Annotated in this window: 50 protein-coding genes (1 of these 50 running past the window's edge); 35 read left to right on the top strand and 15 right to left on the bottom strand. The window is 73.2% G+C overall.

Going from position 1 to position 57671, the window contains the following annotated elements; genetic code table 11:
* Positions 1–826, top strand: the 3' portion of a protein-coding gene (locus tag ACWD4U_RS29155) for a DUF4192 domain-containing protein (protein WP_363460148.1). The gene continues 824 nt to the left of window position 1, outside the view; 826 of the gene's 1650 nt are visible here — the last part of the coding sequence; its start codon lies off the left edge, out of view; it ends in the stop codon at positions 824–826.
* 38 nt (positions 827–864) lie between these two features.
* Here the strand turns inward: ACWD4U_RS29155 and ACWD4U_RS29150 are convergent, their stop codons facing one another.
* Positions 865–2178 (bottom strand): alpha/beta fold hydrolase, encoded by a 1314-nt coding sequence (locus tag ACWD4U_RS29150; protein ID WP_363460146.1) that lies wholly within the window; start codon positions 2176–2178, stop codon positions 865–867.
* 1224 nt (positions 2179–3402) lie between these two features.
* Between ACWD4U_RS29150 and ACWD4U_RS29145 the strand changes: the two genes are divergently transcribed.
* The 7 genes from ACWD4U_RS29145 to ACWD4U_RS29115 all read left to right on the top strand — a co-directional run bounded on the left by ACWD4U_RS29145 (position 3403) and on the right by ACWD4U_RS29115 (position 13500).
* The gene (locus ACWD4U_RS29145) at positions 3403–5586 is read left to right on the top strand and encodes an amylo-alpha-1,6-glucosidase (protein ID WP_363460144.1); all 2184 of its coding nucleotides are present in this window, start codon (positions 3403–3405) and stop codon (positions 5584–5586) included.
* Positions 5587–5953: 367 nt separating this feature from the next.
* Positions 5954–6712, top strand: a complete 759-nt coding sequence (locus ACWD4U_RS29140; RefSeq protein ID WP_363460142.1) for an NUDIX hydrolase — start codon at positions 5954–5956, stop codon at positions 6710–6712.
* A gap of 269 nt (positions 6713–6981) precedes the next feature.
* The gene (locus tag ACWD4U_RS29135) at positions 6982–8427 is read left to right on the top strand and encodes an ABC transporter ATP-binding protein (RefSeq protein ID WP_363460140.1); all 1446 of its coding nucleotides are present in this window, start codon (positions 6982–6984) and stop codon (positions 8425–8427) included.
* On the top strand, positions 8424–9239 hold the full coding sequence (locus ACWD4U_RS29130; RefSeq protein WP_363460138.1) for a hypothetical protein: 816 nt from the start codon (positions 8424–8426) through the stop codon (positions 9237–9239). The genes ACWD4U_RS29135 and ACWD4U_RS29130 overlap by 4 nt, the downstream gene beginning before the upstream one ends.
* A gap of 323 nt (positions 9240–9562) precedes the next feature.
* Positions 9563–10489 carry a FadR/GntR family transcriptional regulator gene (locus ACWD4U_RS29125; protein ID WP_363460136.1) on the top strand — a complete coding sequence of 309 codons (927 nt, stop codon included), beginning with the start codon at positions 9563–9565 and terminating at the stop codon, positions 10487–10489.
* Between the two features lie 347 nt (positions 10490–10836).
* Positions 10837–12465 carry an RNA polymerase sigma factor gene (locus ACWD4U_RS29120; RefSeq protein WP_363460134.1) on the top strand — a complete coding sequence of 543 codons (1629 nt, stop codon included), beginning with the start codon at positions 10837–10839 and terminating at the stop codon, positions 12463–12465.
* A gap of 183 nt (positions 12466–12648) precedes the next feature.
* Positions 12649–13500, top strand: a complete 852-nt coding sequence (locus ACWD4U_RS29115; RefSeq protein WP_363460132.1) for a S1 family peptidase — start codon at positions 12649–12651, stop codon at positions 13498–13500.
* A gap of 89 nt (positions 13501–13589) precedes the next feature.
* Here ACWD4U_RS29115 and ACWD4U_RS29110 read toward each other — a convergent pair whose 3' ends face one another.
* Positions 13590–13820, bottom strand: a complete 231-nt coding sequence (locus tag ACWD4U_RS29110) for a DUF7455 domain-containing protein (RefSeq protein WP_363460131.1) — start codon at positions 13818–13820, stop codon at positions 13590–13592.
* Positions 13821–14281: 461 nt separating this feature from the next.
* Between ACWD4U_RS29110 and ACWD4U_RS29105 the strand changes: the two genes are divergently transcribed.
* The 6 genes from ACWD4U_RS29105 to ACWD4U_RS29080 all read left to right on the top strand — a co-directional run bounded on the left by ACWD4U_RS29105 (position 14282) and on the right by ACWD4U_RS29080 (position 21084).
* The gene (locus tag ACWD4U_RS29105; protein ID WP_449787346.1) at positions 14282–16402 is read left to right on the top strand and encodes a DNA gyrase/topoisomerase IV subunit B; all 2121 of its coding nucleotides are present in this window, start codon (positions 14282–14284) and stop codon (positions 16400–16402) included.
* A 139-nt stretch (positions 16403–16541) separates the two neighbouring features.
* Positions 16542–17021 (top strand): DUF1453 domain-containing protein, encoded by a 480-nt coding sequence (locus ACWD4U_RS29100; RefSeq protein ID WP_363460127.1) that lies wholly within the window; start codon positions 16542–16544, stop codon positions 17019–17021.
* A gap of 76 nt (positions 17022–17097) precedes the next feature.
* Positions 17098–18258, top strand: coding sequence for a sensor histidine kinase (locus tag ACWD4U_RS29095; RefSeq protein ID WP_363460125.1), 1161 nt, complete (start codon positions 17098–17100; stop codon positions 18256–18258).
* The gene (locus ACWD4U_RS29090) at positions 18255–18953 is read left to right on the top strand and encodes a response regulator transcription factor (protein WP_363460123.1); all 699 of its coding nucleotides are present in this window, start codon (positions 18255–18257) and stop codon (positions 18951–18953) included. Before ACWD4U_RS29095 ends, ACWD4U_RS29090 begins: the two co-directional genes overlap by 4 nt.
* Positions 18954–19120: 167 nt before the next feature.
* Positions 19121–19483 carry a DUF485 domain-containing protein gene (locus ACWD4U_RS29085; protein WP_363460121.1) on the top strand — a complete coding sequence of 121 codons (363 nt, stop codon included), beginning with the start codon at positions 19121–19123 and terminating at the stop codon, positions 19481–19483.
* Positions 19480–21084, top strand: a complete 1605-nt coding sequence (locus ACWD4U_RS29080) for a solute symporter family protein (RefSeq protein WP_363460119.1) — start codon at positions 19480–19482, stop codon at positions 21082–21084. Before ACWD4U_RS29085 ends, ACWD4U_RS29080 begins: the two co-directional genes overlap by 4 nt.
* Positions 21085–21139: 55 nt before the next feature.
* Here the strand turns inward: ACWD4U_RS29080 and ACWD4U_RS29075 are convergent, their stop codons facing one another.
* The 3 genes from ACWD4U_RS29075 to ACWD4U_RS29065 form a co-directional block, all read right to left on the bottom strand.
* Positions 21140–22183 carry an ABC transporter substrate-binding protein gene (locus ACWD4U_RS29075; protein WP_363460117.1) on the bottom strand — a complete coding sequence of 348 codons (1044 nt, stop codon included), beginning with the start codon at positions 22181–22183 and terminating at the stop codon, positions 21140–21142.
* A gap of 69 nt (positions 22184–22252) precedes the next feature.
* Positions 22253–23119 carry an ABC transporter permease gene (locus ACWD4U_RS29070; RefSeq protein ID WP_363460115.1) on the bottom strand — a complete coding sequence of 289 codons (867 nt, stop codon included), beginning with the start codon at positions 23117–23119 and terminating at the stop codon, positions 22253–22255.
* A gap of 38 nt (positions 23120–23157) precedes the next feature.
* Entirely contained in the window at positions 23158–23994 is an 837-nt protein-coding gene (locus tag ACWD4U_RS29065; protein ID WP_363460113.1) for an ABC transporter ATP-binding protein, read from the bottom strand.
* A gap of 250 nt (positions 23995–24244) precedes the next feature.
* Between ACWD4U_RS29065 and ACWD4U_RS29060 the strand changes: the two genes are divergently transcribed.
* Positions 24245–25891, top strand: a complete 1647-nt coding sequence (locus tag ACWD4U_RS29060; protein ID WP_363460111.1) for a sensor histidine kinase — start codon at positions 24245–24247, stop codon at positions 25889–25891.
* Positions 25888–26580, top strand: a complete 693-nt coding sequence (locus tag ACWD4U_RS29055; RefSeq protein ID WP_363460109.1) for a response regulator — start codon at positions 25888–25890, stop codon at positions 26578–26580. The genes ACWD4U_RS29060 and ACWD4U_RS29055 overlap by 4 nt, the downstream gene beginning before the upstream one ends.
* 15 nt (positions 26581–26595) lie before the next feature.
* On the opposite strand, the gene ACWD4U_RS29050 is transcribed toward ACWD4U_RS29055, so the two are convergent.
* Both ACWD4U_RS29050 and ACWD4U_RS29045 read right to left on the bottom strand, forming a co-directional pair.
* Positions 26596–27498 (bottom strand): sucrase ferredoxin, encoded by a 903-nt coding sequence (locus tag ACWD4U_RS29050; RefSeq protein WP_363460107.1) that lies wholly within the window; start codon positions 27496–27498, stop codon positions 26596–26598.
* A gap of 65 nt (positions 27499–27563) precedes the next feature.
* A complete protein-coding gene (locus tag ACWD4U_RS29045; protein WP_363460105.1) occupies positions 27564–28163 on the bottom strand; it encodes a TetR/AcrR family transcriptional regulator in 600 nt (199 codons plus the stop codon).
* 90 nt (positions 28164–28253) lie between these two features.
* Between ACWD4U_RS29045 and ACWD4U_RS29040 the strand changes: the two genes are divergently transcribed.
* On the top strand, positions 28254–29069 hold the full coding sequence (locus ACWD4U_RS29040; RefSeq protein WP_363460104.1) for an MBL fold metallo-hydrolase: 816 nt from the start codon (positions 28254–28256) through the stop codon (positions 29067–29069).
* 105 nt (positions 29070–29174) lie between these two features.
* Here ACWD4U_RS29040 and ACWD4U_RS29035 read toward each other — a convergent pair whose 3' ends face one another.
* Positions 29175–31622 carry a DNA gyrase/topoisomerase IV subunit A gene (locus ACWD4U_RS29035; RefSeq protein WP_363460102.1) on the bottom strand — a complete coding sequence of 816 codons (2448 nt, stop codon included), beginning with the start codon at positions 31620–31622 and terminating at the stop codon, positions 29175–29177.
* 224 nt (positions 31623–31846) lie between these two features.
* Between ACWD4U_RS29035 and ACWD4U_RS29030 the strand changes: the two genes are divergently transcribed.
* The 3 genes from ACWD4U_RS29030 (at position 31847) to ACWD4U_RS29020 (ending at position 36090) form a co-directional block, all read left to right on the top strand.
* Entirely contained in the window at positions 31847–33178 is a 1332-nt protein-coding gene (locus ACWD4U_RS29030; protein WP_363460100.1) for a M16 family metallopeptidase, read from the top strand.
* Between the two features lie 14 nt (positions 33179–33192).
* Positions 33193–34560 carry a M16 family metallopeptidase gene (locus tag ACWD4U_RS29025; RefSeq protein ID WP_363460158.1) on the top strand — a complete coding sequence of 456 codons (1368 nt, stop codon included), beginning with the start codon at positions 33193–33195 and terminating at the stop codon, positions 34558–34560.
* Between the two features lie 336 nt (positions 34561–34896).
* Positions 34897–36090 carry an RtcB family protein gene (locus ACWD4U_RS29020; protein ID WP_449787345.1) on the top strand — a complete coding sequence of 398 codons (1194 nt, stop codon included), beginning with the start codon at positions 34897–34899 and terminating at the stop codon, positions 36088–36090.
* A gap of 67 nt (positions 36091–36157) precedes the next feature.
* Here the strand turns inward: ACWD4U_RS29020 and ACWD4U_RS29015 are convergent, their stop codons facing one another.
* The 3 genes from ACWD4U_RS29015 to ACWD4U_RS29005 form a co-directional block, all read right to left on the bottom strand.
* Positions 36158–36481 (bottom strand): branched-chain amino acid transporter permease, encoded by a 324-nt coding sequence (locus tag ACWD4U_RS29015; protein WP_363462306.1) that lies wholly within the window; start codon positions 36479–36481, stop codon positions 36158–36160.
* On the bottom strand, positions 36474–37130 hold the full coding sequence (locus ACWD4U_RS29010; RefSeq protein ID WP_449787344.1) for an AzlC family ABC transporter permease: 657 nt from the start codon (positions 37128–37130) through the stop codon (positions 36474–36476). The genes ACWD4U_RS29015 and ACWD4U_RS29010 overlap by 8 nt, the downstream gene beginning before the upstream one ends.
* 188 nt (positions 37131–37318) lie before the next feature.
* A complete protein-coding gene (locus ACWD4U_RS29005) occupies positions 37319–37597 on the bottom strand; it encodes an HPr family phosphocarrier protein (protein WP_363461699.1) in 279 nt (92 codons plus the stop codon).
* 154 nt (positions 37598–37751) lie between these two features.
* Between ACWD4U_RS29005 and ACWD4U_RS29000 the strand changes: the two genes are divergently transcribed.
* From ACWD4U_RS29000 to ACWD4U_RS28980, 5 genes are all read left to right on the top strand, one after another.
* Positions 37752–40523 (top strand): bifunctional acetate--CoA ligase family protein/GNAT family N-acetyltransferase, encoded by a 2772-nt coding sequence (locus ACWD4U_RS29000; RefSeq protein ID WP_363461701.1) that lies wholly within the window; start codon positions 37752–37754, stop codon positions 40521–40523.
* Between the two features lie 116 nt (positions 40524–40639).
* Positions 40640–41224: a DUF5998 family protein gene (locus ACWD4U_RS28995; protein WP_363461703.1), complete on the top strand. Its 585-nt coding sequence runs from the start codon at positions 40640–40642 to the stop codon at positions 41222–41224.
* An 8-nt stretch (positions 41225–41232) separates the two neighbouring features.
* Entirely contained in the window at positions 41233–42393 is a 1161-nt protein-coding gene (locus tag ACWD4U_RS28990; RefSeq protein ID WP_363461705.1) for an alkaline phosphatase family protein, read from the top strand.
* A 44-nt stretch (positions 42394–42437) separates the two neighbouring features.
* Positions 42438–43088 carry a thymidine kinase gene (locus ACWD4U_RS28985; RefSeq protein WP_363461707.1) on the top strand — a complete coding sequence of 217 codons (651 nt, stop codon included), beginning with the start codon at positions 42438–42440 and terminating at the stop codon, positions 43086–43088.
* Between the two features lie 80 nt (positions 43089–43168).
* Positions 43169–43999: a sulfurtransferase gene (locus ACWD4U_RS28980; RefSeq protein WP_363461709.1), complete on the top strand. Its 831-nt coding sequence runs from the start codon at positions 43169–43171 to the stop codon at positions 43997–43999.
* Between the two features lie 208 nt (positions 44000–44207).
* Here the strand turns inward: ACWD4U_RS28980 and sepH are convergent, their stop codons facing one another.
* Positions 44208–45305 (bottom strand): septation protein SepH, encoded by a 1098-nt coding sequence (gene sepH, locus ACWD4U_RS28975; RefSeq protein ID WP_363461711.1) that lies wholly within the window; start codon positions 45303–45305, stop codon positions 44208–44210.
* A 527-nt stretch (positions 45306–45832) separates the two neighbouring features.
* Between sepH and ACWD4U_RS28970 the strand changes: the two genes are divergently transcribed.
* Positions 45833–46519, top strand: coding sequence for a hypothetical protein (locus tag ACWD4U_RS28970; RefSeq protein WP_363461713.1), 687 nt, complete (start codon positions 45833–45835; stop codon positions 46517–46519).
* A 32-nt stretch (positions 46520–46551) separates the two neighbouring features.
* Here ACWD4U_RS28970 and ACWD4U_RS28965 read toward each other — a convergent pair whose 3' ends face one another.
* The gene (locus ACWD4U_RS28965; protein ID WP_363461715.1) at positions 46552–47808 is read right to left on the bottom strand and encodes an MFS transporter; all 1257 of its coding nucleotides are present in this window, start codon (positions 47806–47808) and stop codon (positions 46552–46554) included.
* 205 nt (positions 47809–48013) lie between these two features.
* Here ACWD4U_RS28965 and ACWD4U_RS28960 point away from each other — a divergent pair, with 205 nt between their 5' ends.
* Positions 48014–49153, top strand: a complete 1140-nt coding sequence (locus tag ACWD4U_RS28960) for a ferrochelatase (protein WP_363461717.1) — start codon at positions 48014–48016, stop codon at positions 49151–49153.
* A 17-nt stretch (positions 49154–49170) separates the two neighbouring features.
* Entirely contained in the window at positions 49171–49971 is an 801-nt protein-coding gene (locus ACWD4U_RS28955; protein ID WP_363461719.1) for an inositol monophosphatase family protein, read from the top strand.
* A gap of 100 nt (positions 49972–50071) precedes the next feature.
* On the opposite strand, the gene ACWD4U_RS28950 is transcribed toward ACWD4U_RS28955, so the two are convergent.
* Positions 50072–50257 carry a hypothetical protein gene (locus ACWD4U_RS28950; RefSeq protein ID WP_363461721.1) on the bottom strand — a complete coding sequence of 62 codons (186 nt, stop codon included), beginning with the start codon at positions 50255–50257 and terminating at the stop codon, positions 50072–50074.
* Positions 50258–50703: 446 nt separating this feature from the next.
* Here ACWD4U_RS28950 and ACWD4U_RS28945 point away from each other — a divergent pair, with 446 nt between their 5' ends.
* The 4 genes from ACWD4U_RS28945 to ACWD4U_RS28930 all read left to right on the top strand — a co-directional run bounded on the left by ACWD4U_RS28945 (position 50704) and on the right by ACWD4U_RS28930 (position 54716).
* On the top strand, positions 50704–51357 hold the full coding sequence (locus ACWD4U_RS28945) for a response regulator transcription factor (RefSeq protein ID WP_363461723.1): 654 nt from the start codon (positions 50704–50706) through the stop codon (positions 51355–51357).
* Between the two features lie 41 nt (positions 51358–51398).
* Positions 51399–52712 carry a sensor histidine kinase gene (locus tag ACWD4U_RS28940; protein WP_363461725.1) on the top strand — a complete coding sequence of 438 codons (1314 nt, stop codon included), beginning with the start codon at positions 51399–51401 and terminating at the stop codon, positions 52710–52712.
* Positions 52713–52914: 202 nt separating this feature from the next.
* Positions 52915–53889: an acyl-ACP desaturase gene (locus tag ACWD4U_RS28935; RefSeq protein WP_363461727.1), complete on the top strand. Its 975-nt coding sequence runs from the start codon at positions 52915–52917 to the stop codon at positions 53887–53889.
* 527 nt (positions 53890–54416) lie between these two features.
* Positions 54417–54716, top strand: a complete 300-nt coding sequence (locus ACWD4U_RS28930) for a DUF4193 domain-containing protein (RefSeq protein WP_014138508.1) — start codon at positions 54417–54419, stop codon at positions 54714–54716.
* A 260-nt stretch (positions 54717–54976) separates the two neighbouring features.
* On the opposite strand, the gene ACWD4U_RS28925 is transcribed toward ACWD4U_RS28930, so the two are convergent.
* Positions 54977–55426: a DUF3093 domain-containing protein gene (locus tag ACWD4U_RS28925; protein WP_449787343.1), complete on the bottom strand. Its 450-nt coding sequence runs from the start codon at positions 55424–55426 to the stop codon at positions 54977–54979.
* A 106-nt stretch (positions 55427–55532) separates the two neighbouring features.
* Between ACWD4U_RS28925 and ACWD4U_RS28920 the strand changes: the two genes are divergently transcribed.
* The 3 genes from ACWD4U_RS28920 to ACWD4U_RS28910 all read left to right on the top strand — a co-directional run bounded on the left by ACWD4U_RS28920 (position 55533) and on the right by ACWD4U_RS28910 (position 57530).
* Entirely contained in the window at positions 55533–56120 is a 588-nt protein-coding gene (locus ACWD4U_RS28920) for a PaaI family thioesterase (protein ID WP_363461731.1), read from the top strand.
* Positions 56117–56584 (top strand): dUTP diphosphatase, encoded by a 468-nt coding sequence (gene dut / locus ACWD4U_RS28915; protein ID WP_363461733.1) that lies wholly within the window; start codon positions 56117–56119, stop codon positions 56582–56584. The genes ACWD4U_RS28920 and dut overlap by 4 nt, the downstream gene beginning before the upstream one ends.
* 154 nt (positions 56585–56738) lie before the next feature.
* The gene (locus ACWD4U_RS28910) at positions 56739–57530 is read left to right on the top strand and encodes a DUF3710 domain-containing protein (RefSeq protein ID WP_363461735.1); all 792 of its coding nucleotides are present in this window, start codon (positions 56739–56741) and stop codon (positions 57528–57530) included.
* Positions 57531–57671 lie beyond the last annotated feature (141 nt).

The following is a 57671-nucleotide window of genomic DNA, read 5'->3' as shown; positions in this document are numbered from 1 at the left end:
CGCCGCCGAGTACGCCGAACCCAACGAACTCGCCGTCGCCCAGCGGCTGTGGCGGTTCCTCATCCAGCGCTGCGTCGACCCCTTCGAGCACCTGGCCGCCCCGCCGATGACCCTGCTGGCCTGGACGTCCTGGCTGGCCGGAGACCTCGCCACCGCGCGGGTCGTGCTCGCCCGCGCCCTGGAACTGGAACCGGACTACACCCTGGCCCAACTCCTCTACGAATCCCTGAACTCCGGCCTCGCCCCGGAGGCCCTGCACCGCATCGTCCGCCGCGAACGAGCCGCCCGCCTGCGCCACCTGCCCGTCCCCCACCACCCGCCGGGCACGGACGGCGAGACCGGACCCGCGACTCCGGATGGCGACGACGCACTGGACCGATCCGACCGGCCTGACCGACCGGACCGGCCTGACCGACCGGACCGATCCGACCGGCCTGACCGGCCTGACCGGCCTGCGGTACCGACCGACCCGGCTGGACCCGCGGTGGCTGCACCTGCCGTGCCCCATACGTCCGCCGCTGCCGTGCCCGACGTGCCAGAGCCTGCGGGTCCCGACGCACCCGAACCCGCTGTGCCTGACGCACCCGAACCCGCTGTGCCTGACACGCCCGCACCGGCTGTGCCTGACACGCCCGCACCGGCTGCGCCCGAAACGCCCGCACCTGCCGTACCCGATCCGTCGGATCCGGCGAGGCCGTGCCCGCCGGGAGGCGTCGCGGCTCGTTCACCCGTGCGCAGGCTGCGCCCGCGCACGCACCTGGTCGAGCAGGCCAGGCACCGCAGCCCCCGCGCGGGGGCCAACCGACACCACCGCAACGGAGGTTGACTGTGCGTAGCCTCGACACCCGGCCGTGCGGGGAGCGGCTAGACCTCGCCGCGCGCCATCCGGATCAGCCGGTCGAGCACCTGGCCGTTGCTCACCCGGACCCCGTCGTGCTCCCACTCGTTGGTGACCCACGTCCGCACCCGGGCCACCGCGTCCGCGGTCTCCAACGAGTGCGCCGTGTCCACGTACATGTCGTCGTGGTACACCGCCGCGTACACGGGCACCCGGTTCGCCGCAAGGCGCTCCAGGTCGTACAGGTCGGGCCAGTCGGTGCGCTCGGCGAGCAGCTGCGCGGTCTCGCGCAGCGGGCGCAGCGCCGGGTCGCTCTCGAACATCCAGGGGTAGATCATCTCGCCGGTGAAAAGCACCGGGCGGTCCGCGGTGAGCGCCGCCTCGGCGTCGAACTCCGGGAACTCCTTGCGCACCCGCTCCGCCGACCAGTCGGTGGCACCGGCGTCCACCGAGCGCTGACCGTAGATCGACTCGTGCAGCACGGCGTAGAGCGGGCCCTGCGCGAAGGAGAGCTGCGCCTGCGCGCCGGCCAGGAAGGTGTCCGAGAGCTCGGGGCCGTCCGGGCCATCCACCCACGCCTCCTCCAGCAGGTAGTGCAGCGCGTAGGAGCCGCTGCCGCTGCCCAGCATCAGGCCGAGCGCCTGGAAGGCGCGGACGGTCAGCGTCCCGCCGTCCGGCAGCGTCGCGGGCCGTTCGGCGAGGTGCGCGGCGATTCGCCGTACCGTCGCCACGTCCTCGGGGAAGCGGGCGTAGTGCCCGGCGTTCTTGCGGGCGACCCGCGGGTAGGCGGCGCGGTAGACCTCGTCCGCCGAGCGGCGCAGCCCGGCCAGGCCACCGGTGACGAACGCCTCTCGCAGTCCCTCCGGGGCCAGCGAGAGGTAGGTCAGGGTGCAGAAGCCGCCGAAGCTCTGACCGAGCAGGCTCCAGGTGCCCTCGGCACCGAGCAGCTGACGGCGGATCAGCTCGGCGTCCCGGACGATCGAGTCGGCCCGGAAGTGCGCCAGGTACGCGGCCTGCTGCCGGGCGTCGCCGCGGCGGGCCAGGGTCTGCCGGGTGGCCGGGGTGGAGCGGCCGGTGCCGCGCTGGTCCAGCAGCAGCACCCGGTAGTCGTCGAGCGCCCGGGTCAGCCAACCATCGCGTCCCAGCGGCCGGTTGGCCTTGCCGCCCGGGCCGCCCTGCAGGTAGACCAGCCACGGCAGCTCGTCGTGCTCGCGACCGGCGGCCACCACCTCGCGGGCGTAGACCTTGATGTGCTCGCCGTCCGGCGCGCCGTGATCCAGCGGGACCCGGAACTGGTGGTCGGTGGTGACGATTCCGGGCAGGCGGTTGCGGGTGGACATGCAACTCCTTGGTGCGAGCTGGTCACAGGTGGGACGCGACACCGACCGCCGGGGTCACCGGTGCGGTCGTCGCCGTCCCCGCACCGTATCCTGACGGCGGACAGGAGCCGCCGGGGGGCGTCCGCCACGTGTGGAGTACCCCGATCGGCACCACGACACAGCGGGCACCGCGAGTGTCGGCCGCAGACCGCCGATCGACCGTCGGCGCGCGGCCGCATCCGACCGGAGGCCCGCCGGACAGGCGTGACCTGGGGCAGGTGTGGTGCGTTCAACCTGCGGAGCGCCGCTACCTGTACCGACACCGCCGGGCTGAACACGGCCCGGCCGACCGTGTCGGGAACCGGCCACGCGTCGTTCGACCCGGCGCGGCCGGACCTCGGGCGGCACTGGCGTCCAGGCCGGGACACCACCCCGGTCCGGGCGGAACACCGGCGGTCCGGGCCCATCCGCGTCGGAGCCGCGTGTCCTGGCGGCAGAGCAGCACTGACCGCTATCGAGCACGCTCACGGTCGGCCGAGCCCCCAGTCGCCGGCCGACCGAGGGGAGGAGAGCCCGGTGACCGACCCAAGGCCACCCCACGCAGCGTCCCATCCGCTGCCGCCCACCAACTCGCCCGCCGGCGACGCCGACGCGTTCACCGGCGCGCAGGCCTCCGCTGTGCCGCCCCGCCCTGCCACGCCTCCGAACCCGTACTCGGCCGCCCCACCCGGCGCACCGTCAGAACCCGCTCCCACCTACCGGACGCCGGGCACCGCCCCCACGGTTCCCCCCACCCCCGGCCACGGAGGCGCGCCCTACGGCACCCCCGGCACCCCGCCCTACGGCACGCCGACCGGTGGACCCCACGGCCCTGGCGGCTCTGGTGGCCCTGGCGGACCGTCACCGTACGGCACCCCGCCGTACGGCACGCCCTCCGGCGGTCCGGGCTACCCGCCGGGCGCCACCCCGCCGTACGGGACACCCGGCAGTGGCGCGGCGTACCCGCCCGGTGCTCCCACCGGCACCACGCCGCCGTACGGCACCACCGTGCCGCCCGGGGCCACCCGCCCCGGACCCGGAGCCGCGCGCGGCGGCCCGGGCGCGCCCCGCCCCGACCACGCGTCAGCTCCGTTTGGCGGCGCAGGCGTTGGTCCGGCCGGAGGCGCCTCGCTCGGTGCCGGCCCGGCCCGACCGGCGGCGCAGCCGACGCCGCCCCGTCCGCAGCCCTCCGCCGCGCACGACGTGATGTGCGTGAACGCGCCGGGCATGGCGGTCTCCGGTCCGGACGGTCAGCTGCGCGGGCAGGGGCTGCACGGCTTCTTCCGGCACGGCGTGCGCACCGTGGCCCGGATGGAGCTGAGACTGGGCGGTATGGAGCCACTGTCGCTGCAGGGCACCCTGACCTCTGCGGCCGCCGCCCGCTTCGTCGGCGCGGTGCGGGTGCCCGGCGACCTCGACCCCGATCCGGCGCTGACCGTGGAACGGCTCCGGCACGCCGACGGCGCGGAGACGGTGACGGTCCGCAACACCGGCGCCCGCCCGGCCCGGCTGCCGCTGGAGATCGCGGTCGGCACCGACCTCGGCCTGCTCACCGACATCGCGGCGGGCCGCCGCTCCGCCGACCTGCCGGGTCAGGTGCAGTCGGCCGGACTCCGTTGGGCCGGCCACGGCCGGGCGGCCAGCGTGAGCGCCCGCCCCTCGCCGCACGCGGTGCTTGCCGGAGCCGGTGTGCTCCGCTGGGACCTGGAGATCCAGCCGGGCGCCCGCTGGTCCGTAGAGCTGCGTGCCGAACTGGAGACCCCGCCCTCGACCGGCCGCCCGCCGACGGGGCGGGGCCCGGGCGTTCCGCTGCCCTGGTCCGAGCCCGAGGTCCGCGCCGACGACCGCCGCGCCGCGCGGCTGGTCAACCGTGCGCTGGACTCGCTCGGCGGCCTGCTGCTCGCCGACGCCGACCGGCCCACCGACCTCTACACCGCCTCGGGCGCGCCCTGGCGGTTCGGTCTCACCGCCGCCGACGCACTCTGGGCAGCCCGGATGGCCCTGCCGCTGGGCACCCGCCTCGCCGCCGGCACCCTCCGCGCGGCGGCCCGCCGCCAACACCTCGCCCCCGCCCCCTCCACCCGTCCGGCGGTCTCCCGCCCGACGCCGCCCGTCGGCGAGGTGCCGCCGCTCTCCGGCGACGGGGCCGGTCCCTCAGCGCCTCAACCGGGCGATCCGGCCAACGGGGTGTCAGTTCCGGCTGCCGCGAACCCGAACGGCGACGGTCCCGCCGCCACGCCGGCTTCGGTACCGGCTCCCGCACCCGCCGCCGCGCCGAGCGGTCAGACGATGGACGGGGTGATCCCCGGACCGCTGCGGCATGGCGGTCCGGAGCTCCCGGCGACCTGCACCGCCACCGAGGCGACCTTGCTGTTCGTCACCGTGCTGGCCGAGGCGTGGCGTTGGGGCCTGCCGCGTGCCGAGGTGGCCGAGCTGCTGCCCGCCGCTGAGCGCGCGCTCGGCGCGCTGAAGGCCGGCGTGGTGGAGGGACCGGACGGACCGGTGGGCTTCGTCACCGACTTCGGTCGCCCCGCCGAGGAACGGGCCGGGCGTCCGGGCGTGGCCAGGTGCGAGGTACAGGCCCAGGCGCACCGCGCGGCACTGCAGGGTGCGGACCTGCTCGAGGCGTTCGACCGGCCCGGTGCGGCGGAGTGGCGCAGCTGGGCGGCGGACCTCCGGGACCGGTTCCGCGAGGAGTTCTGGATCGACGACCTGTCCGGTGGCCGCCCGGCCGCGGCCCTGCTGGCGCAGGACCGGCCGGTGCCGGCGCTCGCCTCCACCCTGGTGCACCTCTTCGACGTCGGCCTGGCCGCCGAGGGCAAGATGCACGAGGGCCTGCTCGACCGCGAACAGGCCCGGCTGCTCGCCCAGCGCCTGGTCACCCCGGAGCTCGACTGCGGCTGGGGCCTGCGCACGCTCAGCGCCAAGTCGCCGCGGTTCAACCCGCTCGGGCATCGCAGCGGTTCGGTGCGGGTGCAGGAGACGGCCCTCGCGGTGAGCGGCCTGGTCGACGCCGGTTTCGAGCGCGAGGCCGAGATACTGCTGGAGGGCCTCCTGGAGGCGTCCGCGCACTTCGACGGCCGCCTGCCCGAGATGTACGCCGGCGAGCAGAAGGTCGCCGACTGCCCGCCGGTGCCCCACCCGGCCGCGTGCCGCCCGGCCGCGGTCTCCGCAGCCGCCGCGGTGCACCTGGTCCTCTCGCTGGCAGGCGTCCGGCCTGACGTCCCGTCAGGTCGGGTGGTGACCCGCCCGGCGAGCACCGCCCCACTCGGCGAACTCCAACTCACCGGCCTCCGAGTCGCAGGCGAACCCTTCTCGGTCCGGGTCAGCCGGATCGGCGTCGCGGTCGTGGAGGAGGCGGCACCGGCACTGCAACTCGCCGCACGCTAGCCGCCCGGGCCGGGCGCCGCGCCACCCTGCGGCCCGACCACCCGCCACCCTCCGGCCGTCGCCGCCCCACGCCAGGGTCCGACTGCGCGGCGGCCCACACCCGTCCCAGTGTCCGCCGACCCCAGCCATCCGTCCGTTCCGGCATCCGCCCGTTCCAGTGTCCGCCCGCCCCGGGGCCCGCCGACCCCCGTGTCCGTCCGCCGCCCCTCGCGTCCGCGCGTCGCCGCGCGCCTGCCCCTCGCGCCCGCCCCCTCTCGCCCCCTCTCGCTCCCTCGCGCCCCGCATCCCGCGTGCGGGAATCGCGTCCGGTGGGCCCGCAAGGCCGTGGTCTGTGATTATCGTCAGAGAGACGACTAAGATCAGCGCCATGTCGCGTTATGACCCGTCAGCCTTCCCCCCGTTCGCAGTCACGGTTGACCTGGTCGTGCTGACGGTGCGCGAGCACGCGCTGTGCGCGTTGCTGGTGAAGCGCGGCGAGGCCCCGTTCAAGGGGTACTGGGCGTTGCCGGGCGGGTTCGTGCGCCCGGACGAGGGCCTGGCGGAGGCGGCGTCCCGTGAGCTGGCGGAGGAGACCGGGCTGCGCGCGCAGTCGGCTCCCGGCCAGCCGGTGGCCGGCCAGACCCCGGCGGGTGCGCACCTGGAACAGCTGGCCACGTACGGCCACCCCCAGCGTGATCCCCGGATGCGCGTGGTGAGCGTGGCCTACCTGGTGCTCGCCCCCGACCTGCCGACCCCGCGTGCGGGCGGCGACGCCAGCAGTGCCCGCTGGGCCCCGGTGGGCGAACTGCTCAACCAGGCCCCGGTCGACGGCATGCCGCTCGCGTTCGACCACGGCCAGATCCTGGCGGAGGGCGTGGAACGCGCCAGGTCGAAGATCGAGTACTCCTCGCTGGCGACCGCCTTCTGCCCGCCCGAGTTCACCGTCGGCGAGCTGCGCCGGGTGTACGAGGCGGTCTGGGGCGTGGTGCTGGACCCCCGCAACTTCCACCGCAAGGTCACCGGTACCCCCGGCTTCCTCCTCCCCTCCGGCGGCACCACCACCCGCCAGGGCGGCCGCCCGGCCCAGCTCTTCACGGCCGGCGGCGCGACAGTCCTCAACCCCCCGATGCTCCGCCCGGAGGCCTGACCGGCACCTCGACCGGAGGCCTGACCGAAGGCCTGGGGCCCCGGGGCTGCGCCACCGCCCCCGACTGCGCTGCGGCGGACGGCTGGTGACGGTCCGTGAGATTCGCGCCAGGGACCCGGTGGTGGTGTCCCCTGTTCGGGTGAGGTCGGCGCTAACACCGCCCACGACCCATCCGGAATGCCCGGTTTCGTCGGCTCCGCACCCTACTGTGCTGGCTCAGGAACGGCGGACATCCTCCGGTCTGCGAGCGGTCGAGGGAGCGGGCGACGATGATCCAGATCACCGGACTGACCAAGGTCTACCGACGGGCGCGCCCTCCTGCGGTACTCGACCTGACGTTCGACGCTCGGCCGGGCATGGTCACGGCGTTGCTCGGCGACGAGGGCGCGGGCAAGAGCACCGCGCTGAGGCTGATGGTGGAACTGGAGCGCGGTCACGGGATCACGCTGTTCGACGGCCGCACCTACCGGCGGATCCGTCGGCCGGAGCGGGAGGTCGGACTGCTGCTGCCGTCGGGGCGTCCGGAGGCCGGGCACCCGGGGCTGCGCGCCCGTGCGCACCTGCGGATGCTGGCCGGTACCGCCGGAGTCCCGGCGAAGCGGGCTGACGAACTGCTGGAGCAGACCCGGCTGGCGGCAGTCGCCGACCACCGGATCGGCACCTTCTCACCGGGCATGCACCGCCGCCTGGCACTGGCCGCCGCCCTGCTCGGCACGCCTTCCGCGCTACTGCTGGACGCCCCGACCGAGGGCCTGTCACCACGGAACGAGGAGTGGTTCCACGCCTTCCTGCGGTCCTTCGCGGTGGCCGGCGGCACCGTCCTGCTGACCACCCGGTTCCCGCAGGAGGCCGCCACGCTCGCCGACCGGGTGGTCACCCTCGATCAGGGCCGGTTGGCGGCGGACCAGCCCGTGGTGGAGTTCCGCCGCACGCGGTTGCACCCCGAAGTCGCGGTCCGCGGCCCGCAGATGTCCCGGCTCGCGGACCTGCTGACCGGCCAGGGCGCCCAGGTCAGGCGGGACGGCGGCGCAGGTCTCGCGGTCAGCGGCATCGGCCGGACCGAGATCGGCGAACTCGCCTACCGCAACGGCATCCTGCTGCACGAACTGGCCGACAAGGTGGTGGAGCGCCCGGTCTCCTACCCGGCCACGCTCCCCGCCGGCTCCGGCCGCTCCGGCCAGGTGCGGATCCGTACGACCCGTCAGGAGCCGGACGACGCCGCCCGATCAACGGCCCCGGACCTGCGCCCGGTCACCGCCCAGCCCCGCCCCGCCGGCGTCGCCCGCCCGACCACCCCCGACCCCGACCACTACGGCGAGCCCGACCGCAACGACCGTAGCCACAACGACGAGCACCGGCCGAAGACGTCCGAGCCGCCCCACCGCCCGCTCGATCACCGTGGCCTGCAGGCCGGCCGCTGGGCCGCCGCCGCGCTGGCCCCAACCGCCACCGCCCCAACTGCCAACGCCCCGGCCGTCCCCACACCCGCGCCCGCCGCGCCCACCGCGCTCGACGCCGAGCACCTCGCCACCACCCCCACCGACGCCGAACTGCTGGCGGCAACGCCGGGCGTACCCGCCCCGCAGGCGTCGGTGCCGCAGCCCGCGAATGTCCCCGCGCCCCCGGCGCCTGCCGCCGCCGAACGCGGGGCGGGCGACCACGGTGCCTCCCGGCTGCGCGCCCTCGGTGCCGGCCACCCGAACGAGAGCGAGTGAAGACCGTGCGCGTGATGGCGTGTGAGGTGCGGCGGCTGCGCGGAGTGCGCTCGACCTGGGTGCTGCTCGTCGCGGCGCTGCTGGTGGACGCGGCGGTGGCGGCCGTGCTGGCCCGGCAGGCACCGGCAGAGGAATTGACGATCAGTCAGGCTCTGCGCAGCGTGGCGGCGGTGGTGCCGGTACTGCCGCTGCCGGTCGCGGCGCTCGCCTCGGCCGCCCTCGGCGCGCTCTGCTACGGCCATGAGCTGCGCTGGCCGGGCCTGGCCGCCTCGCGGGTGACGTTCGGTCGGCGGTTGCGCGCGCTCGCGGCGAAGGCGGCGGTGGTGGGCGTGATGTCCGCTTTGCTTGCGGTGGTCACGCTGGTGGTGGACGCGCTGGTGGTGCGGCTCGCGCTGCCCGCGGGGGTGTCGGCGGCCCCGTTGCTCGACCCGGCGGGGCTGTCCGCGGCGCTGGAGCGCGGTGGGATCGGCCGTCCGCTGCTGGGGTTCCTGGGGCTGGTGGTGGTGAGCGGTTGGGTCGGCCTGCTGGCGACCTCACTGGTCCGCAGCGCGACGGCGGGCTTCCTGCTGACCTGCGCGCTGCCCGCCGCCCTGGAGCCCACCGCCGGGCTGGTGCTGCACCGGGCGGGACGCGACTGGCCGCTCTGGGGCCGTGAGTTGATGCCCTTTCAGTACGGTCTGAACTGGGTCCGCGGCACCGCGGGCCGGGCGGCCGCCGCGCTGGACGGGGTGGTGATCGCCGCGGTGCTCGTCCCGGCCGTGCTGCTGGTGCTGGCCGCCGTCCTCGCCCAACTCCGCCGCCGCTCACTCTGACCCAACTCCGCCGCCGCTCACTCTGACCCCGGTCCCCCCGAGAGCCCCACCCCGGCCGTCCCGCCGCTCGCTCCCTCCTCAGCCGCTCCACCGCCCGCTCCCTGCCTCGGCAAAGCCCCTGGCACACCGGCGACCTCACCCCGGTCAAAGTCCCCTGGTGACGATGTGACAGTTGTGACCAATGAGCTGGATGAGACGGATGGGGCGGAAAAACCGGTAGCGATGAGCGGTGATGAGCAGAGGGCTGCGTCCGCTGTGACCGTTATGCGCATTTCTGGCTGATAAGAAGTCAATTATCCAGACACGGCCGATCACCCTTTCGTGTGCTTTTCAGGAGAATCCTCAAGGCGGCTCCGCCGATCGCCGACAAAGGAGGCGTGAGTACCCTTGCGCACCCCACCGTGACCGCCGCTCGCCAGGCCGAGTCGATCTCCGCCTCCGAGCTGGACCGTTTCCCGTACGCCGATCGCCCGGCACCGCCGGCCCCCCGCTGGGAGGGGGCGGAGAGCGAGCTCTCCCGGGTCGGTCGGAAGACCACCAGCAGCCGCGGCCGCGGCCTGCACGGCCAGCTGGTTCAGCAGCTCGGCCAGATGATCGTCTCCGGTGACCTGGGCGCCGACCGCCCGCTGGTGCCGGAGGAGATCGGCCAGCGCTTCGAGGTCTCCCGCACCGTGGTGCGCGAGTCGCTGCGGGTGCTGGAGGCGAAGGGCCTGGTCTCGGCCCGGCCGAACGTCGGCACCCGGGTCCGCCCGGTGAGCGACTGGAACCTGCTGGACCCCGACATCATCGAGTGGCGCGCCTTCGGCCCGCAGCGCGACGAGCAGCGCCGTGAACTCTTCGAACTGCGCTGGGCGATCGAGCCGCTGGCCGCCCGGCTGGCCGCGGGCCACGGCCGGGAGGACGTCCAGCACCGCCTGGTCGAGCTGACCGAGATCATGGGCCACGCGGGCAGCCAGGGTGACCTGGTCAGCTACGCGCGGGCGGACGCCGAGCTGCACGGCCTCGTGCTGCAGATGGCCGGGAACCGGATGCTGGAGCACCTGTCGGGGATCGTCACCGGCGCGCTGCAGGTCTCCGGCGGCTCCGGCGCCACCTGCGAGCGCCCGTCGGAGTCGGCGGTCAGCCTGCACGCCCGGCTGGTGGACGCCCTCGGCACCGGGGACGGCACCGCCGCCGAGGCGGCGGTCCGCGCGCTGCTCACCGTCCACCCGGACATCGAGCACGCGGTCCCGGCCCCCCGCGAGCACTGACCCGCCCGCGCCCCGCACGAACGCCGGTCCGATGGATATGGCCCTTCAGCTGCCGTCACCCGCAGCCGGGGGGCCATCGGCGCACCGACACCGGGAGGGGATAGGCCGCTCGGGGCAGCTGCCCCGGCCTCTCCGGGCGGTGTGACGGGCGCCACGACGGGCATGCGTAACACTTGAGGGGCGGCAGCGATGTGTACGGAGCGGAAGCAGCTCCGGAATACCACCACATGCCACAATGCTGTGTTGGTCTGCGGCGCTGCTGCCGTCCTGCAGACCCAGTCCCCGTCCATTCACCCGGTTCCTCGGGTGGTCGGGTCCGGGTTCGTGTCCACTCATCGTCCGAGAGGTTGTTCGTGTCGGCCAGCACATCCCGTTCGCTTCCCCCCGAGATTGCCGAGTCCGCGGCACTGCTGGCGCTCATCGAGCGGGGCAAGGCCCAGGGGCAGATCGCCGGTGACGACGTGCGCCACGCGTTCGAGGCGGACCAGATCCCGGTCACCAAGTGGAAGAACGTCATGCGCAGCCTCAACCAGGTGCTGATTGAGGAGGGGGTGGAGCTGATGGTCAGCGCGGCCGAACCGGCCGGCGCCAAGCGCAAGAGCGTCGCGGCCAAGAGCACCACCAAGCGCACCGCGACCAAGGCGGTCACCACGCGTACGCCGGTCGCCCAGACCAAGCCCCCGGTGCGGATCGCCCCCGCGGCGACCCCGGCCCCGGTGGTCGCGGCCGCGGTGACCACCGCCGAGGTGACGGTCGTGGAGACCATCGAGATCACCGAGGCGAAGGCGGCGGTCGCCAAGAAGGCCGCCCCCGCCAAGAAGGCGGTGGCCAAGAAGGCCGCCGCTCCCGCCAAGAAGGCCGTCGCCGCGAAGAAGACCGCCGCGACCGCCGCCAAGCCGGGCGGCAAGGCCGGCGAGGAGGAGGTCTCCGAGGAGGAGCTCCTCGAGGACGTGGCGCTCCCCGGTGACGTCAAGGAGGGCGAGCCCGAGGAGGACTCGGACCAGGGCTTCGTGCTCTCCGACGACGACGAGGACGACGCCCCGGCTCAGCAGGTCGCGGTCGCCGGCGCCACCGCCGACCCGGTCAAGGACTACCTGAAGCAGATCGGCAAGGTCCCGCTGCTCAACGCCGAGCAGGAGGTCGAGCTCGCGAAGCGGATCGAGGCCGGCCTGTTCGCCGAGGACAAGCTGAGCCAGGCCGACAAGCTCGCCCCCAAGCTCAAGCGCGAGCTGGAGATCATCGCCGAGGACGGCCGCCGCGCCAAGAACCACCTGCTGGAGGCCAACCTCCGCCTGGTGGTCTCGCTGGCCAAGCGCTACACCGGCCGCGGCATGCTCTTCCTGGACCTGATCCAGGAGGGCAACCTGGGTCTGATCCGTGCGGTCGAGAAGTTCGACTACACCAAGGGCTACAAGTTCTCGACCTACGCGACCTGGTGGATCCGGCAGGCGATCACCCGCGCCATGGCCGACCAGGCCCGCACCATCCGCATCCCGGTGCACATGGTCGAGGTCATCAACAAGCTCGCACGCGTGCAGCGCCAGATGCTCCAGGACCTGGGCCGCGAGCCCACCCCGGAGGAGCTGGCCAAGGAACTCGACATGACCCCCGAGAAGGTCATCGAGGTCCAGAAGTACGGCCGCGAGCCGATCTCGCTGCACACCCCGCTCGGCGAGGACGGCGACAGCGAGTTCGGTGACCTGATCGAGGACTCCGAGGCGGTCGTCCCGGCCGACGCGGTCTCCTTCACGCTGCTCCAGGAGCAGCTGCACTCGGTGCTGGACACCCTCTCCGAGCGCGAGGCCGGCGTGGTCTCGATGCGCTTCGGCCTGACGGACGGTCAGCCGAAGACCCTGGACGAGATCGGCAAGGTCTACGGCGTGACGCGTGAGCGCATCCGCCAGATCGAGTCCAAGACCATGTCGAAGCTGCGCCACCCGTCGCGGTCCCAGGTGCTGCGCGACTACCTGGACTGACCTCTCGTCACCCGGACGGGCCCCTTCGCCGACGGCGGAGGGGCCCGTTCGCGTGTGCGGGAGTCGCTCGTTGGGGTGGCGGGGTGCCGGAGATCAGGCACGCGGGGTGAGCGGCTGACTACGCTGGGCCGGTTGTCGCACCGCCGGCACACCTGACCAGCACGTCGAACCCCTGGAGATCCGGTGCCCATCCTGGACACGTTCGCGCCCCGGCTGCGCCGCCGCGCGGTCGCGCTCGTCGCCCTGGCCGCCCTGCCGTGCCCGCTGCTCGCCCTGGGCGCCGCGGCGCCGGCCGCCGCGCAGCGCCGGATCGTCGGCGGTTCAAACGCGAGCACCGGTGATCACCCGTGGATGGTGGCGCTCTCCAGCCGGCAGCAGTTCGGCTCGGCGCGGTCCGGGCAGTTCTGCGGCGGGGCGCTGGTCACCCCGACCAAGGTGGTCACCGCGGCGCACTGCTTCTACGACGAGTCGACGGCCCGCCCCACCGAGCGTCCCGGGCTGCGGGCGATCGTCGGGCGGGACGACCTGCGCGGCACCGCGGGCCGGGAGGTCGTGGTGCGCGGGGTGTGGATCGACCCGGGGTACAGCTTCACCGCCAACACCCGGGACGTGGCGGTGCTCACCTTGGCCGAGCCGTTGGACGGGCGGCCGACGCTGGAGCTGGTCGGCCCGGGGGAGAGCGAGCCGTACGCGGCGGGCACCCCGGCGACGGTGTTCGGCTGGGGCGACACCCGGGGCAACGGCAGTTACGCGAACAGCCTGCGCCAGGTGACGGTGCCGATCATCGCGGACGGCGCGTGCGGGCACGCGTACCCGGGCGGTTCGGACAGCGCCTACGACGCGCGGACCATGGTCTGCGCGGGCGAGGAACAGGGCGGCCGGGACGCGTGCCAGGGCGACAGCGGCGGTCCGCTGGTGGTGGCCGGCCGGTTGGCCGGGCTGGTGTCGTGGGGTGCGGGCTGCGCGGAGGCCGGCCATCCCGGGGTGTACACCCGGATCTCCGCGGTGGCGGAGGCGGTGCACTCGGTGTTGTGAGCCCGCGGTGAGAAATGCCACGGCCGGGCGACCCGCCCCGAGGGGAGGGTCGCCCGGCCGTCAGGCAGCTCGGCGGACGAGCGGGTTGGTCAGCGCTCGCCGTCCTCGGCGACGGCCGACGTACCGGAGAGGCGGTTGCTCTCGTCGTGTATCTCCACGGCGATCTTCTTGAGCTCGGGCTCGAACTTGCGCCCGTGGTGGGCGCAGAAGAGCAGTTCTCCGCCGCTGGAAAGGACGACGCGCAGGTAGGCCTGGGCGCCGCAACGGTCGCAGCGGTCAGCCGCGGTCAGCGGGCTCGCAGGGGTCAGAACAGTAGTCACGTCGCCTCTTCTCTAGCTCGACGAGCTGTGTACCAGGATCAACATCCAACCAGGTCGAATTCGTTCCCGCTCGTGGCTTTTCTCTTTGAGGATTCTTCTGTGTGTGTTGATGAGGACGTGCCCCGGGCAACGGTGGTTCATGCGTACCGATTCCCATGAGCCGTCCCTCACCTCGAACGCCCGATCGGGCCGGGGTGCGAGGTCCGCGTAGCATAATCCTCCGCTGGGTTGGAGCATAAGCCCCGTCCCGAACCCCGTTTGCCCGCATCACAGCAGCTCCGCCGCCCTGCCCGGCGGCCGCGATCCGCCAGGACCCGTGGTGTCGGCAGGAGATGGCAGGCTGTGGCTCGCGTCCGCGGCGCCGGTCGTGTTCGCGCAGCGCGTACAAAGCGCGCGGACCTCGGCAGCCTCGGTCTCAGTTGCTGAGAGCATGCGGGGGTGTCCGTCAACGTCATGGAGGAGTGCAGAGCGTGAGTGGAGAAAAGACCGTGCCGTCCTCTCTGGTGACCGGCGAGGGCGGTTCCGACTACACCGCGCGGCATCTGCTCGTCCTGGAGGGGCTGGAGGCGGTCCGGAAGCGCCCGGGCATGTACATCGGTTCGACGGACAGTCGCGGCCTGATGCACTGCCTCTGGGAGATCATCGACAACGCGGTGGACGAGGCGCTCGGCGGGCACTGCGACCGGATCGAGGTGCAGCTGTACCCGGACGGTTCGGTGGAGGTCCGGGACAACGGGCGCGGCATCCCGGTGGACGTGGAGCCGAAGACCGGGCTGTCCGGCGTCGAGGTGGTGATGACCAAGCTGCACGCGGGCGGCAAGTTCGGCGGCGGCTCGTACGCGGCCTCCGGCGGTCTGCACGGCGTCGGCGCCTCGGTGGTGAACGCGCTGTCCGCGCGGCTGGACGTCGAGGTGGACCGCGGCGGGACCACGCACGCGATCAGCTTCCGGCGCGGTACCCCCGGCATCTTCACCGAACTCAGCCCGGACGCGCCGTTCGAGGCCGGCAGCGGGCTGACCAAGAAGGGCAAGGCCGCGCGCGGGAAGACCGGCACCCGGATCCGGTACTGGGCGGACCGGCAGATCTTCCTGAAGGACGCCCGGCTCTCGCTGGAGTCGCTGCACAGCCGGGCCCGGCAGACCGCCTTCCTGGTGCCCGGCCTGACCATCGTGGTCCGTGACGAGCGCCTCACCGAGAGTGAGCAGGTCCAGGAGGACACCTTCCGCTTCGACGGCGGCATCAGCGAGTTCTGCGAGTTCCTCGCCCCGGACAAGCCGGTCTGCGACGTGCTGCGGCTGCGCGGCGAGGGCACCTTCAAGGAGACCGTGCCGGTGCTCGACGAGCTCGGGCACATGACCCCCACCGAGGTCACCCGCGAACTCGGGGTGGACATCGCGATGCGCTGGGGCGCCGGTTACGACACCACGCTGCGCTCCTTCGTCAACATCATCGCCACGCCCAAGGGCGGCACCCACGTCACCGGTTTCGAGCGGCAGCTCGCCAAGACCGTCAACGAGACGCTGCGGTCGGCCAAGCTGCTGCGGGTCGCCGAGGACGACGTCACCAAGGACGACGCGCTGGAGGGCCTGACCGCGGTGGTCACCGTCCGGCTCGCCGAGCCGCAGTTCGAGGGGCAGACCAAGGAGGTGCTCGGCACCTCGGCCGCCAACCGGATCGTCGCGGCCGTGCTGGCGCGGGAGTTGAAGAACTTCCTGACCTCCGCCAAGAAGGACGAGAAGCTGCAGGCCCGCGCGGTGCTGGAGAAGGTGGTCGCGGCCGCCCGGACCCGGGTCGCCGCCCGGCAGCACAAGGAGGCGCAGCGCCGGAAGACCGCGCTGGAGACCAGTTCGCTGCCGGCCAAGCTGGCCGACTGCCGCAGCGACGACGTCGACCGCAGCGAACTCTTCATCGTCGAGGGCGACTCGGCGCTCGGCACCGCCAAGCTGGCCCGCAACTCCGAGTTCCAGGCGCTGCTGCCGATCCGCGGCAAGATCCTGAACGTGCAGAAGGCCTCGGTGAGCGACATGCTCAAGAACGCCGAGTGCGCGTCGATCATCCAGGTGATAGGAGCGGGCTCCGGCCGGACCTTCGACATCGACCAGGCGCGCTACGGCAAGGTCATCTTCATGGCCGACGCCGACGTCGACGGCTCGCACATCCGGACCCTGCTGCTGACGCTGTTCCACCGCTACATGCGGCCGATGGTCGAGCAGGGCCGGGTGTTCGCCGCGGTGCCGCCGCTGCACCGGATCGAGCTGACCAACCCCAAGCGCGGGCAGGAGAAGTACCACTACACCTACTCGGACTCCGAACTGCGGCGCACGCTGCTGGAGTTCCAGGGCAAGGGGCTGCGCTGGAAGGACCCGATCCAGCGCTACAAGGGCCTCGGTGAGATGGACGCCGACCAGCTGGCGGAGACCACCATGGACCCGCGGTTCCGGATCCTGCGCCGGATCAACCTGGGCGACCTGGAGTCCGCGGAGAAGACCTTCGACCTGCTGATGGGCAACGACGTGGCACCGCGCCGGGAGTTCATCGTCGACTCGGCGGCCACCCTGGACCGGTCCCGGATCGACGCCTGACGAAGGCCGCACGACGAAGGGCTCTCCACCCACGGGTGGAGAGCCCTTCGTCGTGCGGATCAACCCTCGCTCCGAGGATCGGGAGGCGTGCGCTCCGTAGTTTTGGAGGCGTCGAGGAAACCCCGTCCTGGAGGCTCAGATGACCGCCCTGTCCAACGTGCTGATCGCCGTCGCCGTGATCGTCCTGGTGGTGGGCCGGCAGCTGCGGGCCCGCCGGCTGGACACCGAGCGCCGGTTCTGGCTGCTGCCGCTGATCCTGGCCGCCGTCGCGCTGCGCGACCCGGTGCTGATCGACCCCGACCACCGCACCGCCGCTGCCCTGATCGTGGGCGGCTCGCTGGCGACCACCCTGGCGATGGGCTGCGCCTGGGGCTGGACCATGCGGATCTGGCGCGACCGGGACGGTGCGCTGTGGACGCAGGGCAGCACTGCCACGGTGTTCGCCTGGGTGGGTGCGATCGTGATCCGGATCGGCTGGTACGGCCTGGGCACCGCGCTCCACGTCCACCAGTCCACCAGCGTGCTGATGCTCTCGCTGGCCGGGCTGCTGCTGGTCCGGTCCGTGGTGGTGTCCTGGCGCGCCGGGCGGCTGGACGGCAAGCACACGCTGGCCGCCTGACGGAGCGTCGGATCCACCGCGCCGCCGGTCCCGTCACGGGGCCGGCGGCGACCGCAGTTGAGAGAGGATCAGCCGAGTGAGCAGCTTGGAGCGTTGGACCCGATGGCCCGCGGCGGACGTCCCGATCCGGGAGCGGTTCTCCCGGGCCCGGATGCTGCTGGCGGTCGGCGGGCGGACCGCGGCGCTGGTCGCGGTGGTCCTCGGGACCTTCTCCGAGCACCGGTTCACCGGCTGGCGGGTGCTGCCGCCGCTCGGCTGGATCCTCGCCGCGGTCGGGCTGGCCGTCGGCTGGCACCTGGCCTGCCGCCACCGCCGGCTGTGGACGGTGCTCGGCTGCTCGGCCGGGCTGCTGGTGGTCGCCGGGCTGGCCTCCGAGGGCGGGGCGCACACCCTGGCCGGGATCATCTGGTGCGGCCTGGCGGTGCTGGCGGTGATCCGGCTGCCGCTGGCCGCCGGGCTGGCCGTCGCCGGCGGGGCGCTGGCCTGTTACGGCCTCGGTTCGGGCGACTCGATGCTGGTGGTGCTGGCGGTGGCCGGCGGGCTCGGGCTGCTCGGCTACCTGCTGCGGCTGGACGGCCAGGCCCGCTCGGTGCAGCGCGCGCTGCTGGCGCAGGAGCGGGCCGCGCAGGCCGCGCAGGCGGAGTCCGCGGCGCTGGCCGAACGGGCCCGGATCGCCCGGGAGATCCACGACGTGCTGGCGCACAGCCTCTCCGCGCAGCTGGTGCACCTGGAGGCGGCCCGGCTGATGCTGGACGCCGGCGCGGACCGGGCGGAGGTCCGCGAACGGGTGGTGGCGGCGCGGCGGATGGCGCAGGACGGGCTGGCCGAGACCCGGCAGGCGCTGTCCGCGCTGCGCGGCGAACTCGCCCCGGTGGCCGAGTTCGTGGCCCAGCTGGCCGCGGAGTCGGGTGCCGAGCTGGCCGTCCTCGGGGTGCCCCGGCCGCTGCCGGCCGAGGCCGGGCTGGCGGTGCGGCGCACCGCGCAGGAGGCGCTGACCAACGTCCGCAAGCACGCCCCCGGCGGCCGGGTCGCGCTCCGACTCGCCTACCGGGAAGGCGCGGTGGAGCTGGAGGTGCGCAACTCCGGTGCCCCGCGCGGCGGGGATCCCGCGCTCGCGGACAGCGGCAGCGGGTACGGTCTGCTCGGGATGCGCGAACGCGCGGAACTGCTCGGCGGCGAACTGCTGGCGGGCCCCGAGGAGGGAGGGTGGCGCGTGCTGCTGCGGGTGCCGGCATGACGGCGGATCGGATCCGGGTGGTGGTCGCCGACGACCAGACCGTGGTGCGGGAGGGCATCGTGATGCTGCTCGGCCTGCTGCCGGGGATCGAGGTGGTCGGCTCGGCCGCGGACGGCGAGGAGGCGGTCGCGCTGGTCGCCGAACGGGCCCCGGACGTGGTGCTGATGGACCTGCGGATGCCGCGCTGCGACGGGGTGGAGGCGACCCGCCGGATCCGCGCGGAGCACCCCGGCACCGAGGTGGTGGTGCTCACCACCTACGCCGACGACGACTCGCTGTTCTCCGCGCTGCAGGCCGGGGCGCGGGGATTCCTCACCAAGGACGCCGGCGCGGACGAGATCGCCCGCGCGGTGGCGGACGTCCGCTCCGGTGCGGCCGGGCTGTCCCCGCAGGTCCAACGGCGGCTGCTGGAACGGCTTTCGGGCTCCCCGGCCGCCGCGGCCGCGTCCGGCGAGGCGGCGCCGCCGAAGCCGGTCGGACGTCCGGCGCTGCCGGACGGTCTGACCCAGCGGGAGGCGGAGGTACTGGCGTTGATCGCGGCCGGGCTGTCCAACGCGGAGATCGCCGAACGGCTCTTCGTCAGTCCCGCGACGGTGAAAACGCACATCAACAACCTGTTCGCCAAAACCGCGGTGCGTGATCGCGCGCAGGCCGTGGCCTACGCGTTCCGGCACGGGATTTCCGACGGTTCGTGAATTGACGGATCCATAGCTGGTTCGAGTGAACGTATGTGTGTGGATTTCGTGGTGCGGTTTGTGACGCTCCATCATGGTTCGGTCGGAGTGACCGAAATGATGGAGTCTGGTCAGTGGCACAGCAGGAGAGATTCGACTGGTGGGCCGTTGCGGCCACCCGACCGCGGGTGGCCGCTCAACGCCGCACCGCGGAGCCGGCGGTGCCGGTGGAGCGGCCCGGGCGCGAGGTGTACCGGAGCGTCCAGCGCAGTGACGCGTTCCAGGACATCCGGCAGGGCTACCGCTCGTTCGTGTTCCCGGCCAGCGCCGGGTTCCTGAGCTGGTACCTGCTGTTCGTGGTGGCCCAGGCGTTCGCGCCGGAGCTGATGCGCCGACAGGTCGCCGGACCGATGAACGTGGCCTGGCTGCTGGGTCTGGGGCAGTTCGTCTCCACGTTCCTGCTCACCTGGCTCTACGCCCGCAACGCCCGGACGAAGCGCGACCGGGCCGCGCTGGAACTGCGCTGGGACACCCAGGACCAGCTGCGGTGAACGCGCACCCTCACCACGGCCTCGCGGTGGCGCTCTTCGCCGTCGTCGTGGCGGTCACCCTGACCATCACGATCTGGGTCGGCCGCCGCGGCCACGCCGCCGAGGACTTCTACGCCGGCGGCCGCGACTTCTCGCCGCTGCAGAACGGATTCGCCCTCTCCGGCGACTACCTGTCGGCCGCGTCCTTCCTCGGCGTCACCGGACTGATCGCGCTGTACGGCTACGACGGCGTGCTCTACAGCATCGGCTTCCTGGTCGCCTGGCTGGTGGTGCTGATGCTGGTCTCCGAACTGGTCCGCAACGCCGGCCGGTACACCCTGGCGGACGTGCTGGCGCTGCGGATGCGGCAGCGCCCGGTGCGCGCGGCGGTGGGACTGGCGTCCATGGTGGTCACGCTGATGTACCTGATCGCGCAGATGGTCGGCGCGGGCAGTCTGGTCGCCCTGCTGCTGGGCACCGACAGCGGGGCCGCCAAGGGCTGGACCATCGTCGCGGTCGGCGGCCTGATGATCGTCTACGTGACGGTCGGCGGGATGCGCGCCACCACCTGGATCCAGATCGTCAAGGCCTTCCTGCTGGTGGCGGGTTCGGTGCTGCTGACGGTGCTGGTGCTGGCCCGCTTCCACGGCGACGTGGGCGCGCTGATGAACGCCGCCGCGCAGCACAGCGGGGTCGGCCGGAAGTACCTGGAGCCCGGTCTGAAGTACGGGGCGAGCACCACCAGCCGGCTGGACTTCGTCAGCCTGGGCCTGGCGCTGGTGCTGGGCACCGCGGGCCTGCCGCACATCCTCAGCCGGTTCTACACGGTGCCCACCGCGCGGGCCGCCCGGCGCTCCACGATGTGGGCGATCGGCCTGATCGGCTGCTTCTACCTGATGGCGATCGTGCTGGGCCTGGGGGCCGGCGCGCTGGTCGGCGCGAAGGCGGTCAAGGCGGCCAACCCGGCCGGCAACACGGCGGTTCCGCTGCTCGCGCTGGACCTCGGCGGCGGTGCGGACTCGACCGCGGGCGTGCTGCTCTTCGCGGTGATCTCGGCGATCGCCTTCGCCACCATCCTCGCCGTGGTGGCCGGGCTGACGCTGGCCTCCTCGGCCGCCTTCGCCCACGACCTGTACGCGCGGGCCTGGCGCAAGCCCTCCGAGCGGCAGGTCTCCGAGCGCGAGGAGGTGATCGCGGCCCGGGTCTCCGCGGTGGTGATCGGCGCGCTCGCGGTGGTGCTCAGCCTGTTCGCGCAGAAGCTGAACGTGGCCTTCCTGGTCGGCCTGGCCTTCGCGGTGGCCGCCTCGGCCAACCTGCCGACCCTGCTGTACAGCCTGTTCTGGCGCCGTTTCACCACCCGCGGCGCGGTCTGGGCGGTCTACGGCGGGCTGGTCCCGGCGGTGGTGCTGGTGCTGTTCTCGCCGGTGGTCTCCGGTGGCCGGAACGCGGTCTTCCCCGGCCTGGACTTCCACTGGTTCCCGCTGGAGAACCCCGGCCTGGTCTCCATCCCTCTGGGCTTCCTGGCCGGCTGGCTGGGCACCGTCCTGGACCGGGAGGACGCGGACGAGGACGGCTACGCGGAGCTGGAGGTCCGCTCGCTGACCGGCGCGGGCGCGGCCTGACGGCGCGTCGGGAACAGGCCGGAGCCCCGCACCTGGCGTGCGGGGCTCCGGTGCGTCACTTCGCCTTCTGGACGTACTCGTTGGTGAAGGTCCTGCTGACGTCCACGGTGTGGCCCTTGACCGTCGGGTCGAAGGCGGACAGCACACCGAGCACCGTCTGCGGGCCGTCGGCGGGCATCAGGCCGTCCGGCGAGTAGATGCCCTTCTCGTTCTCCAGGGCCTTGGTGTACACGTCCTTGCCGACCGCGGAGTAGTAGTCGGCGGGCATCTTGTCGGTGATCTCCGCCGCGCTGTGCGTGTTGATCCACTTCAGCGTCTGGACGAAGGCGTTGACCAGCTTCTGCACCACCTCGGGGTTCTTCTTCACGTAGTCGGCGGTGAGGTAGATGCAGGACGCCGGGTAGGTGCCGCCGAGCGCGGCCTTGGCGCCCTCGACGGTGCGCATGTCGATCAGCGGCTGGGCCAGGCCCTTCTGCTGCAGCATCGAGATGGTCGGCTCGGTGGTCATGCCGGCGTCGATCTGCTTGTTCTGCATGGCCGCGACGAAGGTCGAGCCCGCGCCGACGGCGACCGAGGTGGTCTCGCCCGGCTTCAGTCCGTTCTTCTCCGCCAGGTACTGGGTGAGGAAGTTGGTGGAGGAGCCCAGGCCGGTGACGCCGAGCTTGCGGCCCTTGAAGTCGGCGGGCGACTTGACGCTGTCCGCGAGGTCGGTGCGGAGCATCTCCACCTCGCCCGGCGCCTGCAGCAGCTGCACGACCGAGACGGTCTCCTTGCCCTTGGACTGCAGGTCGATGTTGTGGTCGTAGAAGCCGCCGACCGCGTCCACCTGCCCGGCCAGCATGGCGTCCTCCGCGCCGACGCCGGCGGGCTCGTTGGACAGTTCCACGTTGAGGCCCTGGGCCTTGAAGTAGCCGAGCTGCTCGGTCAGCTTGATCGGGAGGTAGATCTGCTTGTCCAGGCCGCCGACCATGATCTTCACGGTGGCCTCGCCCGCCGCGTTGGTGGCGGCCTTCTTCGCGCCGCCACCGCCGCAGGCGGTGAGCGAGAACGACAGGACGGCGCAGGCGGAGACGGCGAGGACGGTTCTGCCCAGCTTCATTGCTGGCTCCTTCGGGTGGGGGTGGGGGAGTCCTACGGGGGTGGTGCGGGGTGGGGGAATGACGGGGGGTCAGAGTGCGGAGTCGGCGGAGAGCTGGGTGGGGCGCCAGCGCAGCACCCGCTTCTCGAACCGGGTCACCAGGAATTCGGCGAGCAGCGCCAGCACGGCGATCACCAGCGTTCCGGCGTACACGCCGTCGGCGTTGAAGTTGCCCTGGGCGGTGGCGATCAGCTGGCCCAGGCCCGCCTGGGCGCCGAGCATCTCGCCGACGATCGCGCCGATCAGTGCGAAGCCGAACGCGGCGTGCAGCGAGGCGATGATCCAGGTCATCGCGGAGGGCAGCACCACCTGGCGGGTCACCTGCCACTGCGAGGCGCCCAGGATCCGGGCGTTGGCGATCAGGTTGCGGTCCACCTCGCGGGTGCCCTGGAAGGCGTTGAAGAAGACCGAGAAGAAGACCAGCACCACGGCCAGCGCGACCTTGCCGCTCGGGCCGAGGCCGAACCAGATGATGAACATCGAGCCGAGCACGATCCGCGGGATCGAGTTGGCGGCCTTGATGAACGGCGCCGCCACCTCCGCCAGCAGGTGCACCCGGCCGAGCGCCACGCCGCAGACCACGCCCGCGGCGGTGCCGATCAGGAAGCCGAGCACGGTCTCCTGCATGGTCACGCCGATGTTCGACCAGATCGAGCCGAGCGCGGTGCCCTCGGTGAACCAGGTGTGCAGCTGCTCCCACACCCCGGACGGCGAACCGTAGGTGAAGGTGTCCAGCCAGCCCTGGTCCGCGCCGAGCTGCCAGCCGCCCAGCACCACCGCCACCAGGGCGACCTGGGCGAGCAGCACGAGCAGCCGGCGGCGGCGCAGCCGCGTCCTGGCCGAACGCAGCAGTTCGGACTCGGAGACCGACGGGGTGTCGGCGGTGGCGGTGGTCATGGTCTCGCTCCTGAGGGGGGCCGGGTGCAGGGCGGTCATCACGCGGCTCCGATCGCTTCGGTGCCGGTGGTGCGGGCGTACGCGAGCTGCACCTCGTCGCGCAGGCTGGCCCAGATCTGCTCGTACAGCTCGATGAAGCGCGGGTGGAAGCGGATCTCCTGGACCTTGCGGGGGCGGGGCAGGTCGATGGTGAAGACGTCCTTGACGGTGGCCGGGCCGACCGTGAGCACCACGACCTTGTCGGCCAGCGCGATGGCCTCCTCCAGGTCGTGGGTGACGAAGACCACCGCGGGGCGGGTGAGTTCCCACAGCGCCAGCAGCTCGTCCTGGACGATCTTGCGGGTCTCCACGTCCAGCGCCGAGAACGGCTCGTCCATCAGCAGGATCTCGGGCTCGTTGATCAGCGTCTGGGCCAGCGCCACCCGCTTGCGCATGCCACCGGAGAGCTGGTGCGGCAGGCGGTCCTCGAAGCCGGACAGGCCGACCCGGCGCAGCCAGTCGCGGGCCTTGGCCAGCGCCTCCTGCTTGGGCACGCCGCGGAACAGCGGCCCGGCGGCCACGTTGTCCAGGACCGGCTTCCACGGGAACACCGCGTCGGCCTGGAACATGAAGCCCACCCGCGGGTCGATGCCGTCCACCGGCGCGCCGTGGATCAGGGTCTGCCCCTCGCTGGCCGGCTCCAGCCCGGACACCAGCGACAGGGTGGTCGACTTGCCGCAGCCGGTCGGCCCGACCACCGCGCAGAACTCGCCCGGGGCGACCGTCAGGTCGAGGCCCCGCATCGCGGTGTACACCCCGCCGGACGGGGTGCGGAACCGCTTGGTCGCCGCCCGCAGCTCGATCGCGGGCACCGCACCTCGGTCTGTCTCGTTCACTGTCTGCACCACCTTGTGCTCCGGTCCTGCGCCCGGTCCGAGGAGAGGGGACCGGGCGGTGAGCAGAAGGTAGGGCGGCGCCTGCAACGGGCGGCAGTCTTGCGGTCATTGCGGAGGTTCATCGCGTTGCGGCGGGTTCTGCTCGTTCTGCGCACCGCCCCGGGACTGGGAAAACCGCCCGCGACCAGGCACACTCACCTGGCAGCAGACACGCGCGAAGGGGGGCGCACGCCGTACGGAGGTGGGCCCGATGGCTCGACGCACCGGCCAGGGCCGGAAACTCTGGACCCGCATCCTGGCCGGGCAGCTCGCCATCCTGGCCGTCACCAGCGGGGTCGGCTTCGTGCTGCTCGGCTACGCGCAGCGCGCCCAGCTCGACCGCGAGTACCAGCAGCGCGCCCTCGCGATCGCCCGCACCACCGCCGCCGACCCGCAGATCCGCACCGCGATGGAGTACGGCGTCGGTGACGACCTGATCCAGTCGGTGGCGGGCCGGATCGAACGGGAGACCGAGGCCAGCTACGTGGTGGTGATCGGCCTGGACCGGGTCCGGCACTCGCACCCGATGCCCGACCTGGTCGGCCGTCAGGTCGACGAGCCGCTGACCGTGCTGGACGGCGGCTACAGCACCGGCATCGACAACGGCGCGACCGGCCGCTCCGCCAACGCCAAGGCCCCGCTGCGCGGCCCCAGTGGGACCATCGTCGGCGAGGTCTCGGTCGGCATCGCGGAGAAGGACGTCCTCGGCCGGCTGCGCCGCGAACTCGCCACCATCGCGGTGTACGCCGCGCTCGCGCTCGCCGTCGGCGCCGGCGCCTCGTACCTGCTGGCCCGCCGCCTCAAGCGCACCACCTTCGGCCTGGAGCCCGCCGAGATCGCCGGCCTGCTGCAGGACCGCGAGGCGATGCTGCACGGCATCAAGGAGGGCGTCCTGGCCTTCGACCCGCAGGGCCGGGTCACCGTGGTCAACGACGAGGCCCGCCGGCTGCTCGGACTCGGCACCGCCCTCGGCTCCCCGCTCGACGAGCTGCTGCCCGACGGGCGGCTGCGCCGCGCGCTGGACGGCACCCTCGCCGGGGTCGACCTCACCGTCCTCACCGACAGCCACTGCCTGGCCGTCAACCGGATGCCCGTGGTGCTCCAGGGCCGCGCGCTCGGGGCCGTGGTCACCGTCCGGGACCGCACCGAACTGGTCGGCCTGCTCCGCGAGTTGGACTCCGTCCGGGGGCTGACCGACGCGCTCCGGGCGCAGCAGCACGAGTTCGCCAACCGGCTGCACACGCTGGCCGGACTGCTCGAACTCGGCGATCACCGGGCCGCGCTGGAGTACGCCGTGGAACTCGGGCAGGCCGCCGCCGCGCAGGCCGAGGCGGTCCGGGAGCGGATCGGCAACCCGCTGATGGCCGGGCTGGTGGTGGCGAAGTCCGCGGTCGCCGCCGAGCGCGGCGTGCGGCTGGAGCTGACCGAGGACTCCCGGCTCGGCGAGCAGCCCGGCCACCTGCGGCGGCTGCTCACCATCGCCGGGAACCTGCTGGACAACGCCGTCGAAGCGGCCGGCGGCGGCGGCAGCGTGCGACTCACCCTGGTGGAGGGCGAGCAGGAGGTCCTGCTGCGGGTCGCGGACTCGGGCCCCGGCGTCCCGGCCGGCTCCGCCGAGGCGATCTTCGAGGACGGCTGGTCGACCAGCCCCGACCGGGGCACCGCCCGGCGCGGTCTCGGTCTGGCCCTGGTGCACCGGTTGGTCCAGCGGCACGGCGGCACCATCACGGTCAGCGAGGGCCCCGGCGCGGTCTTCACCGTCCGGCTGCCGCTGCCCGACGAGGACCCGGCGCCGCTCGGCGCCGTCTTCACCGTCGCCCCGGCCCTGGACGAACGCGAGTGGGAGGTGGCGCGGTGATCCGGACCCTGGTGGTGGACGACGACTTCCGGGTGAGCGCGATCCACGCCGCGTACGTCGGCCGGGTCGAGGGCTTCGAGACGGTCGGCCAGGCCGGCTCGGTGGCGGCCGCGGCCGAGGCGGTCCGCGAGCTGCGCCCCGACCTGCTGCTGCTGGACGTCTACCTGCCCGACGGCAGCGGCCTGGACCTGCTGCGCCTGCTGGTCGCCGAGCAGCCGCGGGACGCCGCGCGACCGGACGCGCTGATGATCACCGCGGCCAACGACGTCGCCTCGGTCCGGGCGGCGATGCAACTCGGCGCCACCGGCTACCTGGTGAAGCCGTTCGGGTTCGCCGCGCTGGCGGACCGGCTCGGGGCCTACCGCGAACTGCGCGACCGGGTGGCCGCGTTGGACCCCGCCGCGGAGGCCGGCCAGGCGGAGGTCGACGCCCTGTTCAGCGCGGCCCGGCCCAGCGCCGTCCCGGCCCTCCCGGCGAAGGGCCACTCCGCGCCGACGCTCTCCCTGGTGCTCGCCGCCATGCGCGGCGCCCGCGCCGACCTGTCGGCCGCCCAGGTCGCCGAGCAGACCGGCGTCTCCCGGGCCACCGCCCAGCGCTACCTCTCCTACCTGGTCCGCGAGGGCCTGGCCCGCCTGGAGCTGCGCTACGGCACGACGGGAAGGCCGGAGCACCGGTACCGGGCGAGCTGACGCCGGGAAGCGCGCTCAGCGCACCTGACGCAGGCTCAGGACGTCCATGCGGGACGGGGTGCCCGGGGACTTGCCGCAGCTCTCCGGGCGGGGCGGCCGGCTCGCGGATTCGCCGACCGTGGCGTTCCAGCTGCGGCCGTCGGTGTGGTGGACCTCCACGGACCACCCGTCGCCGGTCGCCTGCTGGCGCAGCGTCAGGGCGTCGACCGCCGTCTCGCCGGTCAGTTCGCGCACCGCGTGCTCCGCGGCCTGCGCGGGGCGGGGCCAGTAGGAGCGGCCGCGCGCGTGCTCCAGGGCGGTGTGCCCGGCGGCGGTGGCGGCGAGCACCTCCTTGGCGGACTCCGGGGTCAGCCGGCCGTAGGCGTACCCGTACGGGAGGACCAGCATGGTGGGGGAGAAGCGGTGGCCGCCGAGGTGGGTGACCTCCCAGACCTCGCTGTGCGCGGCGGCGGCGAGGTCGGCGGCGAGCGGCCGGCCGAGCAGGGCGCAGCAGCGGTCGCGGCGACCGTTGGTGCACACCAGGGCGATCGGGCCGCCGACGTGGTCCGTGCCGAAGCCGCCGTGCTCGCCCGCGCCGAGGGCGGCGAAGTCCAGGTCGAGCAGTGGGTCGGGCGCGTCGAGCCGGGTGCGGCGCACCCAGGAGCGGCCGGGTGCGGTGTGGGCGATCAGCACTTCGTGGCCGGCGGCGGTGTCGGTGTCCGCGTGGCGGCCGGGGCGGCGGATCAGTGCGATCCGCACGCCGCTGCCCTCGGCGGCCCGGTCGAGGGCGGCGCCCAGCTCGGGGTCGAGGTGACTGCCGGTCAGGGCCTGCGCGCCCCAGGGGCCGGGCTGTTCGAGCAGCAGCCAGGTGGTGGCGGTCGCGGCGGTGGCGCTCAGCGGCTCGGTCAGCTCGGCCGACAGCGCGGTACAGGTGCTCACCCGCCCACCCTATGTCCCGGCGGGCCGGCGGCCCTCCCGGCCGGATGCCGGACGCCCGCCGGCCGTCAGTCGTGGCCGAGCAGGCGGCGGACGGCGCGGGTCGCCCGGGCGGTGGCCTGCGGGTCGTGCCAGAGCTGGAGGCCCTGGTCGGCGGCGAGGGCGGCGCCGCGCAGTTCGAAGACCAGCTGGGGCAGGTCGCTGTCGGCGGGCAACTCGCCTGCGGCGAGGGCGGCTTCGAGCTCGCCGAGGACGAAGCCGTCCCAGCGGGCGAACGCCTCGCGGACCCGGTCGCGGACGGCGCCCGGTCGGCCGTCGAACTCGGCGGCCACCGCGGCGAGGAAGCAGCCGCCGTGCCCGTCGGCGGCCATCCAGTCGAACCACGCCCGGTGGGCCCGGACGAGCCGGCCGACTCCGGGGCGGGCACCGGCCAGCGGGGCCAGCACCTCCCTCCGGAACCGGTCGACCGCTTCGTCCAGCACGGCCAGGTGGAGCTCCTCCTTGCTGCCGAACGGGCCCACCACGCCCGCCTTGCTCATGCCGAGGTCCTCGGCGAGCACCCCGATCGTGACGCCCTCCAGCCCGGTGGCCAGGGCCAGGGCGAGGGTGCGGTCGACGATCCGGGCGCGGGTGGCGGCGGCTTCGGCGGCGGACTTGCGCGGGCTCATGGACCGAGCATAACCTGACGACCGTTCGCTAATAACGATCGGTCGTTCGCTATTCCTGGCGGGCGGCCGGCCACGTCCGAAGGAGGACGGATGCGGATCCACCACCTCAACTGCGGTTCGCTGCGCACCATCGAGCACCGGGGCGAGCAGCGCCCCGCGGTCTGCCACTGCCTGCTGCTGGAGACCGACCGGGACGGCCTGGTGCTGGTCGACACCGGACTCGGCACCGCCGACGTCGCCACGCCCGACCGCACCCTCGGCCCCGAGTTCCAGGGCCGCGCCCAGCCCGTCCTCGACCTCGCCGAGACCGCGTTGCACCAGGTCAGGGCCGCCGGCCACGACCCGCGCGACGTCCGGCACATCCTGCTCACCCACCTCGACCTCGACCACGCGGGCGGCCTGCCGGACTTCCCGGACGCCAAGGTCCACGTCCTGGAGGCCGAGCAGCGCGCCGCGCTCGGCGCCCTCGGGTCGCACCCCGAGGAGCGGATCCGCTACCGGCCCGCGCACTGGGCGCACCGCCCCGACTGGGCGGTCCACCGGGTGGCCGAGGGCGAGCCCTGGTTCGGCTTCGACGCGGTGCGCCCGCTGCCCGGCCTCGCGGCGGAGCTGGCCCTGGTCCCGCTCGGCGGGCACAGCGCCGGGCACGCCGCCGTCGCGGTCCGGGACGGCGCGCGCTGGCTGCTGCACTGCGGCGACGCCTACTACTTCCACCGCGAGATCGACCCGGACCACCCGCACGGCCACCCCGGCATGGACGTGCTCCAGCGACTCACCGAGGTCGACCGCCCGCTGCGCCTGGGCAACCACGCCCGCCTGCGCGAACTCGTCCGCGACCACGGCGACGAGGTGCTGCCGTTCAGCGCCCACGACCCCTGGGAGTTCGCCCGCCTGGCGGGGGAGTAGCCCGCAGCGCACGGCGGCGGCGGGGACGCGAAACGGCGGGGGCACTCGAAGGAGTGCCCCCGCCGTCCGGGTGACGAGGCGTCACCGTGGTGACGGAGCGTCAGTTCACATCCGGCCGCCCACCGCGGCGATCGGGGTGGTGACCGGGGTGCCCGAGCCGTCGCGGCGCGGATCGCGCTCGGGCAGGGTGACCGGCTGGCCGGTCGCGCTCGCGCCGAGGGCGGGGACGGGGCCCGCCCAGGCGAAGGCCAGGCCGTCCTCGCCGCGCAGGAAGCGCTGGACCCGCACGCCGCCGGTGGCCCGGCCCTTGCGCGGGTACTGGTCGAACGGGGTGAGCTTCCAGCTGGTCTGCTCCTCGCCGTTCAGCGTGCCGGAGGCGGCGGCCACCGAGAGCACCACCGCGTCGTCGGCCGGGTCGACCGCGGTGAACGAGAGCACCCGGGCGCCGTCCGCGAGCTTGATGCCCGCCATGCCGCCGGCCGGGCGGCCCTGCGGCCGGACCTGGCCCGCCGGGTAGCGCAGCAACTGCGCGTCGGAGGTCAGGAAGACCAGGTCCTCCTCGCCGGTGCGCAGCTCGACCGCGCCGACCACGGTGTCGCCGTCCTTGAGCGCGATCACCTCGAACTCGTCCTTGTTGGCGGGCCATTCCGGCACCACCCGCTTGACGACGCCCTGCACCGTGCCGAGCGCCAGGCCCGGCGAGGACTCGTCGAGCGTGGTCAGCGCCAGCGCCCGCTCGTCCTCGTCCAGCCGGAGGAACTCGGAGACCGTGGCGCCGCCCGCGAGCGCCGCCGAACCGGGCGGCAGCGCGGGCAGGTCGATCACCGGCATCCGCAGCACCCGGCCCGCCGAGGTGACCACGCCGATGTCGCCGCGCGCGGTGGCGGGCACCGCCGAGACCACCGCGTCGTGCTTGCCGCGGGTCACCTCTCCGGTCAGCGGCTCCAGGTCGAAGGTGCGGGCCAGCAGCCCGGTGGAGGAGAGCATCACCCGGCACGGGTCGTCCGCGACCTCCAGCGGCACCGCCAGCGCGGCGGCCGGCGCGGCGCCCGCCTCCAGCAGCACGGTGCGCCGCGCGGTGCCGAACTGCTTGGACACGGCGGCCAGTTCGGCGGAGACCACGGAGCGCAGCTTGGTGTCCGAGTCGAGGATCTCGGTCAGCTCGGCGATCTCGGTGAGCAGCTTGGCCTGCTCGGCCTCCAGCTCCACCCGGTCGAAGCGGGTGAGGCGGCGCAGCGGGGTGTCCAGGATGTACGCGGTCTGCGTCTCGGAGATCCCGAACCGCTCCATCAGGCGGTCCTTGGCCTGGCCGGCGTCGTCGCTGCTGCGGATGAGCGCGATCACCTCGTCGATGTCGACCAGCGCGATCAGCAGGCCCTCGACCAGGTGCAGGCGGTCCTGGCGCTTGCGGCGGCGGAAGTCGCTGCGCCGCTTGACCACCGTGAACCGGTGGTCGACGTAGACCTCCAGCAGCTCCTTCAGACCCAGCGTCAGCGGCTGGCCGTCCACCAGCGCCACGTTGTTGATGCCGAAGGTCTCCTCCATCGGCGTCAGCTTGTAGAGCTGCTCCAGCAGCGCCTCCGGCACGAAGCCGTTCTTCACCTCGATGACCAGCCGCAGGCCGTGCTCGCGGTCGGTGAGGTCCTTGACGTCGGCGATGCCCTGCAGCTTCTTCGCGTTGACCAGGTCCTTGATCTTCGCGATCACCTTCTCCGGACCGACCGTGTACGGCAGTTCGGTGACCACGATGCCCTTGCGGCGGGCCGTCACGTCCTCGATCGAGGTGGTGGCGCGGATCTTGAAGGTGCCGCGGCCGGACTCGTACGCGTCGCGGATGCCGGACAGGCCGACGATCCGGCCGCCGGTGGGCAGGTCCGGACCCGGGACGAACCGCATCAGGGTGTCCAGGTCAGCCGTCGGGTGCTTGATCAGGTGCCGGGCGGCGGCCACCACCTCGGTCAGGTTGTGCGGCGGCATGTTGGTGGCCATGCCGACCGCGATCCCGGTCGCGCCGTTGACCAGCAGGTTCGGGAAGGCCGAGGGGAGCACCTGCGGCTCCTGCTCGGAGCCGTCGTAGTTCGGGCTGAAGTCGACGGTGTCCTCGTGGATCGACTCCACCAGCGACATCGAGGCCGCGGTCAGCCGCGACTCGGTGTAGCGCATCGCGGCCGGCGGGTCGTCGTTGCCCAGCGAGCCGAAGTTCCCGTGACCGTCGATCAGCGGCAGCCGCATCGAGAACGGCTGCGCCATGCGCACCACCGCGTCGTAGATCGACGCGTCGCCGTGCGGGTGCAGACGGCCCATCACCTCGCCGACCAGGCGCGCGCACTTGACGTGGCCGCGCTCCGGCCGCAGCCCCATCTCGTTGGCCTGGTACAGGATCCGGCGGTGCACCGGCTTCAGGCCGTCGCGGGCGTCGGGCAGCGCCCGGGAGTAGATCACCGAGTACGCGTACTCGAGGAACGAGCCCTGCATCTCGTCCACGACATCGACGTCGAGGATGCGCTCCTCGAAGTCACCGGGCGGCGGGGTGGGCGAGTTGCGGCGGGCCATCGCTGCGGTGCTCCTTGCGGTACGTATGTGGGCTGACGCGGGCGTGAACGCCCCCATTGTGGACCCTCGGGCCGACACCCCCCGCCACCCGGGCCGCTTCCGCCCCTGGCGAACGCGTCCCGTGCGCGGACACCTCACGGCGGGCCGGGGCGTTGCACCACAATGGGGACGCCAGACTCCCCCGGCCCGGACACCCCGGAACCCGACGACGGGAAGGACCCCGCATGGCCAACCCCGCCCCCTCGAGCGGCCTCGCCATCACCGAACACCGCCTGGCCAACGGCCTGCGCGTGGTGCTCTCCGAGGACCACCTGACCCCGGTCACCGCGGTCTGCCTCTGGTACGACGTGGGATCCCGGCACGAGGTCAAGGGGCGTACCGGCCTCGCCCACCTCTTCGAGCACCTGATGTTCCAGGGCTCGGCGAACGTGTCCAACAACGGCCACTTCGAACTGGTCCAGGGTGCGGGCGGCTCGCTCAACGGCACCACCAGCTTCGAGCGCACCAACTACTTCGAGACCATGCCGGCCCACCAACTGGAGCTCGCGCTCTGGCTGGAGGCCGACCGGATGGGCTCGCTGCTGGCCGCCCTGGACGACACGTCCATGGAGAACCAGCGCGACGTGGTGAAGAACGAGCGCCGCCAGCGCTACGACAACGTGCCCTACGGCACCGCGTTCGAGAAGCTCACCGCGCTGTCCTTCCCGGACGGCCACCCCTACCACCACACCCCGATCGGCTCGATGGCCGACCTGGACGCCGCCACCCTGGAGGACGCCCGGGCGTTCTTCCGGACGTACTACGCGCCCAACAACGCGGTGCTGGCGATCGTCGGCGACCTCGACCCCGAGCAGACCATCGCCTGGGTGGAGAAGTACTTCGGCACCATCCCCGCGCACGACGGCAAGCAGCCGCCGCGCGACGGCTCCCTGCCCGACACCATCGGCCGGGAGGTCCGCGAACTGGTCGAGGAGGACGTCCCCTCGCGCGCCCTGATGGCCGCCTACCGGCTGCCGCACGACGGCACCCGCGAGGCCGACGCGGCCGACCTGGCGCTCACCATCCTCGGCAGCGGCGAGTCCAGCCGGCTCTACAACCGCCTGGTGCGTCGCGACCGCACCGCCGTCGCGGCCGGCTTCGGCCTGCTCCGGCTGGCCGGCGCCCCCTCGCTCGGCTGGCTCGACGTCAAGGCCGGCGCCGGAGCCACCGTCGAGCAGATCGAGACCGCCGTCGACGAGGAGCTCGCCCGGTTCGCCGCCGAGGGCCCCACCGCGGAGGAACTCGAGCGCGCCCAGGCGCAGATCGAGCGCGAGTGGCTGGACCGGCTCACCACAGTGGCCGGCCGCGCCGACGAACTCTGCCGCTACGCCGTGCTGTTCGGCGACCCGGCGCTGGTCAACAGCGCACTGCCGAAGGTGCTGGACGTCACCGCCGACGAGGTCAAGGCGGTGGCCGCCGCCCGGCTGCGCCCCGACAACCGGGCCGTGCTGGTGTACGAGCCGACCACCGACGAGAACGACGACCAGGACGAGCAGGACGAGGAGGCGGCGGCGTGAGCGACACCCCCGTGATGGAGTTCCACCCCCAGCCGCAGCCCGGCACCCCCACCCCGTGGGCGTTCCCGGCGCCCGAACGGCTGACCCTGGCCAACGGCATGACGGTGCTTCACTGCCACCGTCCCGGCCAGCAGCTGGTCGCCGTCGACGTGGTGCTGGACGCCCCGCTGGCCGCCGAGCCCGACGGCCTGGACGGCGTCGCGTCGATCCTCGCCCGGGCGCTCAACGAGGGCACCGACACCCTCACCGCCGAGGAGTTCGCCGGTGAACTGGAGCGGGCCGGCGCCACCCTGGACTCGCACGCCGACCACCCCGGCATCCGGGTCTCGCTGGAGGTCCCGGCCTCCCGCCTGGAGCGCGGCCTGACCCTGCTCGGCGACGCGCTGCGGGTCCCGGCGCTGCCCGAGGAGGAGATCGAGCGGCTGGTCGCCAACCGCCTCGACGAGATCGTCCACGAGCAGGCCAACCCGGCCCGGCGCGCCGCCAAGGCGCTCTCCGCCACCCTGTTCCCGGCCGCCGACCGGCTCTCCCGGCCCCGGGCCGGCTCCACCGAGACGGTCAAGAAGATCGACCGGGCCGCCGTCAAGGCGTTCTACGACACCCACCTGCGGCCCGCCACCGGCACCGCCGTGGTGGTCGGCGACCTCACCGGAGTCGACCTGGCCGCGCTGCTGGAGTCCACCCTCGGCCGCTGGACCGGCGAGGCCGCCGAGCCCTCCGCGCACGCCCCGGTCACCGCCGACGACGCCGGCCGCGTGGTCATCGTCGACCGGCCCGGCTCGGTGCAGACCCAGCTGCTGATCGGCCGGATCGGCCCCGACCGGCACGACCCGCTCTGGGCCGCGCAGATCCTCGGCACCTACTGCCTGGGCGGCACCCTCACCTCCCGGCTGGACCGGGTGCTGCGCGAGGAGAAGGGCTACACCTACGGCGTGCGGGCCTTCGCCCAGCCGCTGCGCTCGGTCGCCGACGGCTCCGGCCGGGCCATGCTGGCGATCAGCGGCTCGGTCGACACCGCCTCCACCGCGCCCGCGCTGGAGGACACCTGGAAGATCCTGCGCACGCTGGCCGCCGAGGGGCTGACCGACTCCGAGCGCGAGGAGGCCGTCCAGTTCCTGGTCGGCGTCGCCCCGCTCAAGTACGAGACGGCCGGCTCGGTAGCCGCCACCCTGGCCGACCAGGTCGAGCAGTTCCTGCCGACCGACTACCAGGCCGAGTTCTACCGGCAGCTCGCCGAACTCGACACCGAGGCCGCCACCCAGGCCGTGGTCGCCGCCTTCCCGCCGGACCGGCTGGTCACCGTGCTGGTCGGCGACGCCTCGGTGATCGCCGAGCCGGTCAAGGCGCTCAACATCGGCGACGTCACCGTCATCGCCAACTGACCCACCCTGACGGGGGCCTGACGGAGCGTCCGCTCCGCCGGGCCCCCGGCTCGTTTAATGGCTTGTGCGGCTCCACCGGGCCATGGGTAGATATCCCCCGACAGCGCGAGAGACGCGCGGTCCCACGCACGCGAGAGGAGGCGGTCACCATGCGGGTCGAGCAACGACGACGCTCCCCGAGACTGCCCCTGCGCTGTGCTTATACCGCCTGAGCAGTCCTCGCCCGGCGCTGTCCTTCCGCACGGCCGTCCCGCCGTGCCCCCGCGCTTCCCCGCCGCCGCACCGGGCGTCCTCGTGCGGCACCATGAACTTAGCGACCCAGGAGGTCGATCACCCATGTCGTACACCGAGGTTCCCGGCGCCCGCGTACCCATCCGGATGTGGACCGACCCGGCCACCGTCGAGGGCCAGGCCATGCAGCAGCTGCGCAACATCAGCACGCTGCCCTGGCTGCACGGCCTCGCCGTGATGCCGGACGTCCACCTCGGAAAGGGCGCCACCGTCGGCTCCGTCATCGCCATGAAGGGCGCGGTCTGCCCGGCCGCGGTCGGCGTCGACATCGGCTGCGGGATGACCGCGGTCAAGTCCTCGCTCACCGCCAAGGACCTGCCGGACGACCTGTCCCACCTGCGCCACCGGATCGAGCGGGCCATCCCGGTCGGCCGCGGGCTGCACTCCGACCCGGTCGACCCGCTCCGCCTGCACGGCTACGGCACCGCCGGCTGGGCCGACTTCTGGCAGCGCTTCGACGGGATCGCCCCCGAGGTCCGCTGGCGGCGCGAGCGGGCCGCCCAGCAGATGGCGACGCTCGGCTCCGGCAACCACTTCATCGAGCTCTGCCTGGACGACGACGGCGCGGTCTGGCTGATGCTGCACTCCGGTTCGCGCAACATCGGCAAGGAGCTCGCCGAGCACCACATGTCGATCGCCCAGTCCCTCCCGCACAACCAGGGCCTGATCGACCGGGACCTCGCGGTCTTCATCGCGGACACCCCGCAGATGGCCGCCTACCGGTCGGACCTGTTCTGGGCGCAGGAGTACGCCAAGCACAACCGGGCGCTGATGATGGCCCTCTTCCAGGACGCGGTCCGCCGCGAACTGCCCAAGGCCAAGGCCACCTTCGGCGAGATGATCTCCTGCCACCACAACTACGTGGCCGAGGAGCGCTACGACGGCGTCGACCTGCTCGTCACCCGCAAGGGCGCGATCCGGGCCGGCTCCGGCGAGTACGGCATCATCCCCGGTTCGATGGGCACCGGCTCGTACATCGTGAAGGGCCTCGGAAACGCGGCCTCCTTCAACTCCGCCTCGCACGGCGCCGGCCGGAAGATGAGCCGGACCGCCGCCAAGAAGCGGTTCACCACCAAGGACCTGGTCGAGCAGACCGCCGGCGTCGAGTGCCGCAAGGACGCCGGCGTGGTCGACGAGATCCCCGGTGCGTACAAGCCGATCGAGAAGGTCATGTCCCAGCAGCGGGACCTGGTCGAGGTGGTGGCGCACCTCAAGCAGGTGATCTGCGTCAAGGGCTGACGCGGCGTCGGACGTGTGAGCAGGGCCGGGGTCTGCCGCCCCGGCCCTGTTTCGGCCGTCCGTGCCCTCAGCTCACCTGGAGGGCCAGCACGTACACCGCCGTTCCCGCCACGATCGACAGCAGCGCGTTGCGCCGCCACAGGTGCAGGCCCAGCGTGACGCCCAGCCCCGCCAGCGCGGGCAGCCCGTACGGGGCCGCGGTCAGGCGCAGATCGCGCAGCGTGTAGACGGTCAGGATCACCATCACGCCCGTCGGCATGGTCGCCGCCAGGAAACGCAGCAGACCCGACTCGCGCACCCGCCCCAGCAGCACGAACGGTGCGGCGCGCAGGCCCACCGTCACCGCGAACATCACCAGCAGCCCCGCCAGCACGTACCGCCACTCAGGCACGACGCCCCCTCAGTACGTACCGCACGGCCAGCGCCGCCACGTACAACCCCAGTGCCACCAGCAGCAGTTGACCCTTCGCCAGCACCAGCGCGACCAGCGCGCACAGCAGCGCCAGTACCGGACCCGGCACGTCCCGGGTGGCCCGGTAGCCGTCGACCGCCAGCACCGCGAACAGCGCCGTCAACGCGAAGTCCAGCCCCCGCACCGTCCCCGGCAGCGCCGCGCCCACCAGTGCCCCCGTCACCCCGCCGAGCACCCAGTACGCCTGGCAGAACGCCTGGATCGCCACGATCCGACGCCCCGTCAACCCCGGCCGGGCCGAGGCCAGCGCGTACGCCTCGTCGGTCAGCGCATAGACCCCGTACACCCGGGCGGCCCGCCCGCGGATCCGGTGCAACGGGAACGACAGCCCGTAGAACACGTGCCGGAAGTTCACCAGGAACGTCGTCACCGCGATCGACGCGAGCGGCGTCACCGCGAGGAACAGCCCGATCGCGAGGAACTCCAGCGAACCGGCGTAGATCAACGACGAGAACACCGGCGTCCACCACCAGGCGAACCCGCTCTGCACCATCAACACCCCGAAAGCCACACCCAGCGGGAACAGGCCGAGCCCGACGCCGAGGGTGTCCTTCGCAGCTGATGCCATGGGCCCCGTCAGGGGCCCGGGGAACGGCGGGGGTATGGGGCGGTCGGGGTCACGGGGCGCTGTGAGGTCTGGGCGCATGGACGTATCCAAGAGCACCAGCCGTCCTGAGACCTAACCGCCACTCGCCTCGCAGTTCCGCCCCCAGCCCCGAGGGGGCCGGGAGGTACCCCCAGAGCCCCTGGTGGCGCTTACGCTGCCGGCAGTTCGTCCAAGCCCTCGTGGACCATCTTCGCGACGCGGTCGAGCGCGGCGTCCGCGCCTTCCGCGTCGGCGGTGAGGACCACCGTGTCGCCGCCCTCCGCGCCGAGCGCCAGCAGGCCGAGCATGGAGCCGGCGTTGACGGGGGCGCCGCCTTCCTTGGCGATCGTCATCGGGACGCCGGTGGAGGTCACGGCCTTGACGAAGATGGAGGCGGGACGGGCGTGCAGGCCCTCGGCCCAACCGATGGTGACGCGGCGCTCAGCCATGAGAGGTGCCTTTCCGGTGGTGCAGGGTGGTGCAGGTTGTCTAGACCAGTGTGACACGCCGGTCCGGGAACAGCGCCCCGACACCGCGCCGCCCAGCCTGCCGTGCGGCGCACGCTAGGCGCCATCAGGCTCGCCGACGGCTACGCTGGCGACCGTGGACCACGAGGTGGAAGCGGAGCACGGCTACCCGCAGCACTGGGAGGCCGACGTCCTGCTGCGCGACGGCGGCACGGCCCGGATCAGGCCGATCACCCCGGGCGACGCGGACCGCCTGGTCGAGTTCTACGAGCAGGTCTCGGACCAGTCGAAGTACTTCCGCTTCTTCGCCCCGTACCCGCACCTGTCCGACAAGGACGTGCGCCGCTTCACCCACCACGACTACGTGAACCGGGTCGGCCTGGCGCTGGTGGTGCGGGACCGGTTCATCGCCACCGTCCGGTACGACCGGATCGACCGGGACGGGATGCCGTCGACCACCGGGACGGACGCCGAGGTGGCGTTCCTGGTGCAGGACGCGCACCAGGGCCGGGGCATCGCCTCGGCGCTGCTGGAGCACATCGCGGCGGTGGCGCAGGAGCGCGGGATCCGCCGGTTCACCGCGGAGGTGCTGCCGGAGAACCGGAAGATGGTGAAGGTGTTCACCGACGCCGGGTACACCCAGCGGCGCAGCTTCGCCGAGGGCGTGGTGCACCTCGAGTTCGACCTGGAGCCGACCGCCGCGTCGCTGGCGGTGATGCGGGCGCGTGAGCACCGCGCCGAAGCCCGGTCCGTGCAGCGGCTGCTGACGCCCCGTTCGGTCGCGGTGATCGGGGTGTCGCGCAACCCGCAGTCGGTCGGCCGGGCGGTGCTGCGGGACATCGGGGCGGGGTTCGACGGGCCGGTGTACGCGGTGAACCGCAGCGCCGAGCGCGGGACGCTGCTGGACGGGGTGGCCACCCACCGGTCGGTGCTGGAGATCCCCGGGCCGGTCGACCTCGCGGTGATCGTGGTGCCGGAGCCCGCGGTGCCGGAGGCGGTCGCCGAGTGCGGGGCGCACGGCGTCCGGGGCCTGGTGGTGGTCACCGCCGGGTACGCGGAGACCGGGCCGGACGGGCGCGACCGGCAGCGGGCACTGGTGCGGCAGGCCCGGGCGGCGGGGATGCGGGTGATCGGACCGAACGCCTTCGGGCTGGTCAACACCGATCCGACGCACCGGCTGAACGCCTCGCTGGCGCCGGTGATGCCGGACCGCGGACCGTTCGGAGTGTTCTGCCAGTCCGGTGCGATCGGCGTCGCGCTGCTGGAGGCCGCCCACCGGCGCGGGCTCGGGATCTCCTCGTTCGCCTCGGTCGGCAACCGCGCCGACGTCTCCGGCAACGACCTGCTGCAGTACTGGGAGGAGGACGACGCCACCGAGGTGGTGCTGCTCTACCTCGAGTCCTTCGGCAACCCGCGGAAGTTCACCAGGATCGCCCGCCGGCTGGCCGCCGCCAAGCCGGTCGTGGTGCTCAAGGGCGCCCGGCACACCGGCAGCCTGCCGCCCGGCCACGCGGTGCAGCCCGCCGCCACCCGGCTGCGCGACGCCACCGTCGACGCGCTGTTCCAGCAGGCCGGGGTGATCCGGGTCGACACCATCACCGAACTGTTCGACACCGGCGAACTGCTCTCCGGCCAGCCGCTGCCGGCCGGTGGCAGGGTCGCCGTGGTCGGCAACTCCGACTCGCTCGGACTGCTCACCTACGACGCCTGCCTCAGCGCGGGGCTGCGCCCGCGCACCCCCGTCGACCTGACCACCGGCGCCACCGGCGAGAACTTCCGGATCGCGCTGGACACCGCACTCAGCGACCCGAGCGTCGACGCGGTGATCGCCGTCGCCATCCCGCCGATCGGCGTGCACGGCCCCGACCCGGCGCCCGAACTGCTGGAGGACGACCCGGAGATCGCCCAGGCGCTGCTGGACGCCGCCGTCCGCGGCCGCGAACTAGGCAAGCCGCTGCTGCTCGCCCACCTCGCCCTGCCCGGCCTGGTCGAACGGCTGCGCGCGGGGCGGGTGCCCGCCTACCCCACGCCGGAACGCGCCGTGCACGCCCTCGCGGATGCCGTCCGCTACGCCAAGTGGCGCCGACGCAGCGCCGAGGCCGAGGAGACCGCCCGGGTGCCGGAACTCGACGGGGTGGACGAGGCCGCCGCGGCCGCGCTGGTCGAGCGGGCCCTCACCAGCCGCGAGGCGGTCGCCGCCCGGCTGCAGGCCGGCGGCGCCAGGGTCACCCTGCCCGACGCGGAGGCCCTCGAACTGCTCCGCTCCTACGGCATCCCGGTCAGCCCGACGCTGTCCGCGCCCGACGAGGCGAGCGCCGTCAAGGCGGCCGCCACGCTCGGCTACCCGGTCGCGCTGAAGGCCACCGCCGAGCACCTGCGGCACCGGCCCGACCTGGGCAGCGTCCGGCTCGACCTCACCAGCGAGGCCGAACTGCGCCGCGCCCACCGGGAGCTGGACGCGCTGCTCGGCGGCGCCGCGCAGGCCAGGCTGGTGGTGCAGCGGCTCGCCCCGCGCGGCGTGGACACCGTGATCGGCGCCTCGGTCGACTCCGCGGTCGGCACCATCCTCTCCTTCGGCCTGGCCGGCGCCCCCGCCGAACTGCTCGGCGACGTCGCGCACCGCCTGGTCCCGGCCACCGACCGGGACGTCGCCGAGCTGATCCGCGAGGTGCGCGCCGCCCCGCTGCTGTTCGGCTGGCGCGGCGCGGAGGCGGTCGACACCGACGCGCTGGAGGAGATGCTGCTGCGGGTCTCCCGGCTGGTCGACGACCTTCCGGAGGTCGCCTCGGTCGACCTCGAACCGGTCGTGGTCGCCCCGCAGGGCCTCGCCGTGCTGGGCGCCACGGTGCGGATCGCACCGCTGCCGGTCCGCACCGATCTGGGGCCGCGCGCCATGAGCACCCTGTAACCTTGCGTGGTTGCCTGCCCGCAGACCGGGCGGCGCGAGGGCGGACCTCCGGGGAAGCCCGGCAGACCCGGCGCAGTGCCACCCGCCGGAGCGGCGGGACATGCCAGGATGGAGTTATGGCGAAGACCGGTACCACCACGCAGGACCTGCGGTCCGCGATCGAGCGCAGCGGTTACTACCCGGCGCTGGTCTCCGAGGCGGTGGAGTCCGCGGTGGGCGCTGAGCCGATCACCTCGTACCTGGTGCACCAGGAGACCACCTTCGACGCCAACGAGGTCCGCCGGCACGTCACCGTGCTGGTGCTCACCCCGTCCCGCTTCGTGGTCAGCCACACCGACGAGCAGAACGGCGACGCGGCCACCCCCGTCCCGTACGCCACCACCTCCACCGAGACGGTCCGCCTGGACCGGATCAACTCCGTGGTGGTCAGCCGCATGGTCGCCAACCCCGAGACCTACACCCCCGGCACCCTGCCGCGCGAGGTCGTCCTCACCATCGGGTGGGGCGCCGTGCAGCGGCTCGACCTGGAGCCCGCGGGCTGCTCCGACCCCAACTGCGAGGCGGACCACGGCTACACCGGCTCGGCGACGGCCGACGACCTGTCGCTGCGGGTCAGCGAGGCCGGCGACGGTCCGGAGACGGTCACCCAGGCGCTGGTCTTCGCCCGGGCGCTGTCCGAGGCCACCGTGACCGGGGTCTGAGCTCGCGCATGCACCTCGGCCACGACTCCTTCGAGATCCTCGACCCCGCCGACGCCCCGGCCCCCCGCTACGGCACCGCCGCCCTCAGCGACCTGCTGCCCACGGTGGCCGCCGGCCTCGGCGTGGACGGCTACGCCCGCGCCCTGCCGCTGGAGCCCGCCGACCGGGTCTGCGTCTTCCTGGTCGACGGCCTCGGCTGGGAACTGATCCGCCGTCACCCCGACTGGGCGCCGTTCCTCACCTCCCTGGTCGCGGCGGGCAGCCCGCTCACCGCCGGCTTCCCGTCCACCACCGCCACCTCGCTGGCCTCGGTGGGCACCGGCCTGCCGCCCGGCCGGCACGGCCTGGCCGGCTACACGGTCGCCATCCCCGGCACCGGCCAGCTGATGAACCAGCTGCGCTGGCAGCCGCCGCTCGACCCGCACGCCTGGCAGCCCTACCCGACCGTCTTCCAGCAGGCGCACGACGCCGGGGTGGCCACCGCCCAGGTCTCCTCGCCGCTGTTCGCCGCCACCCCGCTCACCCAGGTCGCCCTCTCCGGCGGCACCTTCCTCGGCCGTACCACCGGCGAGGAGCGGATGGACCAGGCGGCCCGCTGGCTCGCCGAGCACGACCGCGCGCTGGTGTACACCTACGTCAGCGAACTCGACGCGGCCGGGCACCGCTTCGGCGTCGACTCCGACGAGTGGCGGCTCACCCTGCACACCGTCGACCGGCTGGCCCGTCGGCTCGCCGAGCAGCTCCCGCCGCGCTCCGCGCTGTACGTCACCGCCGACCACGGCATGATCGACATCGCCGAGGAGGACCGGATCGACTTCGACGAGGACTGGGAGCTGTCGGCCGGCGTCGCCCTGCTCGGCGGCGAGGGCCGGGCCCGGCACGTCTACGCGGTCTCCGGCGCGGCCAACGACGTGCACGCCGTGTGGAGCGAGGTGCTGGGCGACCGGATGTGGGTCGCCACCCGCGACCAGGCCATCGACGCGGGCTGGTTCGGCCCCGCGGTGGACAGCCGGGTCTACCACCGGATCGGCGACGTGGTCGCCGCCGCCCGCGACGACATCGCGGTGATCGCTTCCCGGCAGGAGCCCGGCGAGTCCCAGATGGTCGGCCTGCACGGCTCGATGACTCCGGTCGAGCAGCTGGTCCCGCTGCTCGAAGTCCGCGGCTGACCGCCCGCGCCCGAACCCCCACCCGAAAGGCTGACGCTCCACCCATGGCTGAACTGGTGTTCTTCTCGGGCACGATGGACTGCGGCAAGTCGACGCTGGCCCTCCAGATGGACCACAACCACTCCGCCCGCGGCCGCCAGGGCATCATCTTCACCCGCCACGACCGGGCCGGCACCGCCATCATCTCCAGCCGGCTCGGCCTGCGGGCCGACGCGGTCGAGGTCGGCGACAACTTCGACTTCCAGTCCTACGTGGTCCACCTGCTCTCCGCCGGCGGCAAGGTCGACTACCTGATCTGCGACGAGGCACAGTTCTTCGACTCCGGGCAGATCGACCAACTCGCCCGCATCGTCGACGAGTTGGGCATCGACGTGTTCACCTTCGGAATCACCACCGACTTCCGCACCAGGCTCTTCCCCGGCTCCCAGCGCCTGATCGAACTCGCCGACCGGGTCGAGGTCCTCCAGGTCGAGGCACTCTGCTGGTGCGGCGCCCGGGCCACCCACAACGCCCGCACCGTCGGCGGCGTCATGGTCGTCGAGGGAGCACAGGTCGTGGTCGGCGACGTCGCCGTCAACGAGGACGAGATCGGCTACGAGGTGCTCTGCCGCCGCCACCACCGCCGCCGGCTCACCGCCGCCACCGCCCGCGCCGCCGTGCTCTCCCCGGACGTCCTCCCCTTCGAGGGTTCCTGACGGTCCGTCGAGTGTTGCGCCACGTGTCCTGACCGGCGACCTCGCCCCGGCGCCGCCCGGCGCGCGCCACAATGGGCGACATGACCTCGCCCCTGATCACCGCCGCCGACCTCGCCGCCGCGCTCGACTCCGCGCAGCCGCCCGTGCTGCTCGACATCCGCTGGCAGCTCGGCGGCCCGCCCGGCGCCGAGGAGTACGCCAAGGGCCACCTGCCCGGCGCCCACTACCTCGACCTGGACCACGAGCTCGCCGACCCGCCCGGCCCGGCCGGCCGCCACCCGCTGCCCGACCCGGAACGCCTGGCCACCGCGCTGCGCCGGGCCGGGGTCCGAGGCGACCGCCCCGTGGTCGCCTACGACGCGGGCCCCTCGCTCTCCGCCGCCCGCGCCTGGTGGCTGCTGCGCTGGGCCGGCCACACCGACGTCCGCGTCCTCGACGGAGGCCTCGCCGCCTGGCAGGCCGCCGGTCACCCGCTCACCACCGACACCCCGGCCCCCGCCGACGGCGACTTCAAGGTCGACCCCGGCCACCTCCCCACCGTCGACGCCGCCGGGGCCGCCGACCTCGCCACCAGCGGCCTGCTGCTCGACGCCCGCGCCGGGGAGCGCTACCGTGGCGAGACCGAGCCCATCGACCCGCGGGCCGGGCACATCCCCGGCGCGATCTCCGCCCCCACCGCCGAGAACCTCACCGCCGACGGCCACTTCCTCCCCGCCGCCACCCTCACCACCCGCTTCACCGCCCTCGGCCTCACCCCCACCACCCCCACCGCCGTCTACTGCGGCTCCGGCGTCACCGCCGCGCACCAGCTCCTCGCGCTGGAAGTCGCGGGCTTCGAGGGCATCGCGCTCTACCCGGGCTCGTGGAGCGAGTGGTCCGCGAACCCGGAGAACCCGGTAGCAACTGCCTGAAGTGGCAAACGTCTAGGGGCTCGGGGAACTGCGAGGCGAGTGCCTGACGGTCTCACCTCGGCTGTAGGTCTTGGGAGACCTCTATGCGCCCAGACCTCGCAGCGCCCCGGCACCCTGACCGCCACGCACTCCCGCCGTTCCGCCCCCAGCCCCAAGGGGGGCCGGGAGGTACCCCCAGGGCCCCTAGAGGGCCCCGGAGGGGCCCCTGCTATTCAGGCTTCTTGCGGCGCGACCCGAACACGATCTCGTCCCAGCTGGGCACCGTCGCCCGCCGGCCCGGGCGGACGCCGTCCGCCTCGGCCTGGCGGTCGGTGGTGCCGACCAGGCGCTCGCGGTGGGGGGCGACGGACCGGGGCATGAGGATGTCCGCGTACGCGGAGCCCGCGCCGACGCTGGCCGCGGGGGCGGCCGTGGCGGCGGTCTCCTCGACCTCCTCCACCTCCTCGGCGACCGTGGTCTCGACGGCGGGGCCGATCGGGGTGAGGTCGCCGCGGTAGGCGGGGACCACGTCCAACAGGCTGGTCAGGGAGTCCCGTTCGGCGACCGCCTCGCGGGCTTCGCGGGCCTCCCGCACCTCCCGGACCTCGCGCGGCTGCATGATCCGGTCCGCGGAGGGACGCTCGATCATCGGGCGGGACGGGCGGTCCTGGGGGAGCCGGGCGATCCGCGGGATGAACGGGAAGACCGAGTCCTCCTCGCGTTCCACGTTCTCGCCGATCAGGGCGCGGGCCTCGTCGTCGTTCGGCTGTACCAGCCGCCGCGGCGGGTCGTAGGACCAACTGGCGCTGCGGGGCTCGCCGTCGGCGCGGTAGGCGAGACGGACCTCCCAGGTGCCGTCGTCGCGGCGCCAGGAGTCCCAGTGCTCGCTGTCCTTCTCCGCGCCGCGCAGCGTGAGGCGTTCGGCGACGGCCTCGCCGAGCTGCGGGCCGGTGGACTCGCCGTGCCGACGGATCGCCGTCTTGCGGGCCCGCTCGGCCATGAACGCGCGCTCGGCCAGCACCGGACCCTCGAAGCGGCGGACCCGCTCCACCGAGATGCCGGCGGCCTGGGCGACCTCCTCCGCGGAGGCACCGGCTCGTATCCGCGCCTGGATGTCACGGGGGCGGAGGTGGCTCTCCACCTCGATCTCGATCTGGCCGAGCCGGGGCCGGTCGCCCCGGATGGCGGCGCGCAGGCGCTCGTCGATCGGAAGCGTGTACTCCGTGCTGTCGGCAGCCTTGAGCACCAGCCGTGTGCCGTCGTTGCTGACGGCCACGACGCGCAGTTCGGGCACGGTTACCTCCCGGGTGGTGCCTGCCGACGTCACCTGCGTCGCTGCTCCCGTACTGAGTGTGGCCTGCCCGCTGGCGACTGGCCACAACCTTGCAGAGTTACCCGGCGTGTCGGGCTTTCGCCCGGGCGCGCCGCTGTGGCACGGTTGCCTGTTTGCCACGTCGCCGGTCGACATCGATCCCGGGCTTCCGGGCCGCCGTCTGACGGGCAGTCGACAACGGGACCGAAGGCTCAGGCTCCACGAACAGTACTCCATTCGTGGCATCCACAGGGGCGGCTCGCCGCTCAAGTCTCCCGCGAATCATCGGAATCTCACGGGTGGGCACCCCGAAGACGCGCGTGCGATCAGTGGACGGTGATCATCTTCACATATATCGACCGGCAGGAACCAGATTTTCGACCCTTGTGTCCTTCTTTGGGCAAGATGGAGAGACTTGTTCGAGATTTCGACACGCCGACCCGGGGACAGGGATGCCGCAGCAGAGGGAGCAGTTCGCGCACGGACCGGCCGGAGGGGCGGAGCGGCGGGAGCGCAGACGGCTTGATCTGACGGTTGCTCAGGTGGCGGCGAGTGCCCTGGCGGCGGTGGTCGGCGCGGTGCTGGCCTCGGAACTCGGAGTGTACGGAACGATACTCGGCGCTGCCGTGGTCTCGGTGGGGGCCACCGTCGGAAGCGCGGTCTTCCAGCACCTCTTCAAACACACCGGGGAACAACTGCGCAACGCGGTGGAGCGCGATCCGGAAAGGGCCGAGCCGATCCTTCCGGGCCCGGCGCCGGCGAACGGAATCAGCCAGGACTGGAACAAACCCCGGGTGCTGCGCGCGAAACGGCGCTGGACCTGGAAGTCGTACACCGCGGTATCGGCGCTGGTCTTCGTGGTGGCGATGGTCCCGATCACGGCGGTGGAACTCGCGGCCGGCAAACCGTTGAACGCCATCACCACCGGGCAGTCCGGCGGCGGCACCTCGTTCAACCCGTCCAAGCCCTCCGCCCCGCAGCCGGAGGCGCCCGGGAAATCGCCGAGCACCGCCCCGTCCACCACGCCGTCCGGTTCGCCCGCGGCCACCCCGTCCGGCTCGCCCTCGCCGAACTCCTCGCCCAGCCCGTCCGGTTCGGCCACCCCCTCCGGGTCGCCCTCGCCCTCGGCCGACGCACCGTCAGGTGCGGCGTCGGCCGGGGCGGCGGTCACGCCCGGCGCGCAGGACGGGCTGGTCAGCCCGGGTCCGAGCACCACGCCGGTGGGCTGACGGTCTGTTCGCCCGAAGGGTTCTCCGGGCCGTCAGCCCTGGGTGCTCTTCACCAGGTTCACTTCGTTCGCCGCTGCCGCGGTGGCGACGCCGTGGCGGAGGCGGGGGAGGCCGAGGTAGGCGACCAGGGCGCCGAACGCGGCCGCGGCGGTGGGGACCCAGTAGCCCGCGGGGGCGCCCGCGGCGTCGACCACCCAGCCGGCGAGGGAGGAGCCGACGGCCACGCCCATCGCGAGACCGGTGGTGGTCCAGGTCATGCCTTCGGTGAGCTGGGAGGCCGGGACCAGCCGTTCGACCAGGGCCATCGCGGTGATCAGGGTGGGGGAGATGGCGAGGCCGGCCAGGAAGAGCGAGGCGCCTACGGCGGTGAGTCCGGCGGTGCCGTGCAGGAAGAGGCCGGAGAGGATCAGCGGGACCATGCCGGCGGCCATCACGGTGACGCCGATGAGGAAGCGCCAGGCCATCGAGCCGGTCAGCTTGAGGACGCCGAAGACCGCGCCGGCCAGGCAGGAGCCGAGCGCGTAGACGGCGAGCACCACGGTGGAGGCGCCGATGTGGCCCTGGGCCTTGGCGTAGGCGACGGTGACCACCTCGACGGAGCCGAAGATGCCGCCGGTGGCGATGAAGGTGACCACCAGGACCTGGAGCCCCTTGGAGCGGATCGCCGAGCCGCCGGTGCGGTGGGCGGCGGGATGGACCGGCGGCTCGGTGCCGCGCTGGGCGGTGAAGAGCAGGATGCCGACGATCAGGAAGACCCCGGCGAGCAGCACGCCGGACTCGGGGAAGAGCGTGGTGGCCAGGCCGATCGAGAGGATCGGTCCGACGATGAAGCAGATCTCGTCGGCGACGGCCTCGAAGGAGTACGCGGTGTGCAGCTTGGGCGGCTCGTCGCGGTAGAGGTGGGCCCACCGGGCGCGGACCATCGAGCCGGTGCTGGGCATCACGCCCATGCCGGCGGCGAAGACGAAGAGGGTCCAGTCGGGCGCGCCGAGCCGGGCGCAGAGCAGCAGGCCGGCGGCGGCCAGGGCGGTGACCGCGGTGGCCGGGAGGGCGACCCGCCGCTGGCCGTGGCGGTCGACCAGCTGGGAGATCCGGGGGCCGAGGATCGCGGCGGAGACCGCCAGGACCGCGGAGAGCGCGCCGCCGATCCGGAAGGAGCCTCTGATCTCGGACAGCATCGTCACGATGCCGATCCCGGTCATCGAGATCGGCAACCGGGCGATCAGGCCGGAGGAGGAGAAGGCCAGACTGCCGGGGGCGGCGAAGATCTGGCGGTAACTGGACAGCACGGGTGGCTCCGTCGGGTGGGTCAGGCTCGGGGTCAAGCTCGGGGCAAGGCTCGGCGTAAGGCACGACTCTCGTCATCACAGCTTACGAACCGTGACGGAGCGCCCGCACCCGGATAAGCCGCCCGCGTCCGGCCCGACGGTCCGTCAGGGACCGGCCTGCCGGTCGGGCACCGGGCGGCGGGTGGCGGGTGGCAGGATCGGAGCCATGTCCGACACGCGCATCCTCACCGACCACGCGCCGTACGACGCGCTGCTGCTGCTCTCCTTCGGCGGGCCGGAGGGCCCCGAGGACGTGGTGCCCTTCCTGGAGAACGTGACCCGGGGGCGGGGCATCCCGAAGGAGCGGCTGACCGAGGTCGGCAAGCACTACTTCCTGTTCGGCGGGGTCAGCCCGATCAACGCGCAGAACCGCGAGCTGCTGGCCGCGCTGCGCAAGGACTTCGCCGAGCACGGCCTGGACCTGCCGGTGTACTGGGGCAACCGGAACTGGGCCCCGTACCTGGTGGACACCCTGCGGGAGATCGCCGCGGACGGGCACCGGCGAGTGCTGGTGCTGGCCACCAGCGCGTACGCGGGGTACTCGGGCTGCCGGCAGTACCGGGAGAACCTGGCCGACGCGCTGGCCGTGCTGGCCGAGGAGGGCGCGCCGGAGCTGACCGTCGACAAGCTGCGGCACTTCTACAACCACCCCGGCTTCGTCGAGCCGATGATCGACGCGACCCTGGCCGCGCTCGCCGAACTGCCCGAGGCGGTCCGATCCGGCGCCCGGCTGGCGTTCACCACGCACTCGATCCCGACCGCGATGGCGGAGAGCTCCGGCGCCCCCGACGACCCGGCCCGCGGCACCCCCGGCGGGGCGTACGTGGCCCAGCACCTGGAGGTGGCGGGGCTGATCGCCGAGGCGGTGGCCGAGGCCACCGGCGTCGCCGACCGGCCGTGGGAGCTGGTGTACCAGAGCCGCAGCGGCGCGCCGCACATCCCGTGGCTGGAGCCGGACATCTGCGACCACCTGACCGCGCAGCGGGCGGACGGCGCCCCGGCGGTGGTGATGGTGCCGATCGGGTTCGTCTCCGACCACATGGAGGTCAAGTACGACCTCGACACCGAGGCGGTGGCCCGCGCCGCCGAGCTCGGCCTGCCGGTCGCCCGGGCCGCCACCGTGGGCGCCGACCCCCGTTTCACCGCCGCCGTGCGCGAGCTGGTGCTGGAGCGCGCCGCGGTGGAGCGCGGCGTTCCGGTCGCCCGCCGCGCGCTCGGCGCGTGCGGGGCCAGCCACGACGTGTGCGCCCTCGCCTGCTGCCCCAACCCGCGCGCGCCGCGCCCGGCCGCCGCCCAAGCCCGATGACCCGGAGGACTCCCGCCGTGACCGACCCCCTGCTGGACGAACTGCTCGCCACCGCCGTCGAGGCGGCCACCAAGGCGGGCGAGCTGCTGCGCGACGGCCGGCCCGAGGAGCTCGGGGTGGCCGCCACCAAGAGCAGCCCGGTGGACGTGGTGACCGAGATGGACCTGGCCTCCGAGAAGCTGGTCCTGGAGCTGATCTCGGGACGCCGCCCCGCCGACGGCTACCTCGGCGAGGAGGGCGCCGACCGCCCCGGCACCTCCGGCGTGCGCTGGGTGGTCGACCCGCTCGACGGCACCGTCAACTACCTGTACGGGCTGCCCTCCTGGGCGGTAAGCGTGGCCGCCGAGCTGGACGGCGAGGCGGTGGTCGGGGTGGTTTACGTGCCGGCCCGCGGCGAGCTGTTCCAGGCGGTCCGCGGCGGCGGGGCGTTCCTGAACGGACGTCAGCTGACGGTCCGTCCGGCCGCGGCCTGGGGGACGGCGCTGGTCGCCACCGGCTTCGGGTACCTGCGCGAGCGCCGGGTGCGCCAGGCCGAAGTGGTGCAGGCGCTGATGGCCGAGGTGCGCGACATCCGCCGGGCCGGCGCCGCCGCGGTCGACCTGTGCGACCTGGCGGCCGGCCGCTTCGACGGCTACTTCGAGCGCGGCCTGGCCCCCTGGGACCGGGCGGCCGGACTGCTGATCGCCCGCGAGGCCGGCGCGCTCACCGGCTCCCGCCCCGGCCTGCCCGCCGACGGCGAGCTCACGGTGGCCGCCCCGCCCGGCGTCTTCGAGCCGCTGCAGGCCCGCCTGGAGGAACTCGGCGCCTGGCACGACTGAGCCCGGCGGCGGACTCGGCACGCCCCGAGAAAGCGAAGGGCCCTGGCACGGGTACGGTGCCAGGGCTCGCTGGTGCGGGTGGGGATCAGATCAGGTCAGGTCAGGCGGCGGAGCGGTGCGTACCGTGCACCGTGTCCACGCCGTGCTCGGCGGCGAGACGCTGGAGGTCCTCCAGCTCGGACTGCTCGACCTCGGCCAGGAACTCGTCCCCGGACTCGATCGCGCGGTGCAGATCCTGCTCGGCGTTCTTGATCCGCTGAAGGATTCCGGTGGTGAAGGCGTCCATACGGGCCCCCTTTGCTGTGTCGGACGGGCTCGGTCCGGGCAACCCCCCGGCACGGACCGAAAACCGGAACCGGCACTCCCGGGCGGGGAGCGCGGAGACGGCGCGGCGGCCGAGTTCCGAAGGCTTTCGAGCCCAGACCGGTGCGGATGGGGCACTCGGCGGGTGGTGGCCGCGATCCGTGCAGGGCGGTATCGCGGTGTGCACCTGTCCTCCCCGCCCCCGCGCGGGGGAAACCTCGACGGGCCGGAAAGTTGCCCGGGTCACAGTCCAACCGGCAGCCGGCGACTCCGTTTTCGCCACCGGCACACCGGACTTACCCCTTGTTTACCGCGCGACCAGGCAGGATGGAGGCACCGTCGGATCCGCGTGTCCGGATCCGCCGCCCGGTGCACCACGGCCCGCACGGGCGTCACGGTCTGGGCCGCTCCAGAGAAGGGACAACCGCCGTGCGGGTACTCGTCGTCGAGGACGAGCAGCTGCTCGCCGAGGCCGTCGCCACCGGCCTGCGCCGCGAGGCGATGGCCGTCGACGTCGTCTACGACGGGGAGGCCGCGCTGCAGCGGATCGCCGTGAACGACTACGACGTGGTGGTGCTCGACCGCGACCTGCCGCTGGTGCACGGCGACGACGTCTGCCGGAAGATCGTCGAACAGGGCCTGGCCACCCGGGTGATCATGCTGACCGCCTCCGGCGACATCAGCGACCGGGTCGAGGGCCTGGAGATCGGCGCCGACGACTACCTCCCCAAGCCGTTCGCTTTCAGCGAACTCGTCGCCCGGGTACGGGCGCTGGGCCGCCGCGCCACCGTTCCGCTGCCCCCGGTGCTGGAACGCGCCGGGATCAGCCTGGACCCCGGCCGCCGCGAGGTGATCCGCGACGGCAAGCCGGTCCAGCTCGCCCCCAAGGAGTTCGCCGTCCTGGAGGTGCTGATGCGGGCCGGCGGCGCCGTGGTCTCCGCCGAGCAGCTGCTCGAGAAGGCCTGGGACGAGCACACCGACCCCTTCACCAACGTCGTCCGGGTGACCGTGATGACCCTGCGCCGCAAGCTCGGCGACCCGCCGGTGATCGTCACCGTGCCCGGCTCCGGCTACCGGGTGTGACCCCCGCCGACCACCGCCCCGGCTGAGAGGACCCGTCCGACATGACCACCCCGCCACCACCCGGCGGGGCCCCCGGCGCGCCCGCCCAGGGCCCCGGCCAGGTGCCCCCGCGCCCGCCGCACCCCCCACGCCCCTCCGAGCCGGGCGGCGCCCGCCGGCGGGACGACACCTACCACCCCGGCGACGGCCTGTTCGCCTGGCTGTCGCTGCGCCCCACCATTCGGATCCGGCTCACCCTGCTCTACGGCGGGATGTTCCTGATGGCCGGGGTGGTCCTGCTGCTGCTGATGTACTACTTCGTCCGGACCGCGTTCCAGGACAACCAGCTGCCGCACCTCACCCTGGGCCAGGACGTCACCTTCCGGCTGCCCGACGGCACCCGGATCACCGACCAGGCCACCCTCGACAAGTGGATGGACAACTACCAGGCGACCCGCAGCAGCGCCGCACTGTCCACGCTGCTGCGCAAGGCGCTCACCGCGCTGGTCTGCCTGGCCGTGATCGCGTTCGCGGTCGGCTACGCGATGGCCGGCCGGGTGCTGCACCCGCTCGGCCGGATCACCCGCACCGCCCGCGAGGTGGCCGGCAGCGACCTGCACCGCCGGATCGAGCTGGACGGCCCGGACGACGAGTTCAAGGAACTCGCCGACACCTTCGACGAGATGCTGGAGCGGCTGGACCGCGCCTTCGACTCGCAGCGCCGGTTCGTCGCCAACGCCTCGCACGAGCTGCGCACCCCGCTGGCGATCAACCGCACCCTGCTGGAGGTGCAGCTCGCCGACCCGGAGGCCTCGCCCGACCTGCAGCAGCTCGGCAAGACCCTGCTGGCCACCAACGAACGCAGCGAGCAGCTCGTCGAGGGCCTGCTGCTGCTGGCCCGCAGCGAGAACGAGATCACCGACCGCCGCGCGGTCGACCTCTCCGAGGTCGCGCTGCGCGCCGTGGAGCAGATCCGCCCGGAGGCCGGCACCCGCGAGGTGGAGCTGCGCTCCGAGCTGGCGCCCGCCCCGGCGCACGGCAACGGCGTGCTGCTGGAGCGGATCGCGCTCAACCTGCTGCAGAACGGCGTGCGCTACAACAGCCCGGACGGCTGGGTGGAGATCACCACCCGGGCGGTCCCGGGCGGGGGCGGCGAGCTGGTGGTCAGCAACACCGGCCCGGTGGTCCCCGGCTACGAGCTGGAGCACATCTTCGAGCCCTTCCGCCGGGTCAAGGGCGCCGACCGGACCCGCAGTGACAAGGGCGTCGGCCTCGGCCTGTCGATCGTCCGCTCGGTGGTCCGGGCACACGGAGGCACCATCGAGGCCACTGCCCGCCCCGGAGGCGGCCTGCGGGTGCAGGTCCGTATCCCGTAGTCGTCGACCCGCTCCCGGGCCGCCAGTGGCCCGTGTACGCCGTTCGGAGCAATCCGAAGGCCTCAGCCGCCCCCGTCCAGCCTGTGTCGGAACGACATAAGCGCTGGACAGGGGCGGCTTGTCATTTGGTGTCGGATCAACTTACGGTTACGTAACCTACGCAGCCGTAGGTGAGCCCGTCCCACCCGCAGGAGCTACCGCCGTGACCATCACCCCGCAGCGCCCCGCAACGACCGCATGGACCGACGCCCGGCTGATCCTCGCGCTCGAAGAGGTCGTGGAGACCGAGCTGAACCGCCACCTCAAGGTCGCCAAGGAATGGATGCCGCACGAGTACGTGCCGTGGAGCCAGGGGCGGGACTTCGACGGCGTGCTCGGCGGTGAGGCGTGGTCGCTGGAGCAGTCCAAGGTGACCCCGCTGGGCCGGGTGTCGCTGGTGGTCAACCTGCTCACCGAGGACAACCTCCCGAGCTACCACCACGAGATCGCCAGCATGTTCGGCCGCGAGGGCGCCTGGGGCACCTGGGTGCACCGCTGGACCGCCGAGGAGGGCCGCCACGGCATAGCGATCCGGGACTACCTGTTGGCCACCCGGGCGGTCGACCCGGTCGAGCTGGAGCGGGCCCGGATGACGCACATGGCCGAGGGCTTCCAGTCCGACAACTCGCACAGCATGCTGCACTCGGTGGCCTACGTGGCCTTCCAGGAGCTGGCCACCCGGATCGCCCACCGCAACACCGGCCACCACTCCGGCGACCCGCTCTGCGACCAGCTGCTGGCGAAGATCGCCAACGACGAGAACCTGCACATGGTCTTCTACCGGAACCTGCTGAAGGCCGCCCTGGAGCTCGCCCCCGACGAGGCCATGCGCGCCGTCGCCGACGTGGTGATCGACTTCCGGATGCCCGGCCACGGCATGCCCGGCTTCGAGCGCTCCGCCGCCCAGATCGCCATCGGCGGCATCTACAACCTCCGCATCCACCACGACGACGTGCTGCAGCCCGTGCTGCGCCACCTCAAGGTGATGGAGATCGGCGGCCTCGGCCCGGTCGGCAGCCAGGCCCAGCAGGAGCTCGGCGCCTTCCTGGACGGCCTGGACGCCCAGGCCACCAAGTTCGACGAGCGCCAGGCCGCGCTGCTCGCCCGCCGCGCCGCCGCGGCCGCCGCCCGCGCCTGACGGCGGGTGCCGGGACCGGTCCGGAACCGACCCGGGCACAACGGTCGGTAAGCGGACGATCCGACCGGAGTGAGCCCGGGTCGAAAGGCCCGTTTTCGCGTCAAACGCCCGTCATCGGCGCCAATGTGACGAAGCTCACACCGCGGCGTACGATCCGTTTGCGTCCCCCTTGAGGGTGATCACCCGTTCGGGCCACTCGGTTGCGCTGCGTCATGTCGCCGGGCATTCACGGACAAGTCGACCTGTCGTCAAATTCCGTCCCGCAGCGTGCAGTTGCCGACCCGGTCGGTTCCGGGCGGCTACCGTAGGTAGTCGACCGGATGCCACGGCCCGCCCTGGTTCACCCATCCGAGGGATCGTGTTCGGACCCTGTTCGATCACCCTGACGGGCCCCCGACTGGGTGTCGATTGAGTAACAGGGCTTGAAGTAAGGCACAATCTCGGCCTCGGGTCGGGCACAAGACCGGCCCCCCAGGCGTTACGTGCGCTGGAGATACCCGCACACACCCAAAGGGGGAGAGCGAAACATGGCAACGGACTACGACACCCCACGCAAGACCGATGACGACCTCAACGAGGACAGCATCGAGGAACTGAAGGCCCGCCGGAACGAGAAGGCTTCCAGCTCGGTCGACGTCGACGAGTACGACGCGAACGAAGGCCTGGAGCTTCCCGGTGCCGACCTCTCCAACGAGGAGTTGTCGGTTCGCGTGCTGCCCCGGCAGGCCGACGAGTTCACCTGCATGAGCTGCTTCCTGGTGCACCACCGGAGCCAGCTCTACAGCGAGAAGAACGGCCAGCCGATCTGCCGGGACTGCGGCGCCTGAAAACGGCGCGGCACAGGCCCGGGCGGGCGAGACCCCTCCGCCGGCCCGGTACGCCGCCCCGTCCGGCCTTGAGCAGCAAGGCCGGAGGCAGCATCAGCGACCGTCCCGAGCGGTCGCACCCGGTAGGCCGCGAGCTGCGCGCCTGCCACGCAGTGCTCGCCGAGAAACGCCGAAAGGGACGGTCCCGCCACCACGCGGGAACCGTCCCTTCCGGTTTTCTCCGGCCCTTCGGCCGCTCCGGCCGTACCCCGGCCCCGGACTCAGCGGGCGCGGCCGACGGCCGCCTCGCTGAGCGCGTCCGCCAGCCGCTGCGGCGAGCGGGTCGACAGGTACAGGTACGGCGTCGGGTCGGCCGGATCGGTCACCTCGACCTTCAGCGCGGTCGGCACGTAGCTGCGCAGCAGCATGAAGGCCCGCGGATCGGCCTTCACCGACCGCCAGGCCACCGCCTCCTTCGGGTTCAGCACCTCGGCCGCCCCGAGCGCGCTCACCGGGATCCTGGCCTGCCCGGCCACCAGCGAGCCCTGCACCACCCGGATCCGGGCCGAGCCGTAGCCGCTGAGCGCCGCGGCGCCCGCGGCCACCCCGACCACCAGGCCGACCAGCGCGGCCACCTCGCTGAACCTGAGCAGGATCAGCGCGAGCGAGAGCCCGAGCGCGAGGGCCAGCAGCCACCAGGAGCGCGGGACGGTGAGACGTTCGTCGTACATGCCGTCCATTGTGGGCGCACCACACGCCCGGCCCGGCCCCCGGGGCCCCGCGACGCACCCCGGACGATGCTGCGCCGGAAAGCTACCGGCCGGTAAGGTCGCCGCTGTGAACGGACCCATCGCCACCCCCACCACGCCGCCCGCAGAGGCCGTCCTCCCGCCCCGCTCCCCGCAGGCCCCCGCACCCGGCACCGTCATCGGCACCCACTACGAGGACTGCTTCGGCTGCGGCCCGCACCACCCCCACGGCCTCCAGCTCACCGCCACCGCCGGCGACCGGCTCGACGTCACCGCCGAGTTCACCGTCAAGCCGGGCCACCAGGGCGGCCCCGGACTCGCCCACGGCGGCGTCCTGGTCAGCGCCATGGACGAGACCCTCGGAACCCTCAACTGGCTGCTCGGCGCCCCCGCCGTCACCGGCCGGCTGGAGACCGACTTCGTCCGTCCGGTCCCCGTCGACTCCGTGCTGCACATCCACGCGCGGGTGACCGGGGTCCACGGCCGCAAGGTCTACAGCGCCGCCGAGGGCCGCATCGGCGGCCCCGACGGACCGGTCGCGATCCGCGCCCAGGCTCTCTTCATCCAGGTGAAGCTGGAACACTTCACCACGCACGGTCGTCCCGAGGACGTGCAGAAGGTCCTGGACGACCCGGACCTGATCAAGCGAGCCCGAGCCTTCGAGGTGAACCCGTGACCGACCCCGTCCGCCCCCCGGTCGACATCCTGATCCGCCGCCTCGACCCGGAGCTCCCGCTCCCCGCGTACGAGCACCCCGGTGACGCCGGAGCGGACCTGCGCACCACGGTCGACGCCGAACTGAAGCCGGGCGAGCGGGCGGTGATCCCCACCGGTATCGCCATCGCGCTACCGGACGGTTACGCGGCGTTCGTCCACCCCCGGTCCGGACTGGCCGCGCGTTGCGGAGTTGCACTGGTGAACGCCCCGGGGACGGTCGATGCCGGGTACCGTGGTGAGATCAAGGTGATCGTGGTCAACCTGGACCCGCGCGAGCCGGTCTCCTTCAAGCGAGGCGACCGGATCGCCCAGCTGGTCATCCAGCAGGTCGAGAAGGCCCGCTTCCACGAGGTGGGCGAGCTCCCGGGTTCGGTCCGGTCCGATGGCGGGTTCGGCTCGACCGGCGGTCACGCCGCGGTCTAGCATTCCCGCGGTCTCGGCTCCGGCCGGGCTGGCACGACGAGCGGGTGGAAGCGGTGCGGTTCGCCGCGGTTTTCGGCCGGTCTGATGGGTAGCAGGTAGCAGGTATTTCGCGTTCGGTCTTGGATTCGGTCTTGGACCGGGAAGGACAGTGACCGTGTTCCGTCGTCGCAAGAGCGAGGACGCTGTCGAGCAGCTCGCCGAGGACGCCATCAGCGCCGACGAGACGGCCGATGACGTCGAGGGTTCCGCCGAGAGCGAGAACGACACCGAACCGGACCCGGCCGAGCGGGTCGGCCTTCCGCCGGCCCCGCGCCCGGACGGGCCGTGGGACGTCTCCGAGCTGGAGAAGCCCGAAGAGGGCCGCGTCGACCTCGGGGGCCTGCTGATCCCCGGCGTCGAGGGCATGGAACTGCGCGTCGAGGTCGCGGGCGACTCGATCGTCGCCGCCACCCTGGTGCTCGGCAACAGCGCCATCCAGCTCCAGGCGTTCGCCGCCCCCAAGTCCGAGGGCATCTGGCCCGAGGTCCGCGAGGAGATCGCCACCGGCATCACCGGCCAGGGCGGCGTCATCGAGGAGGAGGAGGGCAACCTCGGCTGGCACCTGCGCGCCCAGGTCCCCGTCCAGCTCCCCGACGGCAACCGCGGCTTCCAGCTGGTCCGCTTCGTCGGCTGCGACGGCCCGCGCTGGTTCCTGCGCGGCGTGATCTCCGGTCAGGCCGCCGTCCAGCCCGAGATGGCCGGCATCCTCGAAGAGGTCTTCCGCCAGACCGTCGTGGTCCGCGGCGAGTCGCCGATGGCGCCCCGCGACCCGATCGTCCTCAAGCTCCCCGAGGACGCCCAGATGGTCGCCGACGGCGCGGCCGCCCCCGCGGAGCCCGAGTCCCCCTACGCCGGCGGCTCGATCGACCCGTTCTCCCGGGGCCCCGAGATCACCGAGGTCCGCTGACCTTCCGGACGTCCCGCGTCCCCTTCCGCCCCCGCACCGTTCGCGTGCGGGGGCGGATTTGCTTCGCGGCCGCCGGTACCCGTACAGTTCCGGAGTCGCGCCGAGAGGGGCGAACGAAGGCGAGTTCGAGGAAACACCGGT

The sequence above is a fragment of the Kitasatospora sp. NPDC002522 genome, from assembly GCF_053595195.1.
This window is presented reverse-complemented; position numbering and strand designations above follow the sequence as displayed.

What these genes read in the sequence shown, in the direction of transcription:
- ACWD4U_RS28960 (WP_363461717.1), top strand. Translation starts at nt 48,014, where the DNA reads ATGTCCGACACGCGCATCCTCACCGACCACGCGCCGTACGACGCGCTG.
- ACWD4U_RS29035 (WP_363460102.1), bottom strand. Translation starts at nt 31,622, where the DNA reads ATGGCCCGCCGCAACTCGCCCACCCCGCCGCCCGGTGACTTCGAGGAG.
- ACWD4U_RS28985 (WP_363461707.1), top strand. Translation starts at nt 42,438, where the DNA reads ATGGCTGAACTGGTGTTCTTCTCGGGCACGATGGACTGCGGCAAGTCG.
- ACWD4U_RS29005 (WP_363461699.1), bottom strand. Translation starts at nt 37,597, where the DNA reads ATGGCTGAGCGCCGCGTCACCATCGGTTGGGCCGAGGGCCTGCACGCC.
- ACWD4U_RS28995 (WP_363461703.1), top strand. Translation starts at nt 40,640, where the DNA reads ATGGCGAAGACCGGTACCACCACGCAGGACCTGCGGTCCGCGATCGAG.
- ACWD4U_RS29025 (WP_363460158.1), top strand. Translation starts at nt 33,193, where the DNA reads ATGGAGTTCCACCCCCAGCCGCAGCCCGGCACCCCCACCCCGTGGGCG.
- ACWD4U_RS29045 (WP_363460105.1), bottom strand. Translation starts at nt 28,163, where the DNA reads ATGAGCCCGCGCAAGTCCGCCGCCGAAGCCGCCGCCACCCGCGCCCGG.
- ACWD4U_RS28980 (WP_363461709.1), top strand. Translation starts at nt 43,169, where the DNA reads ATGACCTCGCCCCTGATCACCGCCGCCGACCTCGCCGCCGCGCTCGAC.
- ACWD4U_RS28930 (WP_014138508.1), top strand. Translation starts at nt 54,417, where the DNA reads ATGGCAACGGACTACGACACCCCACGCAAGACCGATGACGACCTCAAC.
- ACWD4U_RS29150 (WP_363460146.1), bottom strand. Translation starts at nt 2,178, where the DNA reads ATGTCCACCCGCAACCGCCTGCCCGGAATCGTCACCACCGACCACCAG.
- ACWD4U_RS29075 (WP_363460117.1), bottom strand. Translation starts at nt 22,183, where the DNA reads ATGAAGCTGGGCAGAACCGTCCTCGCCGTCTCCGCCTGCGCCGTCCTG.
- ACWD4U_RS29070 (WP_363460115.1), bottom strand. Translation starts at nt 23,119, where the DNA reads ATGACCACCGCCACCGCCGACACCCCGTCGGTCTCCGAGTCCGAACTG.
- ACWD4U_RS29140 (WP_363460142.1), top strand. Translation starts at nt 5,954, where the DNA reads ATGTCGCGTTATGACCCGTCAGCCTTCCCCCCGTTCGCAGTCACGGTT.
- ACWD4U_RS29040 (WP_363460104.1), top strand. Translation starts at nt 28,254, where the DNA reads ATGCGGATCCACCACCTCAACTGCGGTTCGCTGCGCACCATCGAGCAC.
- ACWD4U_RS29135 (WP_363460140.1), top strand. Translation starts at nt 6,982, where the DNA reads ATGATCCAGATCACCGGACTGACCAAGGTCTACCGACGGGCGCGCCCT.
- ACWD4U_RS29145 (WP_363460144.1), top strand. Translation starts at nt 3,403, where the DNA reads ATGTGCGTGAACGCGCCGGGCATGGCGGTCTCCGGTCCGGACGGTCAG.
- ACWD4U_RS28990 (WP_363461705.1), top strand. Translation starts at nt 41,233, where the DNA reads ATGCACCTCGGCCACGACTCCTTCGAGATCCTCGACCCCGCCGACGCC.
- ACWD4U_RS28940 (WP_363461725.1), top strand. Translation starts at nt 51,399, where the DNA reads ATGACCACCCCGCCACCACCCGGCGGGGCCCCCGGCGCGCCCGCCCAG.
- ACWD4U_RS29060 (WP_363460111.1), top strand. Translation starts at nt 24,245, where the DNA reads ATGGCTCGACGCACCGGCCAGGGCCGGAAACTCTGGACCCGCATCCTG.
- ACWD4U_RS29100 (WP_363460127.1), top strand. Translation starts at nt 16,542, where the DNA reads ATGACCGCCCTGTCCAACGTGCTGATCGCCGTCGCCGTGATCGTCCTG.
- ACWD4U_RS29020 (WP_449787345.1), top strand. Translation starts at nt 34,897, where the DNA reads ATGTCGTACACCGAGGTTCCCGGCGCCCGCGTACCCATCCGGATGTGG.
- ACWD4U_RS29030 (WP_363460100.1), top strand. Translation starts at nt 31,847, where the DNA reads ATGGCCAACCCCGCCCCCTCGAGCGGCCTCGCCATCACCGAACACCGC.
- ACWD4U_RS28950 (WP_363461721.1), bottom strand. Translation starts at nt 50,257, where the DNA reads ATGGACGCCTTCACCACCGGAATCCTTCAGCGGATCAAGAACGCCGAG.
- ACWD4U_RS29090 (WP_363460123.1), top strand. Translation starts at nt 18,255, where the DNA reads ATGACGGCGGATCGGATCCGGGTGGTGGTCGCCGACGACCAGACCGTG.
- ACWD4U_RS29010 (WP_449787344.1), bottom strand. Translation starts at nt 37,130, where the DNA reads ATGGCATCAGCTGCGAAGGACACCCTCGGCGTCGGGCTCGGCCTGTTC.
- ACWD4U_RS28925 (WP_449787343.1), bottom strand. Translation starts at nt 55,426, where the DNA reads ATGTACGACGAACGTCTCACCGTCCCGCGCTCCTGGTGGCTGCTGGCC.